48 protein-coding genes, 1 tRNA gene and 2 pseudogenes (1 of these 51 only partly in view) are annotated in these 57,671 nt (G+C 63.8%); 24 read left to right on the forward strand and 27 right to left on the reverse strand.

What is annotated here, in order from left to right:
• The 6 genes from BLU15_RS18785 to BLU15_RS18810 all read right to left on the reverse strand — a co-directional run.
• Positions 1 to 638, reverse strand: a 638-nt coding sequence (locus tag BLU15_RS18785; protein WP_143034229.1) for an NAD(P)/FAD-dependent oxidoreductase, incomplete at its 3' end; no start/stop codon positions are given.
• A gap of 156 nt (positions 639 to 794) precedes the next feature.
• Positions 795 to 2,297, reverse strand: coding sequence for an aldehyde dehydrogenase family protein (locus BLU15_RS18790; protein WP_090297092.1), 1,503 nt, complete (start codon positions 2,295 to 2,297; stop codon positions 795 to 797).
• 129 nt (positions 2,298 to 2,426) lie between these two features.
• Entirely contained in the window at positions 2,427 to 3,422 is a 996-nt protein-coding gene (locus BLU15_RS18795; RefSeq protein ID WP_060604535.1) for an AraC family transcriptional regulator, read from the reverse strand.
• A gap of 39 nt (positions 3,423 to 3,461) precedes the next feature.
• Entirely contained in the window at positions 3,462 to 4,403 is a 942-nt protein-coding gene (locus BLU15_RS18800; protein WP_060604533.1) for an electron transfer flavoprotein subunit alpha/FixB family protein, read from the reverse strand.
• Complete coding sequence (locus tag BLU15_RS18805; RefSeq protein WP_060604530.1) at positions 4,400 to 5,152, reverse strand: electron transfer flavoprotein subunit beta/FixA family protein; 753 nt, start codon at positions 5,150 to 5,152, stop codon at positions 4,400 to 4,402. The genes BLU15_RS18800 and BLU15_RS18805 overlap by 4 nt, the downstream gene beginning before the upstream one ends.
• Positions 5,153 to 5,191: 39 nt before the next feature.
• Positions 5,192 to 6,436, reverse strand: coding sequence for an acyl-CoA dehydrogenase family protein (locus tag BLU15_RS18810; protein ID WP_060604527.1), 1,245 nt, complete (start codon positions 6,434 to 6,436; stop codon positions 5,192 to 5,194).
• A 420-nt stretch (positions 6,437 to 6,856) separates the two neighbouring features.
• Between BLU15_RS18810 and BLU15_RS18815 the strand changes: the two genes are divergently transcribed.
• On the forward strand, positions 6,857 to 8,551 hold the full coding sequence (locus BLU15_RS18815; RefSeq protein ID WP_210187451.1) for an amidohydrolase: 1,695 nt from the start codon (positions 6,857 to 6,859) through the stop codon (positions 8,549 to 8,551).
• A 212-nt stretch (positions 8,552 to 8,763) separates the two neighbouring features.
• Here the strand turns inward: BLU15_RS18815 and selD are convergent, their stop codons facing one another.
• Positions 8,764 to 9,810, reverse strand: a complete 1,047-nt coding sequence (selD, locus tag BLU15_RS18820) for a selenide, water dikinase SelD (RefSeq protein WP_234852732.1) — start codon at positions 9,808 to 9,810, stop codon at positions 8,764 to 8,766.
• A 194-nt stretch (positions 9,811 to 10,004) separates the two neighbouring features.
• Here selD and fdnG point away from each other — a divergent pair, with 194 nt between their 5' ends.
• The 7 genes from fdnG (at position 10,005) to BLU15_RS39555 (ending at position 19,150) form a co-directional block, all read left to right on the forward strand.
• Positions 10,005 to 13,091, forward strand: coding sequence for a formate dehydrogenase-N subunit alpha (fdnG, locus tag BLU15_RS18830; RefSeq protein ID WP_083523635.1), 3,087 nt, complete (start codon positions 10,005 to 10,007; stop codon positions 13,089 to 13,091).
• On the forward strand, positions 13,088 to 14,074 hold the full coding sequence (gene fdxH / locus BLU15_RS18835; protein ID WP_090297097.1) for a formate dehydrogenase subunit beta: 987 nt from the start codon (positions 13,088 to 13,090) through the stop codon (positions 14,072 to 14,074). The genes fdnG and fdxH overlap by 4 nt, the downstream gene beginning before the upstream one ends.
• The gene (locus BLU15_RS18840) at positions 14,074 to 14,763 is read left to right on the forward strand and encodes a formate dehydrogenase subunit gamma (RefSeq protein WP_060604524.1); all 690 of its coding nucleotides are present in this window, start codon (positions 14,074 to 14,076) and stop codon (positions 14,761 to 14,763) included. The genes fdxH and BLU15_RS18840 overlap by 1 nt, the downstream gene beginning before the upstream one ends.
• Positions 14,764 to 14,865: 102 nt before the next feature.
• On the forward strand, positions 14,866 to 15,777 hold the full coding sequence (fdhE, locus tag BLU15_RS18845) for a formate dehydrogenase accessory protein FdhE (protein WP_090297100.1): 912 nt from the start codon (positions 14,866 to 14,868) through the stop codon (positions 15,775 to 15,777).
• Positions 15,777 to 17,153 (forward strand): L-seryl-tRNA(Sec) selenium transferase, encoded by a 1,377-nt coding sequence (gene selA / locus BLU15_RS18850; protein WP_089042971.1) that lies wholly within the window; start codon positions 15,777 to 15,779, stop codon positions 17,151 to 17,153. Before fdhE ends, selA begins: the two co-directional genes overlap by 1 nt.
• Complete coding sequence (gene selB, locus BLU15_RS18855; protein WP_090297103.1) at positions 17,150 to 19,054, forward strand: selenocysteine-specific translation elongation factor; 1,905 nt, start codon at positions 17,150 to 17,152, stop codon at positions 19,052 to 19,054. The genes selA and selB overlap by 4 nt, the downstream gene beginning before the upstream one ends.
• Positions 19,055 to 19,150, forward strand: a tRNA-Sec gene (locus BLU15_RS39555).
• Between the two features lie 136 nt (positions 19,151 to 19,286).
• Here the strand turns inward: BLU15_RS39555 and BLU15_RS18860 are convergent.
• Positions 19,287 to 19,796: a gluconokinase gene (locus tag BLU15_RS18860; RefSeq protein ID WP_034787499.1), complete on the reverse strand. Its 510-nt coding sequence runs from the start codon at positions 19,794 to 19,796 to the stop codon at positions 19,287 to 19,289.
• Complete coding sequence (locus tag BLU15_RS18865; protein ID WP_034787501.1) at positions 19,793 to 21,169, reverse strand: GntP family permease; 1,377 nt, start codon at positions 21,167 to 21,169, stop codon at positions 19,793 to 19,795. Before BLU15_RS18865 ends, BLU15_RS18860 begins: the two co-directional genes overlap by 4 nt.
• Before the next feature lie 282 nt (positions 21,170 to 21,451).
• On the opposite strand from BLU15_RS18865, the gene BLU15_RS39560 reads away from it, so the two are divergent.
• Positions 21,452 to 21,598, forward strand: a complete 147-nt coding sequence (locus tag BLU15_RS39560) for a hypothetical protein (protein ID WP_156400696.1) — start codon at positions 21,452 to 21,454, stop codon at positions 21,596 to 21,598.
• Between the two features lie 211 nt (positions 21,599 to 21,809).
• On the opposite strand, the gene BLU15_RS18870 is transcribed toward BLU15_RS39560, so the two are convergent.
• Positions 21,810 to 22,292 (reverse strand): methyltransferase family protein, encoded by a 483-nt coding sequence (locus BLU15_RS18870; RefSeq protein ID WP_089042969.1) that lies wholly within the window; start codon positions 22,290 to 22,292, stop codon positions 21,810 to 21,812.
• Positions 22,293 to 22,465: 173 nt separating this feature from the next.
• Here BLU15_RS18870 and BLU15_RS18875 point away from each other — a divergent pair, with 173 nt between their 5' ends.
• A complete protein-coding gene (locus tag BLU15_RS18875; protein WP_060604512.1) occupies positions 22,466 to 22,891 on the forward strand; it encodes an OsmC family protein in 426 nt (141 codons plus the stop codon).
• A 66-nt stretch (positions 22,892 to 22,957) separates the two neighbouring features.
• On the opposite strand, the gene BLU15_RS18880 is transcribed toward BLU15_RS18875, so the two are convergent.
• The 8 genes from BLU15_RS18880 to BLU15_RS18920 form a co-directional block, all read right to left on the reverse strand.
• On the reverse strand, positions 22,958 to 23,338 hold the full coding sequence (locus BLU15_RS18880) for a VOC family protein (protein WP_089042968.1): 381 nt from the start codon (positions 23,336 to 23,338) through the stop codon (positions 22,958 to 22,960).
• 58 nt (positions 23,339 to 23,396) lie between these two features.
• Positions 23,397 to 25,127 carry an adenylate/guanylate cyclase domain-containing protein gene (locus BLU15_RS18885; RefSeq protein WP_090297105.1) on the reverse strand — a complete coding sequence of 577 codons (1,731 nt, stop codon included), beginning with the start codon at positions 25,125 to 25,127 and terminating at the stop codon, positions 23,397 to 23,399.
• A gap of 122 nt (positions 25,128 to 25,249) precedes the next feature.
• The gene (locus BLU15_RS18890) at positions 25,250 to 26,221 is read right to left on the reverse strand and encodes an aldo/keto reductase (RefSeq protein ID WP_090297108.1); all 972 of its coding nucleotides are present in this window, start codon (positions 26,219 to 26,221) and stop codon (positions 25,250 to 25,252) included.
• 118 nt (positions 26,222 to 26,339) lie between these two features.
• Positions 26,340 to 26,750, reverse strand: a complete 411-nt coding sequence (locus tag BLU15_RS18895) for a hypothetical protein (protein ID WP_090297111.1) — start codon at positions 26,748 to 26,750, stop codon at positions 26,340 to 26,342.
• Between the two features lie 501 nt (positions 26,751 to 27,251).
• Entirely contained in the window at positions 27,252 to 28,592 is a 1,341-nt protein-coding gene (locus BLU15_RS18905; protein ID WP_034787518.1) for an HlyD family type I secretion periplasmic adaptor subunit, read from the reverse strand.
• A 6-nt stretch (positions 28,593 to 28,598) separates the two neighbouring features.
• Positions 28,599 to 31,064 (reverse strand): type I secretion system permease/ATPase, encoded by a 2,466-nt coding sequence (locus BLU15_RS18910; RefSeq protein ID WP_060517687.1) that lies wholly within the window; start codon positions 31,062 to 31,064, stop codon positions 28,599 to 28,601.
• A gap of 21 nt (positions 31,065 to 31,085) precedes the next feature.
• Positions 31,086 to 33,122, reverse strand: coding sequence for a type I secretion protein (locus BLU15_RS18915; protein ID WP_244496837.1), 2,037 nt, complete (start codon positions 33,120 to 33,122; stop codon positions 31,086 to 31,088).
• A 129-nt stretch (positions 33,123 to 33,251) separates the two neighbouring features.
• A complete protein-coding gene (locus BLU15_RS18920) occupies positions 33,252 to 34,994 on the reverse strand; it encodes a hypothetical protein (protein ID WP_060517689.1) in 1,743 nt (580 codons plus the stop codon).
• A gap of 541 nt (positions 34,995 to 35,535) precedes the next feature.
• On the opposite strand from BLU15_RS18920, the gene BLU15_RS18925 reads away from it, so the two are divergent.
• The 4 genes from BLU15_RS18925 (at position 35,536) to BLU15_RS18940 (ending at position 41,668) form a co-directional block, all read left to right on the forward strand.
• Positions 35,536 to 36,018, forward strand: a complete 483-nt coding sequence (locus tag BLU15_RS18925; protein WP_051659098.1) for a hypothetical protein — start codon at positions 35,536 to 35,538, stop codon at positions 36,016 to 36,018.
• A 161-nt stretch (positions 36,019 to 36,179) separates the two neighbouring features.
• Positions 36,180 to 37,124: a DUF817 domain-containing protein gene (locus tag BLU15_RS18930; RefSeq protein WP_090297114.1), complete on the forward strand. Its 945-nt coding sequence runs from the start codon at positions 36,180 to 36,182 to the stop codon at positions 37,122 to 37,124.
• 99 nt (positions 37,125 to 37,223) lie between these two features.
• Positions 37,224 to 40,280, forward strand: coding sequence for an AsmA family protein (locus BLU15_RS18935; protein WP_090297116.1), 3,057 nt, complete (start codon positions 37,224 to 37,226; stop codon positions 40,278 to 40,280).
• Between the two features lie 122 nt (positions 40,281 to 40,402).
• Positions 40,403 to 41,668, forward strand: coding sequence for an alkyl sulfatase dimerization domain-containing protein (locus tag BLU15_RS18940; RefSeq protein WP_082566288.1), 1,266 nt, complete (start codon positions 40,403 to 40,405; stop codon positions 41,666 to 41,668).
• 130 nt (positions 41,669 to 41,798) lie between these two features.
• On the opposite strand, the gene BLU15_RS18945 is transcribed toward BLU15_RS18940, so the two are convergent.
• Complete coding sequence (locus BLU15_RS18945; RefSeq protein ID WP_060517696.1) at positions 41,799 to 42,368, reverse strand: methylated-DNA--[protein]-cysteine S-methyltransferase; 570 nt, start codon at positions 42,366 to 42,368, stop codon at positions 41,799 to 41,801.
• A gap of 190 nt (positions 42,369 to 42,558) precedes the next feature.
• Between BLU15_RS18945 and BLU15_RS18950 the strand changes: the two genes are divergently transcribed.
• A complete protein-coding gene (locus BLU15_RS18950; protein ID WP_162727288.1) occupies positions 42,559 to 43,830 on the forward strand; it encodes a GGDEF domain-containing protein in 1,272 nt (423 codons plus the stop codon).
• A 59-nt stretch (positions 43,831 to 43,889) separates the two neighbouring features.
• On the opposite strand, the pseudogene BLU15_RS18955 reads toward BLU15_RS18950, so the two are convergent.
• Positions 43,890 to 44,534 (reverse strand): annotated as a pseudogene (locus BLU15_RS18955) (LysE family translocator).
• Positions 44,535 to 44,619: 85 nt separating this feature from the next.
• Positions 44,620 to 45,522, reverse strand: a complete 903-nt coding sequence (locus BLU15_RS18960; RefSeq protein WP_060517702.1) for a M23 family metallopeptidase — start codon at positions 45,520 to 45,522, stop codon at positions 44,620 to 44,622.
• Positions 45,523 to 45,637: 115 nt separating this feature from the next.
• On the opposite strand from BLU15_RS18960, the gene BLU15_RS18965 reads away from it, so the two are divergent.
• Positions 45,638 to 46,126, forward strand: a complete 489-nt coding sequence (locus BLU15_RS18965; RefSeq protein WP_034787539.1) for an RrF2 family transcriptional regulator — start codon at positions 45,638 to 45,640, stop codon at positions 46,124 to 46,126.
• A gap of 140 nt (positions 46,127 to 46,266) precedes the next feature.
• On the opposite strand, the gene BLU15_RS18970 is transcribed toward BLU15_RS18965, so the two are convergent.
• The 3 genes and pseudogenes from BLU15_RS18970 to BLU15_RS18980 form a co-directional block, all read right to left on the reverse strand.
• Positions 46,267 to 46,674, reverse strand: a complete 408-nt coding sequence (locus BLU15_RS18970) for a cupin domain-containing protein (RefSeq protein ID WP_060517704.1) — start codon at positions 46,672 to 46,674, stop codon at positions 46,267 to 46,269.
• A gap of 54 nt (positions 46,675 to 46,728) precedes the next feature.
• A pseudogene (locus BLU15_RS18975) lies at positions 46,729 to 47,481 on the reverse strand (SDR family oxidoreductase).
• Between the two features lie 56 nt (positions 47,482 to 47,537).
• Positions 47,538 to 48,017, reverse strand: coding sequence for a carboxymuconolactone decarboxylase family protein (locus tag BLU15_RS18980; protein WP_060585561.1), 480 nt, complete (start codon positions 48,015 to 48,017; stop codon positions 47,538 to 47,540).
• Between the two features lie 130 nt (positions 48,018 to 48,147).
• On the opposite strand from BLU15_RS18980, the gene BLU15_RS18985 reads away from it, so the two are divergent.
• On the forward strand, positions 48,148 to 49,107 hold the full coding sequence (locus BLU15_RS18985; RefSeq protein WP_090297121.1) for a LysR family transcriptional regulator: 960 nt from the start codon (positions 48,148 to 48,150) through the stop codon (positions 49,105 to 49,107).
• Here the strand turns inward: BLU15_RS18985 and BLU15_RS18990 are convergent.
• Positions 49,065 to 49,550 (reverse strand): Lrp/AsnC family transcriptional regulator, encoded by a 486-nt coding sequence (locus BLU15_RS18990; RefSeq protein ID WP_034787553.1) that lies wholly within the window; start codon positions 49,548 to 49,550, stop codon positions 49,065 to 49,067. The two genes, BLU15_RS18985 and BLU15_RS18990, sit on opposite strands and share 43 nt — an antisense overlap.
• A gap of 142 nt (positions 49,551 to 49,692) precedes the next feature.
• On the opposite strand from BLU15_RS18990, the gene BLU15_RS18995 reads away from it, so the two are divergent.
• Complete coding sequence (locus tag BLU15_RS18995) at positions 49,693 to 50,109, forward strand: DUF2000 domain-containing protein (protein WP_060517708.1); 417 nt, start codon at positions 49,693 to 49,695, stop codon at positions 50,107 to 50,109.
• 310 nt (positions 50,110 to 50,419) lie between these two features.
• On the forward strand, positions 50,420 to 51,601 hold the full coding sequence (locus BLU15_RS19000) for an MFS transporter (protein ID WP_060585557.1): 1,182 nt from the start codon (positions 50,420 to 50,422) through the stop codon (positions 51,599 to 51,601).
• A 77-nt stretch (positions 51,602 to 51,678) separates the two neighbouring features.
• Here BLU15_RS19000 and ycaC read toward each other — a convergent pair whose 3' ends face one another.
• Complete coding sequence (ycaC, locus tag BLU15_RS19005; protein ID WP_034787558.1) at positions 51,679 to 52,305, reverse strand: isochorismate family cysteine hydrolase YcaC; 627 nt, start codon at positions 52,303 to 52,305, stop codon at positions 51,679 to 51,681.
• A 140-nt stretch (positions 52,306 to 52,445) separates the two neighbouring features.
• On the opposite strand from ycaC, the gene BLU15_RS19010 reads away from it, so the two are divergent.
• Both BLU15_RS19010 and BLU15_RS19015 read left to right on the forward strand, forming a co-directional pair.
• Positions 52,446 to 53,393 (forward strand): LysR substrate-binding domain-containing protein, encoded by a 948-nt coding sequence (locus BLU15_RS19010; RefSeq protein ID WP_034787561.1) that lies wholly within the window; start codon positions 52,446 to 52,448, stop codon positions 53,391 to 53,393.
• Between the two features lie 233 nt (positions 53,394 to 53,626).
• A complete protein-coding gene (locus tag BLU15_RS19015; protein WP_034787562.1) occupies positions 53,627 to 53,920 on the forward strand; it encodes a hypothetical protein in 294 nt (97 codons plus the stop codon).
• 36 nt (positions 53,921 to 53,956) lie between these two features.
• Here the strand turns inward: BLU15_RS19015 and BLU15_RS19020 are convergent, their stop codons facing one another.
• Entirely contained in the window at positions 53,957 to 54,655 is a 699-nt protein-coding gene (locus BLU15_RS19020) for an aspartate/glutamate racemase family protein (protein ID WP_060517713.1), read from the reverse strand.
• A 222-nt stretch (positions 54,656 to 54,877) separates the two neighbouring features.
• Between BLU15_RS19020 and BLU15_RS19025 the strand changes: the two genes are divergently transcribed.
• From BLU15_RS19025 to BLU15_RS19035, 3 genes are all read left to right on the forward strand, one after another.
• The gene (locus tag BLU15_RS19025) at positions 54,878 to 56,407 is read left to right on the forward strand and encodes an ABC transporter substrate-binding protein (protein ID WP_060585555.1); all 1,530 of its coding nucleotides are present in this window, start codon (positions 54,878 to 54,880) and stop codon (positions 56,405 to 56,407) included.
• Positions 56,408 to 56,522: 115 nt separating this feature from the next.
• A complete protein-coding gene (locus BLU15_RS19030) occupies positions 56,523 to 57,464 on the forward strand; it encodes an ABC transporter permease (RefSeq protein WP_034787569.1) in 942 nt (313 codons plus the stop codon).
• On the forward strand, positions 57,464 to 57,671 hold the 5' end (the start) of the coding sequence (locus BLU15_RS19035; protein ID WP_034787571.1) for an ABC transporter permease. Its footprint extends 662 nt past the window's final position; the window shows 208 of its 870 coding nt (coding positions 1-208); its start codon is at positions 57,464 to 57,466; its stop codon lies off the right edge, out of view. Before BLU15_RS19030 ends, BLU15_RS19035 begins: the two co-directional genes overlap by 1 nt.

Below are 57,671 nucleotides of genomic sequence, written 5' to 3' on the forward strand. Positions count from 1 at the left end.
ATGCCGAACTTCTGGACGTCGCTGTCCCTGGAGAGATCGAACTTGGCGATCAGCTGCTTGGCGAGCGAACCGCGCACGCCCTCGCCGATCAGCGTGTATTTGCCGAGCAGCGCCATGCCGCGGGCGAAGTTCGGGCCCGGTTCGCCATTCCGCTCGATGCCCATGTCGCCGGTGGCAACCCCGATGACCGCACCCTCGTCGTTGTAGAGCACTTCGGTTGCGGCAAAGCCCGGATAGATCTCGACGCCAAGCTCTTCCGCCTTGGTCGCCAGCCAGCGACAGACGAGCCCAAGCGATACGATATAGTTGCCGTGATTGTTCATCAGCGGCGGCATCAGGAAGTTCGGCAGGCGGATCGAGCCGGCGGGTCCCAACAACAGGAAATGATCGTCCGTCACCTCGGTCTTGAACGGATGGTCGGCGTCGGCGCGCCAGTCCGGCAGCAATCGGTCGATGCCGATGGGATCGACGACGGCGCCCGACAGGATATGCGCACCGACTTCAGCGCCCTTTTCGAGCACGACAACCGAAAGCTCCGGATTGACCTGCTTCAGCCGGATCGCCGCGGCAAGACCCGCCGGCCCCGCACCCACGATCACAACGTCGAACTCCATGCTCTCGCGTTCAACCATCTGCATGCGCCTATCAGTTGGCGGCCCTAATGAGGCGAGCCGCGCGGAACGCGACGGCCGCCCTCGCCGAGGACCGCTAGAAGTTCGCACGGCGACGAGCCGAAGACGGGGCGTCGTCACCGTGCTGGAGGTTCGGTTCAATAGATCTGGTTCAGGAAGAACTCAGTCCTTCGGTGGCCAGGTCGGGATGCTCCCCCGGCCCGACGGAAACCGGACGTTCTTTGAGCGCGTGAACTCGCGCAGCGTTTCCGCCGCATTTTCCCGACCGAAGCCGCTTCCCTTCTGGCCGCCGAAGGGTGAGCCGAGGAAGGCGCGGCGCATGTAGTTGTTGACGAAGATCATGCCCGCTTCGAGCTTGGCTGCGATCTTGCCGGCATGGGCCTCGTCGGTCGTGCAGATCGCCGCCGTCAGGCCGTATTCACTGTCATTGGCGATGCGGATCGCCTCTCCCTCGGTCGAAAACCGCATGATGCTGGCGATCGGACCGAACATCTCTTCGCGCGCCGGGGTCATGTCAGGCGTGACATCTGCAAGAACCGTCGGCGCGACCCAGTAGCCGTCCTTCAATCTCTCGTCGGTCGGCAACCTGCCCTGGGTGACGAGGCGGGCTCCCTCCTTCAGCGCGATATCGAGATAGGACAGAACCTTGTCGCGGTGCTTGGCATCGACCATGGCGCCGATGTCGGTCGCCGGATCAAGTCCGTCGCCGACGACCAGCTTCTCGGTCGCCCGCGCGAACCGCTCCAGGAACCGGTCATGGAGGCTATCGTGCACGAGGATGCGCGATGTCGATGTGCAGGCCTCTCCCTGATTGTAGAACATGCCTTCGAGCGCAACGTTGATCGCGACGTCGAGATCGGCATCGGGAAGCACGATCAGCGCGTTCTTTCCGCCAAGCTCCATCGTGGCGTAGGTGAGGTTCTGCGCGGCCGACTGCAGCACGCGCCGGCCCGTCATCGTCGATCCCGTGAAGGTGATGCGCTCGACCAGCGGATGGGCGGCAAGTGCCGGGCCGGAGACCATGCCGGCGACCGCGTTGAGAACGCCCGGCGGCAGGATCTCATTGGCGAGTTCGACGAGGCGCAACACCGTCAACGGCGCCTGCTCGCCGGGCTTGATGACGACGGTGTTGCCGGCGGCGAGCGCCGGCGCGCACTTCTTGGAAAAGTGGATCGGCGGCCAGTTGAAAGGCAGAATCGCGGCCACTACGCCATAGGGCTCGTAGTTGATGCGCGCCTCGATCGGTCCCTGATCGAGGATCTCGCCGTGGATCGTGTCGGCGAGACCGCCGAAGTAGTCGAAGCAGGCATGGCAGAACGATACGTCGAAGCGGAGCGCATCGCGACGTGGCTTGCCCACTTCGCGCGCCTCGATCTCGGCAAGTTCGTCCACATGCTTGCGAATATGGGCGGCGACTTCGCGCAGGATCTGGCCGCGCTCGCGCGGGGACCGGTCGCGCCAGGCCTGGAAGGCGCCGCGGGCGCTTCTGACTGCCTGGTCGACGTCGGCCTCCGATGCATTGGTCACATGCGCGATCGTCGCCCCGGTTGCCGGCTCCTCGACGCTGAACGTGGTGGCGCTGCCGTCGTCCAGAAATTCCCCACCCACGAACAGGCCGGACATCCGGAGCGGCGCCCGCGCCTGATCCTCGACATTCTTAAGCATTGCTACTCCTCCCATGTTGCAATCAACCGCACATGCCGGACCGCATCCCGGTCAGGCTTTTCTCTGTCCGTCGGACAATCCCGTTGTCCGGCTGGTTTCGTGTGATCCGCTAGCTCCTGCTCGTTGGCATCAGGCCCGGGCCTGCGCGCCGAGACCGCGCCGCGTCGTCGCGGGTACGGCCAGGTCGCTCAACCGTTTCACCCGATAGGCCGTCGGCGTCATTCCGACCGACTTTCGAAACGCTCGCAGGAAATACTTCTCGTCGTTGTAACCGACGGCATAGGCGATCTGGCCGATCGGCTCGTCGGTCAGCACCAGGCGTTCGCGCGCGTCATCGATGCGCATCTCGCGGATGAGCGCGTTGAAGCTGGTGCCCGTATGCTGCCGCAACAGCGCGCAGAGGCGGCTGCGGGAAAGCCTGGCGTAGGCGGCCGCCTGATCGAGGGTCGGCGAGCGCAGGTAATTCTCCGCGATGAAATCTGAGATCCGGCGCATATGTCCGCTGTCCCGGCCGATCGCCGGCAGAACCGGTGACAACTCGTCGAAACGATCCTCGTAGGCCCGGCAGATCCTGCCGAGCATCAGCGTCAGCTCGGCGCGAATGATCTCCCCCGTGCAGATCCGATCTTCGGCATGCTCAAGGATCATCACCCGGCAGGCCTCCTCGACGCGCGCCGCCTGGGCTTCGTCCAGGTTAAAGTCGATGTGCCCCTGCCAGGCAAAGGGCGTGAGTTCGGGGGCAATGCGCACCAGTTCCTGTATCGGATAAGAGCGCGTGATGCCCGGCCGCAGGAAATCGAGGTCGAAGTAGATCACGACGGACCGCGACGCGCTGCTGAAGCGCATCTGATGCGGGGTCATCGGCGCGATGAAATAAACCGAGCCCGGCTGCGGTTTGTAGGATCTGAGGCCGACGCGCGCCGTCGGCGCTTCGGTCATGAAATAGACGATCTGGAAGTAGTCGTGCTTGTGCGCCGGATAGAGCCTTTGTGTCTTTTCGACCAGACGAATGTGGAAGCGAGGCGCATCGGCCCGTTCGAGCGCGTAGGAACGAAAGGGCGCCGACAGGGTGTCGTCCACGTCCTGATCCGGATCGCCGCCCGGCTGCCCATCTGTCCTTGCCATCTCGTCCTCCCCGTTTGCCTCAGTGCCGATGCCACCTGCTCAAGTCGCGCTTGCGAGCGTCCCTTTCAACTCGGGAACCGCCTCGAAGAGATCGGCGACGAGACCATAATCGGCAACCTGGAAGATCGGTGCCTCCGCGTCTTTGTTGATCGCGACGATCACCTTCGAATCCTTCATGCCCGCCAGATGCTGAATCGCGCCGGAAATGCCGCAGGCGATGTAGAGGTCGGGAGCGACGATCTTGCCGGTCTGGCCGACCTGAAGGTCGTTCGAGACATAGCCGGCGTCAACGGCCGCGCGGCTCGCACCCAATGCCGCCCCCAGCGTGTCGGCGAGCGGCGCAAGCACCGTCTCGAAATTGTCTGCCGAGCCCATACCGCGCCCGCCGGACACGACGATGCGCGCCGAGGTCAGTTCGGGCCGCTCCGAAACCGCGAAAGCATTGGCGACGAATGTCGAACGGCAGGAGCCCGGCGCAACGTCGACTACCTCGATTGGCTTCGCCTTTCCCTGACCCACGGGTCGGAATGCCGACGCCCGGATCGTCAGAACGCGCTTCGGGTCTTTCGAGCGCACCGTCTGAACGATGTTGCCGGCGTAGATCGGACGGCGAAACAGGTCAGGACCATCGATCGCAATCGCGTCCGAGATCTGCATGACGTCGAGCAGTGCCGCGACGCGCGGCATCACGTTCTTGCCGGTCGAGGTGGATGCCGCGACGATGGCATCGTAGTTTCCCGACAAGGCGACGATCAAGTCGGCGAGCGGCTCGGCAAGTTGGTTGGCAAGGCTTTCCCCATCCGCGACCAGGACCCTGTAGACGCCGTCGAGACGGGCGGCAGCCAGGGCTGCGTCGTGACACCCCTTGCCCGCGACGAGCACGTGAACGTCATCGCCGAGGCAAAGCGCGGCGCTGACCGCCCTTGCCGTTGCCTCGCCCAGTTGCGCATTGCCGTGTTCGGCCAAGACAAGCACGCTCATGCCAGCACTCCCGCTTCCGTTTTCAACCGTTCGACAAGCTCCGCCACCGATTTCACCTTGATGCCGGCGGCCCTTGTCGGCGGCTCTTCGAGGCGGACGACTTCCAGGCGCTCCTCGATGACCAGGCCGTAGTCCGAAGGTTGCCTTTCCTCCAGCGGCTTCTTCTTGGCCTTCATGATGTTCGGCAGCGACGCGTAGCGCGGCTCGTTCAGGCGCAGATCCGCCGTGACGATTGCCGGCAGGGCGAGCGCGATCGTCTGCGATCCGCCGTCGATCTCGCGAATGACGGTGGCGCGGTCGCGATCGACGGTGAGCTGCGAGGCAAAGGTCGCCTGCGGCCAACCGAGTTTTGCGGCCAGCATCTGTCCGGTCTGATTGCAATCATCGTCGACGGCCTGCTTCCCAAGAAGGATCAGGGCCGGCTGTTCTTCGCCGGCGACGGCGCTCAGCGCTTTGGCGACCGCCAGCGGTTCGGTCGTCGCCTCGGTCCGGACGAGGAGGCCGCGATCGGCCCCCATCGCCAGTGCGGTGCGTAATGTCTCCGTCGCCTTTTCAGGACCGACAGAAACGACGACCACCTCGGAGGCGATGCCCGCCTCCCTGAGACGGACCGCCTCTTCGACAGCGATCTCGTCGAACGGGTTCATCGTCATCTTGGCGGCGGCAAGGTCGAGACCGCTGCCATCCGCCCGTAGCCGCACCTTCACGTTCGGATCGACAACGCGCTTCACGGCGACCAATATCTTCATCCTTCGTCCTCCCTTGCCCGCCAACTCCTCCGACAGGCCCTAGTTTTCGGGGCCTGCGTATTTGCCGGCGGTTGCCGGGAACATGGTCTTGATGATCTTCATTCGGCTGACATCGACGGTCGCGTCCATGTGCAGGAAGATCGCGGCATCGCGGAACAGCTTCTCGATGCCGAACTCCAGCATCGCGCCGTTGCCGCCATGCAGTTCCAGCGCGTGGGTCGCGACCTTCATGATCTCCTCCGAGGCGTAGACCTTGGCCATGTTGCAAAGAACATCCATGTCCGGATGCCCCTCGTCGACGGCCCTCGACGCCCGCTCGATCAGCGCGCGCACCGCCTCGATCCGGGTCGCCATGTCGGCGAGCCTGAGCGCCACCGCCTGGTGCTTGATGAGAATACGCCCGCCCTGCACATAGTTCTGGACATAGTCGGCCGTGCGCTCGAAGCAGGCGACGCCGACGCCGAGGTTCTTGGCCGCCTGGATGATCTTGCCGGCGCGGAAATACTGCCCGGCGCTGCCAAGGGCTGTGTTCTGGACGAGAAGGTGATCCGCCGGCACCCGGCAGTCTTCGAACACCAGCTCGCCGTTGTTCATGAAACGGCAGCCCATGGTCTCGTTGCATTTCGTCACCGTCAGGCCCGGCGTGTCGCGCGGCACGAGGAAACTCGAGGTTCCCTGCAGCATGCCGACGGAGGAGTCCGTATTGGCATAGACGACGTAGAGGCTCGCATCGAAGCCGTTCGAGATGAACTGTTTGCGGCCGTTGATCACCCAGTGCCCGTCCTTGAGCACGGCCTTCGTGTGCATCGCCGCCTCGGGCACATTGTAGGGTAGCCAGCGGTCCGAAGCGCCGCGCGGCTCGGTAAGGCAATGGGCCAGCAGGAACTGCGGGTCCGCCAGAAGGCGCGGAAACCACTTGTCCTGCAGGTGCCTTGGCGCGAATTCGCGCAGGAGGATCGAAACCTTCCAGTTCTGCACCAGCTTGTCGGCAAGGCCGGAGTCGCCACGAGCGATTTCTTCGGAGATCAGCGCGAAGGTTCTAACCTCCGTCTCGCGCTCCAGGTCGACGCCGCCATAGGCTTCCGGCACGCCGAGCGTGCGGACGCCGATCGTTTCGGCGCCCTCCAGGATCGAGCGCGGCAGCCGCTCACCCGGGCTCATGTCCCATTCGCGCTGCCAGTTCGATCGAATGAAAGGCGTCACCGCGTCGTCGACGAAGGCGCGGCAGCTGTCGCGCATCATTCGCTGTTCCTGGGACAGTGAGCCGTCATCGGCGTGGATCATTTCTCGCTCCCTTGGTTCTGATCTGGCGGGTTCCTCATCCTGCCGACAGATTGGTAGCTCGCCGTTCCGGTGGAGATGAGGTCCAACTGTGCTCTTTTGGTGGACTATCGTCCAATTCGGCGTGGACTTTCTGCGCGCCATCGGAAGCAAGTGATCGCCGGCCTTCGCCTCGCCGGCTCCACCTGCGATCGCAGTCTGGATCGGCAATCGCCGAAATCCTTGTCCTATTTTTAAGACGCTGTGGCTCGATTTCGGCGCCTACCGCCGGTTTGTAGCGTCCGTATCTTTTTTAGGCCCGCTATCTCAGGCGTGGCGAAGAGGCTCGGCCACCATCCGACGCCGCACCTGCCGGAGAAAGCAACGCGAACCACCCGCGCCCTCCGCCAGTTTGGTTTCACCGATCCTGTTGAGGAGAGTGCCTTGATCCGCCGGTTTTCGACCTTCTGCCTCGCCGCGGCACAGCTTGCCGTTTTCACGCAATCGTCCTTGGCAAACGATAGTGCCGACCTCGTGCTCAGAAACGGGACGATCGTCACCATGGACGAGGCTCGACCGGCGGCGGAAGCGCTTGCCATTTCCGATGGCCGCATCGTGGCGGTCGGCAGCGACGAGGACATCGAGAAGCTGGTGCGACCTGATACGGAGGTCCTGGACCTTGGCGGCCGCACGGTCATTCCCGGCCTTGTCGATACGCATATCCACGCGATCCGCGGCGGCCAGACTTATCCGTTCGAGACCTACTGGCATGACGAAACGAGCCTTGCGAGCGCGCTTGAAGCCTTGAAGACTGCGGCGCGGGATCGTGCCAGCGACCAGTGGGTCGCGGTCGTCGGCTCCTGGCATCCGGACCAGTTCGCCGAGCGCCGAGCGCCTGACGTCGCCGACCTCGACAAGACCCTCCCGCAGACGCCGGCCTATGTGCAATATCTCTACGACTACGCGCTCGTGAACACCAAGGGGATCGAACTGCTTGCTCTCGACAGCGCTGCGCCGAAGCTGCCGCCCGGCATCACGATCGAGCGCAACGAAGAAAGCCGCGCAACGGGCAGGCTCTTCGGCAACATCGGCTCGTTCAACGTGCTCTTCGGACAACTCAGTGCGATTGGAATGAACGAGCGCAAGGCGAACCTGCAGGTCTTCTTCTCGCATCTCAACGCGGTCGGCGTCACCGGCTTCATCGACCCTTCCGCTGGGCCGGCCACCGGCTACGAACCGTTCTTCGCCCTCCGGGACGAAGGCGGCCTGACACTGAGGGCCGGCTACCGAATTCCGGCGGCCCATCCCGGCAAAGAAGCCGAATGGTTCCGCGAAATCATGTCGTTCCGTCCCGCCGTCCACGACGACGGCACGCTGAGCTTCCTGGGTCTTGGCGAATCCCTGGTCTTTGCGATGAACGACGGCGTGCAGATGGGGCCGGGTTTCGCTCCGCCAAAGGAAGCGCGCGACGAACTCTTGAAAGTCGCGCAGTTCGCTGCGGAACGGCGTATCCCCATCGAGATCCACGCCTATACCGATGACGCCGCGAGCGCCATCCTCGACGTCTTCGAAGAGGTGCACAAGACGCACCCGCTCAACGACCTCCGGTGGTCGATCGCCCACCTCAACACCGGATCGGAACCCACCCTCGACCGGATGCAGAAGATGGGTCTCGCCTACACCGTCCAGATGGGTCCCTATTTCGAGGGGGCGGCCATCGCAGACGCCAATGGCACGGCTGTCGCAGCCGTTTCGCCACCGACGCGCCTTGCCATCGACAAGGGGTTGCTTGTCGCCGGCGGCACCGACTCCACACGCATCGGCGTCGCCGGCGTCTGGCAGGCGATAGAGTACCACCTGACGGGCCGTTCGCTTGGAGGCACGGTGCAGAAGGCGAGCGACCAGTTGCTCACGCGCGAAGAAGCGCTGCGGCTTTACACGCGAAACGCAGCATGGATCGCCTTTGCCGAGGAGGATCGCGGCACGCTTTCCGCAGGCAAGCTCGCCGATCTCGCAGTGCTCGACAAGCCCTACATGACGATGCCGGTCGACGAGATCGATACCATCCGATCGGTATTGACCCTGCTTGGCGGCAAGGTTGTGTACGATGCCGGCGCGCTCCGGTCTGCCGAGCAATAGCCGGGGTCAGAAGCGCACCCCAACCGTCACGCCGTGGCGAGATCGTGCCTCCGCATCCATCTTGTTGCGGCCGACACAGCCCGGCCGCAATACACCGATCATCGCCGGGACCAACCCGTCCCGACGAAAGACGTTGCGACCACTCTGGTCGACGCGAGATTTGGCTTAGAGAGACGCAGCCAAGCTCGGCAGGGCCGGGTAAGCGCCAAAGGCTACGCGATCACCAATCCCGCCGGCCCGGCCACAGTTTCCCCGATCACCGCCGCGCCGAAACCGTGCTTGTCGAACAGGTCGAGCACCGCCTGCGCGGACGACCGGTCACAGGCGACGAGCAAGCCGCCGCTCGTTTGTGGATCGCAAAGCAGCGCCTTGTCGATCGCACCCATCTCGCGGGCAAAGGCCACGTCCTGCCCATAGCTTGCCCAGTTCCGCCCGGAGGCGCCGGTGACAAAACCGGCGGCAGCCAGATCGAAAGCACCTTCCAGAAGGGGAACGGCGGACCAGTCGACCCGGACCTGGCAGTTCGACCCGCGCGCCATTTCGAGCGCGTGGCCGGCAAGGCCAAAACCCGTCACGTCCGTCATGGCATGCACGCCGGAAAGCCGCGCGAGATCGGGTCCGGCCGTGTTGAGGCGCGTGGTGCTTTCGATCATCCTGATATAGCCGGCTTCATCGAGCGCGCCCTTTTTCAACGCCGCGGAAAAGATGCCGACGCCGAGCGGCTTGCCGAGGATCAGCACGTCACCCGGCTCGGCTCCGCTGTTGCGCTTGAGATGGGCCGGATCGACGAGCCCGATCGCGACGAGACCGTAGATCGGCTCGACGGAATCGATCGTGTGGCCGCCGGCGATCGGAATGCCGGCCGCCCGACAGGCCGCCGCCCCGCCGTCGAGGATGGCGCCAATGGTTTCCGTCGAGAGCACGTTGACCGGCATGCCGACCAGCGCCAGTGCGAAGATCGGCGTTCCGCCCATGGCGTAGATGTCGCTGATGGCATTCGTCGCGGCGATCCGGCCGAAATCGTGGGGGTCGTCGACAACAGGCATGAAGAAGTCCGTGGTGGCGACCACCGCCTGGTGATCGTTTAGGCGATAGACCGCTGCATCGTCCGAGGTCTCAATGCCGACCAGAAGTTCCGGCGGGACCGGCAGTTGTACCCGTCCGCGCAAAATGTCCTGAAGCACGCCCGGGGCGATCTTGCAGCCGCAGCCGCCGCCATGGGCAAGCGAGGTCAGGCGCGGTTCGGCAGAAGCGGAAATACTGCTCACGGTTGGAACTCCCTTCATACGGTTGCGTCAAAGGCGGCCATGTCGCAGCTCGCGATCATGACCGATGATCCCGGGCAAGACCATGACTTTTCGGGGCAAATGCCATTCAATTCCTTCTTGACACCAGGGCCTTGAGGTTCGACCATCCCGGTAAGACCGATACGCATGGAAGAGGATGACCTCCAATGAACATCGATCTTTCCCGCCGCAGTTTCCTGAAGCTCGCTGGCGCAGGAGCCGCGGCCACCACGATCGGCGCCATGGGCTTCGGAGCGGCCGAGGCCGCAACAGCCGCCCATGTGCGTGCCTTCAAACTCGCAAGCACCACCGAGACCCGCAACGTCTGCACCTACTGTTCGGTCGCCTGCGGCATCCTGATGTATTCGAAGGGCGATCTTTCCGCCGGCGAGAAGGCGGAGCTCATCCATATCGAGGGCGATGCCGATCATCCGACCAACCGCGGGACGCTCTGTCCCAAGGGCGCGGCGCTCAAGGACTTCGTGAAGTCCGAGACCCGCGCCACGAAGCCGCGTCACCGCGCTCCGGGCGCCGACACCTGGCAGGACATCTCCTGGGAAGAGGCCTTCGACAAGATCGCCCGAGCGATCAAGGACGACCGCGACAAGAACTTCATCGAGAAGAACGCGGCCGGCGTGACCGTCAACCGCTGGACGACGATGGGCTTCCTTGCGGCGTCGGGCGGCACCAACGAGACGGGATGGCTGACCTACAAGACCGTCCGGTCTATGGGAGTCGTCGGCTTCGACAACCAGGCACGCGTCTGACACGGCCCCACGGTAGCCAGTTTGGCTCCAACATTTGGCCGCGGCGCAATGACGAACGCCTGGACAGACATCAAGAACACCGACCTCGTCATCGTCATGGGTGGCAACGCGGCCGAAGCTCATCCCTGCGGCTTCAAATGGGTGACGGAAGCCAAGCATCATCGCGGCGCCCGGCTGATCGTGGTCGATCCGCGCTTCAACCGCACGGCCTCGGTCGCCGATGTCTATGCGCCGATCCGCCCCGGCTCCGACATCGCCTTCCTGATGGGCGCGATCCGCTACTGCATCGAGAACGACAAGGTGCAGTGGGACTACGTCAAGAACTATACCAACGCCACCTACCTGGTGAACCCGGAGTTCGGCTGGGCCGATGGTCTCTTCACCGGCTATGACGAGGAGAAGCGCGACTACGATCGTACCGCCTGGGACTACCAGCTCAACGAGGACGGAACGGTCAAAACCGATCCGACTCTCACGGACCCGCGCTGTGTCTGGAACCTCCTAAAAGAGCATGTCGCGGTCTACACACCGGAATTCGTGGAAAATATCTGCGGCACGCCCAAGGATCGCTATCTGAAGATCTGCGAGATGATCGGCGCGACGTCGGCGCGCGACAAGGTGATGACCTCGCTCTACGCGCTCGGCTGGACGCAGCATTCGAAAGGCGCCCAGAACATCCGCGGCATGGCGATGCTGCAGCTCATCCTCGGCAATGTCGGCCTGCCGGGCGGTGGCGTCAACGCGCTGCGCGGTCACTCCAACATCCAAGGATTGACCGACATCGGCCTGCTTTCCAACTCCCTGCCGGGTTACATGAACCTCGCGACGGAAAAGGAGACGGACTACACCACCTACATGTCGACGCGCGGCAACAAGCCGCTCGTTCCCGGCCAGACAAGCTATTGGCAGAACACCCCCAAATTCATGGTCAGTTTCCTGAAGGCCATGTGGGGCAGCGCTGCCACGAAGGAAAACGACTGGGGCTTCGACTGGTTGCCGAAGCTCGATGTGCCCTATTACGACATCCTCAGGATGTTCGACATGATGAGCCGCGGCGAAGTGAACCTCTACTTCTGCCAGGGCTTCAACCCGCTTCTGTCCTTCCCCAATCGGGCGAAGCTGACCGAGGGTCTGTCGAAGCTGAAACTGCTCGTGACAATCGACCCGCTGCAGACCGAGACGGCGCATTTCTGGGAAAACCACGGTATCTACAACCAGGTGGACTCCGCCAAGATCATGACGGAGGTCTTGCAACTCCCGGCGACTTGCTTTGCCGAGGACGAGGGCGCCACTGTCAATTCGGGCCGCTGGCTGCAATGGCACTGGCCGGGGGCGACACCGCCTGGTGACGCCAAGCACGACACCTGGATCATGGCCAACATCTTCCTGCGAGTGCGTGAACTCTACCGCAAGGAAGGCGGGGTCTGTCCCGAGCCTATCCTGAACCTTGCCTGGGATTACAAGGACCCTTACGAGCCGGAACCGGCTGAGCTTGCCCAGGAGATGAACGGACGCGCGCTGCAGACGCTCTATGACCCGACCGATCCGACGAAGGTGCTGGTCGAGGCGGGCAAGCTCCTGCCGAACTTCGGCGTGATGCGTGACGACGGTTCCACCATGTCGGGCTGCTGGATCTATGCCGGGTCCTGGACGGAAGAAGGCAACATGATGGCCCGGCGCGACAACAGCGATCCGGGCGATGTCGGCACCTTCCTCAAATGGACCTTCGCCTGGCCGGCCAATCGCCGCATCCTCTACAATCGCGCGTCCTGCGATCTCCAGGGCAAACCCTGGGATCCGGCGCGTAAACTGATCGAATGGAACGGCGAGCGTTGGGCCGGCTTCGACGTTCCCGACATAGCGGTGACGGCAAAGCCCGAGGCGGTGATGCCGTTCATCATGACGCCGGAGGGCACCGCCCGCCTCTTTGCCCGCAAGCTGATGCGGGACGGGCCGTTCCCAACACATATGGAGCCGTTCGAAAGCCCGGTCGAAAATCCGTTCAACGCCAAACTTCGCGGCAATCCCGTCGCGCGCATCTTTCCAGGCGACCTGCAACAGCTGGGCACGAGCACCGACTTCCCCTTCGTTGCCACATCCTACCGCCTCACCGAGCATTTCCACTTCTGGACCAAGCACAGCCGGGTCAACGCCGTGCTGCAGCCGGAATTCTTCGTGGAGATCAGCGAGGAGCTGGCGGCTGAACGCGGCATCACCAAGGGCGGGCGGGTGCGCGTGTGGAGCGCACGTGGCGAGGTCTGGGCGAAGGCAGTGGTGACGAAGCGAATTCGTCCGCTGATCTGCAACGGCAAGCCGGTCCATGTGGTCGGCATTCCCTTGCACTGGGGCTTCATGGGTGCGGCCCGCAAGGGCTTCGGCCCGAACAGCCTCACCCCCTTCGTCGGCGACGCCAATATCGACACGCCGGAGTTCAAGGCCTTCCTGGTCAACATCGAACCGGCGGCGGAAGAAGGAGCTTCGGCATGAGCGAACGCGCACCGGAACCGGTAACGGCCGCCGCCAACCCGCCGCTGCAACCGCTGGCGTCGAACCTGTTGCCGAGCGACGTCGTCAAGGCTTCGGCAACAAGCAACGTGCCGGCACCCGAACGACAGCTGACCCCGGTCGCCAAGCTGATCGACGTGTCGAAATGCATCGGCTGCAAGGCCTGCCAGTCCGCCTGCATCGAATGGAACGACACCCATCCGGACCTGGAGGAAAATGTCGGCGTCTACGAGAACCCGCATGACCTGACGGCTGATATGTTCACGCTGATGCGGTTCACTGAATACGAGAACCCGGTTACCAACGAGTTCGAGTGGTTGATCCGCAAGGACGGCTGCATGCACTGCGCCGATCCCGGCTGTCTCAAGGCCTGCCCGGCACCGGGCGCCATCGTGCAATATTCCAACGGCATCGTCGATTTCATCTCCGACAACTGCATCGGCTGCGGCTATTGCATCGCCGGCTGCCCCTTCAACATTCCGCGCATATCGAAGACCGCGCATGTCTCGAAGAAATGCACGTTCTGTTCCGACCGCGTGGCCGTCGGCCAGGGCCCGGCCTGCGCCAAGGCCTGCCCGACCAAGGCGATCTCCTTTGGAACGAAGGAGGACATGGTCACGCTTGCCAACGAGCGCGTCGAGGACCTGAAGTCGCGCGGCTACGACCATGCCGGCCTCTACGACCCGCAAGGCGTCGGCGGAACGCATGTGATGTATGTGCTGCACCATGCCGATCAACCGTCGCTCTATTCCGGGCTGCCGGAGGATCCGCAGATTTCGCCGGTGGTGCGCGGCTGGAAGGGTCCGGCTAAGACCGTCGGCCTCGCCGTTGCCGGACTTGCCGCCGCCGGCGCCGTGCTGCACGGCATCTTCGCCCGGCCGAACGAGGTGACCGCCCATGAGGAAGGCGAGGCGGAGGAACTCGTCGAGGATCGCAACCGCCCGCAAGGCGGCAGGGAGGCGTGATGGCTGACAAACGTATCTATTCGGCCCCCGGCGACAGGATCGAGACGAAGCATCCGGTCACCGTCAATCGCTATCGTGGTTATACCCGTCTCAACCATTGGGTCACCGCCGCCTGCATGATCGTGCTTCTGATCTCCGGACTTTCCTTCTTCCACCCGTCGCTGTTTTTCTTGACCGGCCTCTTCGGCGGCGGCCAGACCACGCGATGGCTGCATCCGATCGTCGGACTTATCCTCGTCGCAAGCTTCCTCCTCCTGTTTGCGCAGATGTGGAAGCTCAATCTGCCGCGGCGCGAGGATGTGGAATGGAGCCGCAAGTTCGGTGATCTACTCCAGGGCAACGAAGAGAGCTTGCCCGAACTCGGAAAATACAATGCCGGCCAGAAGATGGTCTTCTGGGGCATGTCCGGTCTGATCGTCGTACTCGTGACGACCGGCATCATGATCTGGGAGCAGTACTTCCCGGACCTCGTTTCCATCCCCGTTCGCCGCATCGCGGTCGCGGTGCATTCGCTGGCGGCGCTTTTCACGATCCTGATCTTCATCGTCCATGTCTATGCGGCAATCTGGACGCGCGGCACGATAAGGGCCATGACCCGCGGCACCGTCACCGGCGGCTGGGCCTTTCGGCATCATCGCAAATGGCTGCGCGAACTGGCTGGACGCCAGGGCTCCGACCCGTCAAAATGAAGGTCTCCTACAGCGCCGCGCGTCCTGTCAGGCGCGCAAAGGTCGCTGTAGCACCGTGAATGCTGCTTGATCCGGCGTCTCTGTCGGATCGCCGGAGATGCGATGGCAGAAGACGTACAACCCGATCCCTCCCTTATTGGCGGCGTGCCGACACCGCCGCTGGCCTTCCTGCCCGAGCCGGTCAAACTGTTCCAGACACGCGCGCGCCGCTTCGCGTTTCTCGCCGAAAGCAACGCGCTTGCGCCTTATCTCACCTTCCTCGCGGCGCTCTCCAAACTCCAGGCTCGCTTGGTCGTGACCCTTCCGCCCGTCGCGGCGCCCACATCGGCGCGCCTCGCCGAGGCCGCACGCGCCGCCATGCCGCCGTTCGACCGAATGGCGCTTGTCGATGACCCCGGCCTTTCCGCAACCCTCGACGCGCTTCTCGAAGGCGCTGCCGATCTCGCCATGCCCGACCCGGCCCGCCTGGCGCTCGATGCGGTACGCGCAGCAGAGGACGGCGACCGGCACTGGTTGCTCGCCAACACCCTATCGGATCGGGTTCCGGAAGACAGCGCCGCTCCCCATCTCTTCGTCGCGGCCGCGGTGCAGGTGCACATGGCGCGGCTCGCCGCGACGCTCGATGCGGAAGCGCTCGTCCCTGTCGCCCTCGGCATCTGCCCCGCTTGCGGCGGCCGGCCTGCCACTTCGTCCGTGATGGGCACGCAGGGCGTCGAGAACGTCCGCTATGCCGCCTGCGCCTGCTGCGGCACGCAATGGAACGAGGTGCGGGTGAAGTGCCTCTGTTGCGGTTCGACCAAGGGCATCAGCTATCGTTCGGTCGAGACCTCGGAGGCGACGGTAAAGGCTGAGACCTGTCGGGAATGCCATGCCTGGGTCAAGATCTTCTACCAGGTGAAAAATCCGAGCCTGGAGCCGATCGCCGACGACGTCGGCAGCCTTGGCCTCGATATCCTGATGAAGGAGACCGAGTTTCGCCGCGGTGGCTTCAACCCCTATCTCGCGGGGTATTGATGCAGGATTTTCGCGTGCTTCCCTCGGTCGACCAGATGCTGACCTCGCCAGAGGGACTGGCGCTGACGGAAGAACATGGCCGTCTCGCCGTCGTCACCGCCGTCCGCGCCGGGCTTGAGATCGCGCGGGAAAAAATCCGTGCGGGCGACGATGGGGCAACGCTTGCGGCCGACCTACCGCGCCGCGTCGCCGAGGAGCTGGCGGCCGCCGCCCGCTCCGCCCTTCGCCCGCTCATCAACCTCACGGGCACCGTGCTGCACACCAATCTCGGCCGCGCCATCCTGGCCGAAGAAGCCGTCAGCGCCGCAACCGCCGCGATGGCCAACCCGCTGGCGCTGGAGTTCGACCTTGACGGCGGCGGGCGTGGTCAGCGCGACGATCATCTGCGTGGCCTGCTCTGCGAACTGACCGGCGCCGAGGACGCCACAATCGTCAACAACAATGCCGCCGCCGTGCTGATTGCGCTCAATACCCTGGCCGACGGACGCGAGGCGATCGTCTCGCGCGGCGAACTGATCGAAATCGGCGGCGCCTTCCGCATGCCCGACATCATGGCCCGCGCCGGCGCCAGGCTGGTGGAGGTCGGCACCACCAACCGCACCCATCCGCGTGACTATGAGGGCGCGATCGGGCCTGAGACCGGCGTCATCCTCAAGGTCCATACCTCCAACTACCGGATCGAAGGGTTTACCGCCGAGGTGCCGGCGCCAAGACTGGCCGAGATTGCCCGCAAGGCCGGTGTGCCGCTCTTGAACGACCTCGGCTCGGGCTCACTCATCGATCTCTCCATCTTCGGATTGCGACGCGAGCCCACGGTGGCGGAAGCCGTCGCCGAAGGCGCGGATCTCGTCACGTTTTCGGGCGACAAGCTGCTCGGCGGGCCCCAGGCGGGCTTCGTGGTCGGTCGGCGCGATCTCATCGCCGCCATCAACCGCAATCCGCTCAAACGCGCCGTTCGTCTCGACAAGATCCGCATTGCCGCGCTCGAAGCGACACTGAAGCTCTATCGCGATCCCGATCGGCTTAAGGAGCGGCTGCCGACGCTGCGCTTTCTTTCCCGACCGGAGGCCGACATCGGCGCACAGGCGGCCCGTCTCGCTCCGGCAATCGATGCGCTGCTCAAGCCGCACGGCTATTCGGCAGCAGCTTGCACGTGCCAGAGCCAGGTCGGCTCCGGCGCCTTGCCGGTCGATACGATCCCGAGCGCCGGCCTGCGGCTGATAGGCAGCGGCGGCGACGCGCCGGAACGGCTTTCCGCACGGCTTCGCGCCCTGCCGATCCCGGTCGTCGGCCATATCCGTGATGGCGCGCTGGTCCTCGATCTGCGTTGCCTGGAAAGCGACGAGATGCTCATCGCGGCCCTGGCAGCACTATGATCGTCGGGACGGCAGGGCATATCGACCACGGCAAGACGGCGTTGGTGAAGGCCCTGACCGGCACGGACGCCGACCGCCTTGCCGAGGAAAAAGCCCGCGGCATCACCATCGACCTCGGTTTTGCCTATGCCGACCTCGGCGGCGGGACGGTCACCGGCTTCGTTGACGTGCCGGGTCATGAGCGGCTGATCCATACGATGCTTGCCGGCGCTGGCGGTATCGATTTCGCGCTGCTGGTGGTCGCAGCCGACGACGGCGTCATGCCGCAGACGCGCGAGCATCTCGCGATCCTCGACCTGCTCGGCATCACCAGAGGTTTCGTCGCGCTCACCAAGGCCGATCTGGCCGGGCCTGAGCGGCGCGCGGAGGTAACCGCGGAGATCCAGACCGCCCTCGCCGGCACCGGTCTGGAAAAGGCGCCCATCCTTGCCGTCTCCGCCCTTACCGGCGAAGGCATCGAGGTCCTGCGCGCGGGGCTCGCCGCCGCCGAAGCGGAAACCGCCGCACGCAACGATGCCGGCCTGCTGCGCTTTGCCGTCGATCGCAGTTTCACGCTTGCGGGCGCCGGCACGGTCGTGACCGGCATGGTGCTCGGCGGCCGTGCGAAGCTCGACGATAGCGTCACGGTCAGTCCGTCCGGCCTGACCGCCCGTATACGCGGGATCCATGCGCAGAACCGGAAAGCAGCGGAGGGGCTTGCCGGCCAACGCTGCGCGCTGAATATCGCCGGCGAACGGGTGACGAAGGACGCGATCCGGCGCGGCGACGTGGTCCTCGCCCCGGCACTGCATGCACCGACGGACCGGATCGACGCGGAGGTCCGCGTGCTTGCCTCGGAGGCCAAGCCGATCGGCATCTGGTTTCCCGCACGCTTGTACACCCATGCGACAGAGGTCGGTGCGCGGATCGTGCCTCTTGCCGGCCCGCTCGATCCCGGGACACAAGGCCTCGTGCAACTGGTCCTCGACCGCCCCATCGCCGCGACCATCGGCGACCGCTTCATCCTGCGCGACACCTCGGCCATCCGGACCATCGGCGGTGGCCGTTTTCTCGATCTGCGCCCGCCGGCGCGAAAGCGTGGCACGCCGGAGCGCCTGGCCTTCCTTACCGCTTCCCGCCACGAGGACCCGGCGGCGGCCCTTTCCGACCTGTCCGACCTGGCACCGATCGAGCTTGCGGCCTTCCTGCGCGACCGTGGCCTGGGCGAGGACACGCTTTCCCGGCTGCTGATTGCCGCCGGGGCGAGGGCCATCGGCGACCACGCGCTCTCGTCCGCAGCAGCGGACGGATTGCGGGCGAACCTGACTGACACACTCACAGCCTTCCACGCAGAAAACCCGGAGCTTGCCGGCATCGGTCGCGAACGGTTGCGGCTCCTGCTCAAACCGCGCCTGCCGACGACAAGCTTCCTCGCGTTCCTCCGAGACGAAGCCGCGGCAGGTCGAATCGTGCTTGACGGCGCCTTCCTGCGCCTGCCGGGCCACGAGCTTCGGCTGTCGCCGGCGGACGAGGACCTGTGGCAGCGGATCCATCCGCACCTCGTCGACGATAGCCGCTTCCGGCCACCGCGCGTGCGCGATTTCGCGGCCCTTCTCAATGCCGACGAGCGCGACATACGGCGCGTGCTGAAGCTCGCCCAGAGGCTCGGGCAGACCCACGAGATCGCGCACGACCATTTCTTCGCCCGCGCGGTCGTTGAGGAGATGGCGGCCATCGTGCTCGATGTGGCGGCACAGGCGGAAGACGGCTGGTTCACCGCGCCCACCTTTCGCGACCGGGTCCACAACGGCCGCAAGGTCGCCATCGAGGTCCTCGATTTCTACGACCGGCTCGGCCTGACCTTGCGCAGGGGAGATCTGCGTCGCATAAATCCCCATCGCAGCGACCTGTTTCAGCGCTGAGGAAGGGAATCGTCTCCGGTGGGACGGCCGGACTTCAAATCCGGTTGGGGCAGCGAGCCTGTCCCGGGTGGGTTCGACCCCCACTCCCCTCCGCCAGCGCTCACGCATTGGAGCTCAGGCTGCGGGATGCGCGGACGTTCAGGGATCGCTTCGCCTTCAATGCGCGATTGCACGCCCCGTCCCCGCCGTACAGCGACTGTCCCCCGATGTGAGAAGCGCAAGCGCGGCTGGGCTAGTTGCCCAGCCCCTGGATGGCAAGATCGACCTGCTCAGCTGTTGGAAGAGCCACGTCGACGACGACGCCATCCTCGTCCGGACCGAGCGGCTCGAGGGTCGCAAGCTGAGTGTCGAGCAGGGAAGCAGGGAAGAAGTGTCCCGCCCGATGCGAGAGCCGGTCGGCCAGCACGGTGCGGTCGCCGTGCACATGCACGAAGCAGACGCGCGGCGCGCCCGTGCGCAGGATGTCGCGATAGGACCGTTTCAGGGCCGAGCACCCGACCACCGAAGGGCTGCCAGCCGCCTCGTCCTTGGCAATTTCTGCGGCCAGCGCCCGCAGCCAGGGTTCACGGTCATTGTCGTCGAGCGGAATGCCCGCGGACATCTTGGCGACGTTCTCCGGCGGGTGAAAGCTGTCGCCCTCGACAAAACGCCAGCCGAGCCTTGCGGCCAGCGCCTCGCCGACAGTGGTCTTCCCGCTGCCGGATACGCCCATCACCACGATATGCTGAAGGTCCTCACTCATAGCAGCCACCATCCCACAAGCGCGAAGGCGAAACCAATCACCCCGAGCAGGGTTTCCATCACCGTCCAGGTCTTGAGCGTCGTCCGCTCATCCATCTGAAGGAAGCGGCCGACGAGCCAGAAGCCGGAATCGTTCACATGGCTCAGCACCGTCGCGCCGCAAGCGATGGCGATCACGAGGAAGCACAGGTCGAAGGGGCTAAGCCCCGTCGTTGCCGCGACCGTTGGAGCGAGAAGGCCCGCCGTCGTCGTCAGTGCCACGGTCGCCGACCCCTGCGCCACACGCAGGGCCGTGGAGATGAGGAAGGCGGCGACGATCAGCGGCATGCCGATCGCCTCGAGGCTGCCGGCGAGCGCCTGGCCGATGCCGCTTGCTCGCAGCACGCCGCCGAACATGCCGCCGGCTCCGGTAACGAGAATGATGCCGCAGATCGGGCCTAGCGCCCCGTCCATCAGCTTTTCCATGTCCTTGAGCGTACGCTCGCCGCTGAGGACCCACATGCCGACGAGCACAGTGATCAGCAGGGCGACGGGCGTCTGCCCGGCCATGCGCAGGATGCTGACCCACAATGCGCCGCCGTCGATCATCTTGGCGGCGGCCAGCGTCGATAGGCCGGTATTGAGGAAGATCAGCACGAGCGGCAGCAGCAGCACCAGCATCACCGTGCCGAAAGACGGGGGCACTTCGTCGTGCGCCGCCTCGTTCGGCGACCCGAGAAGGGTTGGCACCGGCAGTTCGAAGCGTTTGCCTGCCCATAGGCCGAAGAGATAGCCGCCGAGATACCATGTGGGCAGCGCCACGACGAGGCCGACGAGCACGAGCAGGCCGATATCCGCCCCCAGCAATTCGCTGGCGGCCACCGGGCCTGGATGGGGCGGGAGGAATGCGTGCATGACCGCAAAGGCGCCTGCCGAAGGCAGCGCATAAAGCAGAACCGAGCCGCCGAAGCGGCTTGCGACGCTGAAAATGATCGGCAGCATGACCACGAGGCCGGCGTCGAAGAAGATCGGAAAGCCGAACAGCAGCGAGGCGACGCCGAGCGCGAGAGGCGCGCGCTCAGGTCCGAACTGGCCGATCAGCCGATCCGCGAGCACCTGCGCGCCACCGGAGACCTCCAGCATCCGCCCGATCATCGCGCCAAAACCGACGAGCAGCGCCACCGAGGCAAGCGTCGAGCCAAAGCCCTGCAGGAGGGTCGGGACCACGTCCGCGAAGGAGATGCCGGTCACCAGCGCCGTCAAGAGGCTGACCAAAACCAGAGCGACGAAGGCATGCAGGCGCAACCGGAGGATAAGAAAAAGAAGCAGGCCAACGGCTGCCGCCGCGATCAGCAGGAGCGTCGCGGTTCCGTAGGCGGGTTCGATCGAAGTCATGTGTCCTCCTTGTTCCGGAAGTGAGGTCAAGGGCCATATAGTCTATGGCCCTTCACAGCAACCTACCTGAAAGAGGTGGGCACAGGAGATACGGCCGTATGAAGAAGGGCTTGTGGCCTGGCGCTAACGATCGCCTTCGACAGGCGATCGCGCGCTTGAGGCGCGGCGCATTGCCATAGGCACACATCGCCACACGCGCTCGATCATACTCCACCGGGCGTGTTAGGTATGGCAGCAACTCGGCAGCCTCTGTCGTGATCATTCAACTGAAAGGTAGAATAAATGCGCGCTACAATCCTGTTGGCAATGGTTCTCGCCCTCGCCGGATGCTCCCAGACCGGCGGCGGCGGCGGTGGCGGTGGCGGCTACGCCGCCGATTATGAAGCTGGTGACGGCGACTATTATCACGGGATCGTAGCGCCGAGATAAGGCCCGACCTTCTGCACGAAAGACCACCTTTCGTGTTCCAGCGGGATGGACGCTCGTTCAAGTCCATCCCGGCAATACCCCCTAGGCACACCCGCAGCCGCCTCGGCTATGATCAATCGAGGGACTGCCGACTCATCCACCCGAAATCGCGAGTGCTGCGACGAGGCGTCCGGACCCGTTTCATCGCCGCGGAGCATGCCGATTTGTGCAATCAGAGCCAGCGCCTGACGCGCGCCTTGTAGGCCCGATAGACGTCGCCGAACTTGCGCTCGAGATAGGCCTCCTCGCGTGCCACGACGCCATAGCGGATGATAAGGTAGAAAGGCACCAGCAAGATCAGCAGCCACAGGCTGTCGAAGACGATGGAAAAGCCGATCAGGCCGAGAAACATGCCAGTATAGATCGGGTTGCGGGTGAAGCGGTAGGGACCGGCTTCGACAATCGCCGATGTCGGGCGATGGATCTGGATTTCGGTTCCCGCACGCCTGAAGCTCACCGCCGCCCAGATCAAAAGCGCGAGACCGGCGAGAAAAATGATGCCGCCGACGAGGACGTCCGGCACGGTCGCGGGCACGAACGGCAACGGGTAGAGCCGGTCGAGCACGAGGCCACCGCCCACCGACATCACCCAGGCGATCGGCGGATGGATCACGGCGCCGGAACGGTCAGGCGCATTTCCCGTCGTGTCGTTCATCAAAACACCTTTGGCCTGGTTTCCGCGCCGTCCGTTCCCGCACCGATGGCGCTGGCTGCCATTTTAGAGGATGCGGGCCATTTGCGAAAACCCTCCAAGACGCTATGTGAACGGAGGATCATCGGCTCTGTCTGGGTCCGTGATCATGCCATGGCTACAACAGGACGAGACACATGAAAGCACGCGTCAAATGGGTGGAAGACCGGACCTTCGTCGGAGAGTCTGGTAGCGGCCACAAAGTCGTATTGGGAACCGCCTTCGGCGAAGAGGGGCGCACCCCGGGACCGAGCCCGATGGAACTGGTGCTGATCGGCACCGGTGGCTGCTCGGCCTATGACGTCGTGCACATTCTGGAGAAGGGCCGCGAGCCGGTGGAAGACTGCGTCGTCGAACTCGACGCCGACCGCGCCGAGACGGAACCGCGCGTCTTTACCCGCATCCACATGCACTTCATCGTCAAGGGACGCGGACTTGCGGTCAACAAGGTCGAGCGCGCCGTTTCGCTCTCGATCGAGAAATACTGCTCGGCCTCGGCCATGCTCGCCAAGACCGCGACGATCACCCACGATTTCGAAGTGGTCGACACCAGCGCCGGCTGAGAGCCGACCTGGCGCTCGCATCCCCAGCGGTGCGAGCGCATCGACGACCCGCGGGCGCGCGGGTCGCTATCGTCGCGCGGGCTGAAACAGTTCGACAACATTTCGGGAGGGATCGATCAAAAGGATCTGCGCCCCTCCGGGACCGGTGACGATGTCATTGCGGAACATGACGCCGGCACGGCGCAGCCGCTCCACTTCGGCGTTGAGGTCATCGACGAGGAGATGGATGCGGTTCCAGCCGCCCGGCCCCGGCTTCTCGCCGTCCGGCATCGGCCGGCCGGCCGAACTCGTCGGTCCGCTCAGCAGCAGCCGCAGCGCACCGCGCTGCACATCTGCGAAAGCCGGTGCATAGCTCGACAGAAGCGAAAAGCCGAGGTGGGTCGTGTACCAGGCGATCGCCGCCTCGACGTCGTCGACCATGTAGCGGACATTGACTGTTTCCGACATTGCTTTTCCTCCAAGTAAACCCGGCCGGCCGATGCGGCTCCCTCACGCCGTTCCGAACTCACTCCGGCAGTCCGGCCAGCCGCAATCCTTCAACGTAACGCGCAAGCAAGGCCTTATCCCGGTAGGGTGCACGGGAACCGTATCGCTCGATCGAGAATTCCGGATTGAGTTTCAGGAGCTCCGCCGCGGCGCGACGTGCATCCTCAAGGCGCCCGAGTTGCGCGTAGGTCGCCGCCAGCAAACGGTAGGCCGAACCAAGATCGGCCATCTTCTCCAGCAGAGCCAACGCTTCGGTGTACTGGCCGGAGAGATACCTGGCAGCCGCGATGTTCCAGAAATACCAGTCCGGACGACTGGGGTTCAGCCGCAAGGCCAGTTCCCCGATCCTGATCGCGTCCTCCAACAGACCGAGATACCCCAGGGCATCGCAATATTCCGCAAGAAGATCGCAATTGTTCGGCGCCAGTTCGCGCCCACGCTCGTAACAACCGATGGCGCGTTCTGCCTCTCCCCTCCACAAATGGACGACGCCGAGCGCCCAGTGAACATCGGCGTCACAGGGACTGAGCTCCAAAGCCTTGCTTGCCGATGCGAAGGCACTGGCAAGCGTCGCTTCCATGTCGGCACGCTCGTTCCATTTCAGTTTGCGTATATCCAGCCAGGCCAGCCCGAGATATCCGCGGGCGTAGGCTGGATCAGCGTCGACCGCGGCCAGGAACATCTCCTTTGCCCGCCTGACCTCATCCGGTTTCAGGCTTTTTTCAATGTGCCGGCCACGCAGATAGAAATCGTAGGCGCTTGATCCTTTGAGCGGCTCGGCGAGAATCCGGTATCGTTCGGCCTCTTCGATTTTGACATTCAAGGCAGCCGGAATGGAACGGGACAACTCGTCCTGGACATCGAACATGTCGACAAGGTCGAAATCGTATTTCTCCGCCCAGATGTGTTCGCCAGTGGCATTGGTCAGACTGGCATTGACCCTGACCCGGTCGGCAGCGCGCCTGACGCTGCCTTCGAGCGTGTAGTAGGTTGTGCGTGCCTGAGGTTGCGGCTCGGGACGCGGCAACCGAACGATCACGTTCAAACCGGAGAACCGCGACAATGCCGCGACGACGTCCTGCGTGATGCCGGCCGCGAAATAATCCTCATCGGGATTGCCGCTCAAATTCGCAAAGCGCGACACATAGAGATGCGTCCGGCTCGACTTGACGGGGGGATTTTCCCGTATCTCCTGTGTCGGTGGCGCCATCAGCGCCGCCCCCTCCGATCCGCCGTCGTCGATGACGATATTGTAGATGTGGACGGGGCGGCCGATGTTCTTCAACGCCTGCGCGCCCGTGTCTTCGAAGCGGATGTCCAGGCGACCGCCCAGCGTGTCGTGAACCGAGGCGGAGACGGATATGCCACCCGGCTTGGCGAGGCTCTCGATGCGCGCCGCCACGTTGACGCCGTCACCGTAAACGTCACCGTCTTCAAACAGGATATCGCCGAGATTGATCCCAATGCGAAATTCGATCCGGCGATCCCGCTGCGTACCCGCGTTCCTCGTCTGCATTCCCCGCTGGATCTCGACCGCGCAGAGAACTGCGTCTTCCACGGCACGGAACTCCATCAGCATGCCGTCACCGATGAGCTTGACGATGCGCCCGTGATGCGCGGCGACCGCGACGTCCCACAGCTCCTGCCGATGAGCCATGAGGGTCGCAAGCGTGCCCTTCTCGTCGAGCTCCATCAGCCGACTATAGCCGACCACGTCCGCGGCCATGATGACGGAGAGCTTTTGTTCCATCGGCGCCCCCAGGCTCCAGCACCCCTATGGATAGCATATCCGGACGGGCGAGGCACTGAAGACGCGGCCACGCAGCCGACAGATCCCTGGGAGCGTCGATGACAGGCGGCGAAACGGCGGCTTCAATCCCGATAGAAGTTGCGCCGCCAGCGGTGGGCGGTCAGTTTCGCCCGCTGCGCATCCGGCAGGCCGGCACCGTCGCCGATGGCGCAGTTGCGCTCGACGTTGCGCACCGAACGCATGCCGGGAATGACCGTCGATACGGCCGGGTGGCTGAGAACGAAGCGCAGCGCCGTCTCGGCCAGTGCGTCGGGCTTGATTTCCAGATCCTCGACGATCTTCTGCGTTCGTTCCTCGACCTCGCGCTTGCGCTCGCCCCGGAAGTAGGTTTCCCGGAAGTCACCCTCGGGAAAGACGGTATCGGCGCGGATCTGGCCGGTCAGACCACCTTCGTCGAGCGCCACGCGGACGATGACGCCGACATTGTGCTTCAGGCACGCGGGCAGCAGTTTTTCTTCCGGCGCCTGCTCGAAGATGTTGTAGATCACCTGCACGCTGTCGACGACGCCGGTCTCGATCAGCCGGAGCGCATTGTCCGGCTCGTAGTCGTTGATCGAAACGCCGAAGAAGCGGATCTTGCCGTCGCGCTTCAGCCGCTCGACAGCCTCCAGCCAGTCGCCGCGGCCTACCCACTCGTCCGACCACACATGGAACTGCTGCACGTCGATCGTCTCGACACCGAGATTGCGCAGGCTCGTCTCGGTGCAGGCGATGACGTGGTCGGCCGGGAAGGTCTGCTCGGCCGGGGTGCCGGCGTGCGCCGGCCATTGCATGTTCTTAGGTGGGATCTTGGTGGCGACATGGATCGTCTCCGACCGCTCGCGCAGCAAGGCGCCGATCAGCTTCTCGCTGTGGCCCTGGCCGTAGCCGAGTGCGGTGTCGATGAAATTGAGGCCGAGGTCGACTGCGCGGTTGAGGGCGCGGGCGGACTCGTCGTCGCGCGCGCCCTGCCAATGGCTCTTGCCGATGCCCCAGGCACCGTAACCGATTTCGGAAATGCGCAGGCCCGTACGGCCGGAGGTTCTGTAGTGCATGGCGCTCTCGCTGGCATTGGGGAAGGAGGACGGGATACCGCCGGTTATCTAGGCTTCAGCGATCGACCGTCAACCGGGAAAATGTCACGGCCACGGCGGCTTTGTTGCCTCATACGTCCTAGGCAAGAAACCAGAAGAAAACGGCCGACAGGAAGATGAAGGCGAGCACGAGCCCCATGAACTGCCGCATGCCCTCGCTCGTATTGTCGCCGAGCAAGGCGACCCAGATCGGCCCGCCGCTGCAGTCTTCGTCGCGCATGTCGCGGATGGAAGCCAGCGCATCGCGACCGACCGCCGGACGGCTGTAGTCGTGCGGCGGCGGCTGCCGGTTGCGATGAGGGGCGAGAGATCCCGAAAGATCCGGCGCCACCAGGCCGCCGTCGCCGGCGTCGACCACGGGAGACAACCGTTCCTGCGTCGTCGACCCGTCGCGGGTCGCGTCTCCTGCCCGCAGGCGCCCTGCGCCATGGTGAAACGCCCAGCGCTGTGGTTTCGACTGCGGATCGGATTTCACGTGCCGGATAGACATCACGCACCTCCACAGGCGTAACCGCTAACCGGGCACTTTGGTTCCGTGCGCGGGCATGCATTGTTGATCACGGGGGCGTGGCGTCGACGAATTCGACACTTGAAGGACGCAATTGCCGGCAGCGTCTGCCGAAAAACAAAAGAGCCCGCCGCGGGAGGAGCGGCAGGCTCTCTAAAAATCGATCAGCAGCCTGGGAGGAGGAGTGGCGCTGATCTCGTGAACGATCCATGGGAGGAGGAGATCGTTCACCGCATCGAAGCTCTGCGGGAGGAGATGCATTGCTTCGATGAGGTGAATATACAGGGTTTCTGCCCAAATCGTAGGCGGATTTTGCGCAAGCCAGCTATGCGCTATGCGCGCAGCGCAATACCGGCGCATCGGTCCAGAGCCGCCGTAAATGCGATCGAACGGCCGGTGATGCCGGCGAAACGCGGGCAGGCGGAAACGGGTTTCACGCCGCCCGTATTCCGACGTCGTAGGCGCTTCTGCCGCGCGAAACCGTCAGTTTTCCATGAAGGCGCGCGCCATGCTGTCGCGGATCGGCTTGGTGAGATAGTCGAAGAAGGTCCGCTCCGCCGTCTGGATCAGAATTTCCGCCGGCATGCCGGGGGTCACGACGAAATTGTGAACTCTTGCAAGCTCGCTTGCCGGAAGGCTGACGCGCGCCAGGTAGACCTCGCGCGTGCCCTCATGCGTCTGCACCGGCAGGGCGTCCGCCGACACGTAGAAGACCTGCCCATTGAGGACCGGCGTCGTGCGCTGGTTCAGCGCGGTCAGCCGCACCGTCGCCTTCTCGCCGACCCGGATATTGTCGACGTCGGTGCGCAGCACCTGCGCCTCGATGATGAGCGGTACATCGGCCGGCAGGATTTCCATGATCGGCTTGCCGCTCTCGATGACGCCGCCGGACGTATGAAAATGCATCCTGATGACCGTGCCGGTCACCGGCGCGTTGATCGTCGCGCGGCGGAGCACATTGGTGGCGCCGCGCAATTGTTCACGCACTGTGTCCAGTTCACCCTCGGCCTTCTGCAATTCGTCGAGCGCAGCCTCTTGGTAGCTCTGTTCGGTCTGGTTGACCTGCTGCTGCTGCTTGAGGATCTGGGACCCGGTCTCCGAGACTTCGGACATCAGACGGCCAATCTGGCCCTCTGCATCGGCGATCGCGCGCTGGATGGTCTTGATCTCCGTCTTGCGGATCAGGTCCTTGGCCAAAAGCGTCTTCTTGCCGATGTATTCCTCCTCGAGCAGGACTCGTTGCTCGCGCACCGATTTCAGCTGCTCCTGAAAACCTTGCGAGCGGAACTCCAGGCTCTCGATATTCCGCTTCAACAGTCCGATATCGCTGTCGAGCTTGCTCCTCCAGGTCTGAAAATTGAGCTCCTGGCTCTGCACGATCGGGACAATCTCAGGATCTTTCTTGACGTGCTCCGTGAGAACCGCGGGCAGCACGATCTGCTTCAAACCGTGCGCCTGCGCGGTCAGCCGGGCGACGATCGCCTCCAGCCGCGCCCAGCGCAGAAAATACTGCCTCTCATTCGCTTGTGCGGCCGTTTCGTCCAGCCGCACCAACGGCTGATCCACGGTTACGCGGTCGCCCTCGCTCACCAGAATATCCTTGATGATCCCGCCTTCGAAGTGCTGGACCACCTTGTTCTGCCCGGTTGCGACAAAGCTGCCCTGGGCGATGATGGCTGCCGCCAGAGGCGCGGTGAAGGCCCAAAGGCCAAAGCCGCCGAAGGTCACGACGATCAGCACCAGGCCGATCATCGTATGCTGCCAGATTGAACGCGGAACCTCTGCGTACCAGGTCAGATCCTGTACTTTGGCCATGTCGCTCATGATCGCCTACGGAAGCTGGTTTTGTTCGAGCGGGTTGCCTTCGGTATTCACCCCACGCGAAGCGAGTGCCTTGAGAACGTCCTGGCGCATGCCGAAGAGCGCCACCGTGCCGTTGACGAGCAGCAGAACCTTGTCGACGCTGTTCAAAAGCGCCGGTCGCTGAGTGATGGTGACAACCGTGATCTTCTCACGCTTGGCATGCGTCAGCGCCCGCGTCAGCGCCGCCTCGCCGGCGGTATCGAGATTGGAGTTGGGCTCGTCGAGCACAACCATGCGCGGGTTGCCGAAGAAGGCGCGGGCAAGGGCGACGCGCTGCTTCTGGCCGCCCGATAGAGGCGAGCCGTCGGCGGCCACCACGGTCTCGTATCCGTGCGGCAGCATGGCGATCATGTCGTGAACATCGGCAAGCTTGGCAGCGGCGTAGATGTCGGCGTCGGTGGCATCCTCGCGCATGCGGGCGATGTTGGCCTTGATCGTGCCGGGAAACAGCTGCACGTCCTGCGGCAGGTAGCCGATGCTTTCGCCGAACTGCCGCTGGTCCCAGTTCCTCAGGTCCATGAGATCCAGCCGGACGTTGCCCGACGTCGGCAGGATGGATCCAACCAGCATCTTGCCGAGCGTCGTCTTGCCGGCACCGGAACTGCCGATCACGGCAAGCGAATCGCCGGGCTCCAGCGCAAAGGTAATTCCGTTGAGCACCACGCGCTTGGTGCCCTGCGGAACGAAAAGCAGGCGCTCGACATCAAGGCGCCCTTCGGGCCGCGGCAGCTTCAACCGTTCGAAATTGAGCGGTGACGTCTTCAGCAGCGCGGAAATGCGCCCATAGGCAGCACGCGACTGGATGACCTGGCTCCATCCCTCGATCGCGCCCTCGATAGGTCCAAGCGCGCGGCCCGCGATGATGGAGGCCGCAATCACCATGCCACCGGTGAGCGAGCCATTGAGGGCGAGATGGGCGCCCCAACCGAGCATCGTCACCTGTGTCAGGAGGCGCACCGCCTTGGACAGCGACGCAAAGGCGATGTTGCGGTCCTGCGCCATCACCTGGGCCTTGAGCGAACCGGCCATGTCCTTGCCCCAGATGTGCACGGCCTCCGGGATCATCGCCAGTGCGTTGATGATCTGGGAGTTGCGCGACATCGAATCGAGGTGAAGGTTGGCCTTGGTCTGGAAATTGGTCGCTTCGCCGAACGCCGCAGCCGTCGCTTTCTGGTTCAACAGCGTAACGATGAGGAGGAGAACGGCTGAGGTGACGACGATTATCCCGAGATGCGGATGGATGAGGAAGACCGCCACCAGAAAGAGCGGCGCGATCGGCGCATCGAGAAACGAAAGCAGCGTGCCGGAGACGAGGAAGGAGCGAAGCTGCTGCAGGTCGCCAAGCGTCTGGTACTCGCGCCCGTTGCTATGCAGGGCGGCTCTCGCTGCCGCGCTCAGGATCGGCGCGCCGAGTTGCGCGGCCACCTCCACGGCGGTGCGCATCAGGATCATGCGGCGAATGGCGTCGAAAACCGACTGCAGCAGCACCGCGCCGACGATGATCGCCGTCAGCATCACCAGCGTGTCGACGGAGCGGCTGGTCAGCACCCGGTCCGAAATCTGGAACAGATAGACAGGGATCGAAAGCACGAGGATGTTGGTGACGATCGTAAACAGCATGACGATCATCAGGTTCTGCCGGATCGCCTTGAGACCAGCGCTGAGGCTCGCCGAAAAATCGACCGGGCCAAGGCGCTTGTGGAACACGCCCCCTCCACCGCCTCCGCCGCCGCCCTTGTCGGACGATCCGCCACCTTTGTCGGGCGACCGCGGCTCGGCCTTGATCGGCCCACGGTCGGCTTCGATCACCACCATGCCCGAAGGCGAATATCTCTCCTTCATCTCCGCGGTCGGCCAGGCAACCGGTTTTCCGACCGGCTTTTCGATGCAGGGTTCCGGCTTTGGTTCCTCCTGCAACGGGCGGCGCTCGACCGTCGCCTCGCCGCGCAGAGCCGGCTCGGGTCTGGCCACGGGCTCGGTCTTTGGAGGCCACGGCCGCGACGTGACGTTGACCGTCTCAGCGGCATCCGCCCGTGGCGTTCCCATCTGTGCGCGTGACGCCTGCGCGACCCCGATCGGTGCGGCCGGTGCAGCAGCGCGCGCCGGTGCGAGGCCGGGTGTCGGACCGGTGATCTGTACCGGCCTTGCGGCAACGCCCGATCCGGGAAGAGGCGAAACGGGTGAAGGGGTCCAGTTGCCATCCTCGCCGGCGCCGTTTGCCGCCACTCTTCTTATTTGGTCCGCCACCCCGTCGATCTCCCTAACAGCACGGTCCAGAACGTGTTCCTGATGATTGAGCTTGCGCAGAAACTGCCGTCGCGCGGCGTCGGCGCCGGATGCTTCCGGCCGTGTTCCGTTTTCCTCCGCACGCGAAGCGGCATCGGCGCCGGTTTCGGCAGACACTGGCCGAGACGGATTGGTGCGGTCGGTCATGACTATCCTCCCGCACTCCCATCAGGCGACCATGCTGTGCATGGGGTCGGCACTGGCCGTATCGATGCCGTGCCCATGGCTCGGCGAGATCTGATCCTGCGGCTGGTGGCCGAAATCCGGAGTGAGCATGTCGTCGCCGAGAAAGACGACCGCTTCGCTGACCAGCGCATCCGGGTTCTGACTACCGAGATAGGGATCGTTCTTGACCAGCTCCGCCTGGATGAGCACCTCGTCCGAATAGGCGCCGCCGCCGGCATAGATCGTCTTGCCCGTATCGACATCGACGATCCCGGCATAGTTCAGCAGAGCATTCGAGCCCGTGGAAATGGTCCAGTCCGCGTCCGGGCGCGCCTCGAGCGCGTTCATCGCCAGCGTCACCTGATCGCTGTCGCCGAGAATGTTGGTCTGCTGGATGTAGTTGAGGCTGATGAGGTCGCCGGAAATGTAGAGCACCCTCAGGCCATTCAGCCCGGCAAAGGCGGGATCATGCAGAAAGTCGTCGCCCGACGGCTTCTTGCCTTCCGACAGATCCTGCAGCGCGGACAGGTAACCGTCCGACATCGGATTGACCGGGCCTGCACTGCCAGCTTCGACGATTCCGGCATAGTTCCAAAGCAGGTTTCCGCCGGTCGAGACCGAACCGGCGCCGCTGGTGTGAAAGCCGCCGACGGCACCGATCAGATCGTTGTCGAGCAGGATGTTCGTCTGCTGGATGATGTTGGCGTCGAAGACGCTGCCGCCGACGAAGATCAGGTCAAAGCGGTATCCGAGCTCCAGCAGCGATATCTGGTTGGCCGCCGTGTTGTCGCCACCGACGATCGAAAGCTTCGAGCCCGAAGCCGCGAGGATCGCCGTGTCCTGGTCCGACATGAAAGTGAACTGCTGGAGCCAGTTGACCATCATCAGGTCGCCCTTGACCTCGGTGATGGCCCAGACCTTGGGGAAGTCGGCGGTGTCGGCATGCGTCGTCTGCGCCGGCTCGACATGTTTGAACATGGCGATGTTGAACGCCTGGGTAGCATGCTGCTCAATATTGTTGCCGCTCAGCGCGGAACTGACGAGGTCGCTGTCATAGTGGGTGTTGACCTGAACGATCGCGTTGAGTTCGACGTGGTCGCCGGCCACCGCCAGCACTTCGGCCTGCAGCCAGTCGCTGGTGATGACGACGGAGTTGACCAGCGTGTTGCTGCCCGCTTCCAGCTCGACCGAAGTGTCGACCGCGACGGCACCCTCGCCATAGGCGATGCCGCCCTCGACTTCGACCCCGTCGTTCGACAGTTCGGGCTCGTCCGGCGCATCGGAAGCCTCGTCCGGGTCCGGCAGGTGATCCTTGAGAACCGGCGCTTCCTCAACGATCACGCCGTTCACATAGATGCCTTCGAGCGTGCTGGCCCTGGCTGAAAAATGGGTGACGCTCAGCCCCCCGGCCTCCGCTTCGCCGCCGGTGGAGAATGCCTCAAGCCTCTCGGCCGTGCCGACAACGAGGCTGGCGATCGCGTCACTGGAGCCGGCGACATCCGTCTCGCCGAGCAGCGAAATACTCTGCGTCGCGTCGATGAGCTCGGCCATCGTCGCGCTGTTGTCGATCTGCAGGCCGGACTTCAGGCCATGCCCGCCGACACTGACGAAATCATTGTCCGAAAGCTCGGCGGTCTGGTTGCTGTAGACCACCACCGAGCCCGGCGGGTTGATGTGCGGCTCGACCACCTGCGAGGCCGATCTCGGCGATGCGCCCTGCAGGAAGGCTTCCGAGCTGGCGCGGCCAAGGGAGCCGCCAAAAATCGGGTATTCGGGGAAGGACACCCCAGCATAGCCGTCCGGTATCGGCATGAAGATGTCCGGTCCGACCGGCTTGTACGGGACGTCGGGGTTGAAGTCGTCGAGATCGTAAGGTGCGTGCACCTTGACCGGCGCAGAAACGAGCTCCTTCGGATCCTTGTGGACGTCGCGATCCGGGTCGAACTTCTCATGGATTTCACGCAGACGCGCCTCTTCGGTAGAGAGTTCGAAGAGACCGATGAAATGGGCAATGGCCTCGGTGATCTTTGCGGAATACAAGGTCAGGCCCTCCTCTTGTCGTCGGCAGTCCCCGCCGGCTTGGCGGGTCGTGCCTGACTGCGCGAGAGCTTCCCGCGCAGTCATTCTCGGGTCGATCCCGCGAGACGCGGATCGACGCCCCCTCACCGATCAGGTGTTGTCGTCGTCGCCGACGGCAGTGGTCGTGTAATCACCACCGACGACCGTCATGTCGATCGTGTTGCCCTGCAGGTTCGCGCCGAGCACGATCTGCTGGTTGAAGGCGTTGGTGTCGATAACTGCGTCTGCCGAAGCCGAGGAGAGCCCTTCGACGAAGCTGTCGTCACCATTGTACGAGCCCCACATGCCGGCGCTGCCACCCGCACCGCCATCACCGTTCGTCGCGAAGCCACCCGCGCCGCCGGCACCGCCGGCACCACCGAGTGCATGGCCACCGTAGGCATCGCCACCGTCGCCGCCGGCTGCCCACGAACCCGTGAGCGCGAGGCCGCCGAGGCCGTGACCACCGGTCGCTGCACCACCGGTACCGTCACCACCGGTCGAGTCACCCGTAGAGCCGCCACCGGCATAGGCATCGCCACCACCGCCGCCGGCACCGCCGACGCCTGCACCGGCGCCGAAGCCAGCACCCGCGCCAAGACCAGCACCCAAAGCGCCGCCGCCGTCGCCGGCATCGCCGGCATCACCACCGTCAGCACTGCCGGTATCGCCAACCGCTACGCTGTTGCCACCGTTGCTGTCGCCACCGTCGCCACCGAGGTTCAGGATTGGAAGGATGAAGCCGCCGGCATCGCCGCCGTCACCTGCATCCGAAGATCCTGCCGGGCCGCTCGTGACGTCGCCACTTGTGCCACCGTTGCCGGCACCATTGCTGCCGCCGTCGCCGCCGGCTGCCGCGCCGACACCAAGGCCGACACCGAGACCGAGGCCGACGCCGAGGCCGGCACCACCGGCACCACCGGCACCGGCTGTCGCCGTACCGCCATTTGCGTCACCGCTGGAGCTGCCGCCGCCAACGCCAACACTGGCTGCAATGCCGCCAAGGCCGGCACCGCCGGTCGCATCGGCATTGTTGTCTGCGTCGCCGCCATCGCCGTCGCCAGCGCCCGCGAAGCCACCAACGCTATGGCCGCCATCGCCGCCGTCGCCACCGTTGGCATAGGCCTTGCTTCCGCCTTCACCACCGTCTGCGCCGGCCTGAATGCCGTCGCCCGAGCGGGCGTCGCCGGCATTGGCGTTGCCGTTCTGGTTAAGCGTGCCGCTGTTGTTGATGTCAGAGGCGCTGTCGTCATCCGACATGATGGCGTTCTGGCTGAACACGTTGGCAACGTTGCTGTTGCCGTTCATCGAGCCGTTCAGGATGTCCTTGAAGCTCGTGTTCGCCATGCCGTGGATCGAGGAGTTGTCGATATCGGCAAAGTCGTCGTCGGACGGCTTGTAGCCGCTCAGGTCGAGATCGACGTCCACGTCGACGGTCGTCTTGCTGTCGACGTCGACATGGGTGCTGTTTTCGTTGAGGTTGGCATTGAGGTTGGCGTTGCCATTGCCGTTCAGGTTGGCGTTGCCATTGCCGTTCAGGTTGGCATTGCCGTTGCCGTTCAGGTTGCCGTTCCCGTTGGCATTGGCGTTGCCGTTACCATTGAGGTTGCCGTTGCCGTTGAGATTGCCGTTGTAGGACTCGCTGTACTGCGATTGTCCCTGATCCTGGCCCTGACCTTGGTCCTGGCCCTGTCCCTGGTCTTGCCCCTGGCCCTGGCCTTGTCCCTGTCCCTGAAGCTGGCCTTGCAGCTCCGCCTGCAATTGTCCCTGACCCTGGCCCTGTCCTTGTCCCTGGTCTTGATCTTGAGACTGGCTGTCATCCCATGGCCACAGGATATTCTTGTCCTTACTCATGACGATTACCTCGAGTTGAGGCCGCGACAGCCGAGCCGCATTCTTCTCTTACGCGGATTTGGGCCATGCGCGGGCTACGTGTTGGACTTGTTGAACTCAGTAACGGTGTTTTCCTCCGGGCGCCTAGTCGCCCATCTGTCGATACTTTGATCGCTTTTGTTGCCTCTCCCCTTACTTGGTCGAGAGGACCGGAACAGGTTCCCAACTGGGTATTCCATTCGATGCAGAGCTTGCCCAAAGGGGGCCTGAGTGCGTCCTGCTCGCCGGTTGCAGAGGAGACTCTGTCTAAAACCGACACGCATTGTAAGTTGTCAGTTCGGGCTAACCTTCGCGGGCTAGCGACGAGACGCAGAAACCTTCACCCGTGGGCTAGGCAAAATATGGCCGTCACCCGACGGCTGGCCACGCGCCGGAGAGGGCCCGAGCGCCGCATTTCCGGGCCTGCGCGACCATCGTCGGAACGAATTTACTGGACGCAGGAATGCAGTATTCTGACGAGCAGTGGTGTGGCATTTGGCAACCGGCGAGCACTGGAAGGCCCATGGCAAGATTTCACGAAATCCTCCTCTTAATCGGACAACTCAACTACACGTGGACGAACACGGAGAGTTTGCTCATCTACCTCATCGCCGGCCTCGCCCGGGTCGACAAGGAAACCGCGATCGTCATCTTCCTGACGCTGAACACGACGCGGGCCCGCATCGAACTCGTCGAGCGGCTGACCAAGATGGGAAAGACGCCTGCCGCGCAGCGGCAGGAAATTCTTTCGATTACCCAACAGCTTGGCCGGCAGGCAAAACTCCGCAACAAGTACAGCCACTGCATCTATTCCTTCGACGAAACCGGCGATCAGGCGAGCACGCAACTGATGGCGATCTTCGACAGCAAGGACACGATCAAGTACGGCAAGATCGAGCAGATCAACGAGGCGGAGATCGCGCGGATCAACGAGGTGATCGAGCAGCTGCAGGAGGTCAACCGGGAAATCTGGGCGATCGTCGACCGCTACGCCTTCCCGCGCTGATCACCCGCCACGAGCGCAGACGACGGCATGCCGCAATCCTGCTGCCGCCGCTGGTGGCGGATGCGCGGCAGCCACCTCCACACGGCCCGGTTTCCAGCCATCCACAATTCAACCGCATTGTCAGGCCATCGCAGCAGCGACGGCAAAAGGAGGCGATGCGGATGGTTGGACAACCCGAGGAGAGGCGGTTTACGAGCCTTGAGGCGCGCATCGACGCTGCGGCGCATGGCGTGCTCGACCGGCTTCCGGCAAGCGGCTTCCTTGGCGGCCTGACCGAATTTCTGGTGTTCGGCATCAAGCAGGCCTTCGCCTGCCTCTTCGGCGGCGCGATGCTGGCCCTGATGCTGGCAACGAAATTCTACTGGCCCGAAGGTAGTGGTCTCGCCCGCTACGACTTCCTGTTCCTGAGCGCCATCGCCATCCAGATCTCACTGCTCGTCTTCAAGCTCGAGACCATCGCCGAGGCCAAGGTCATCCTGATCTTCCACGTCGTCGGCACGCTGATGGAAATCTTCAAGACCTCCGTCGGCTCCTGGATCTATCCGGAGCCAAGCTTCTTCCGCATCGGCGGCGTGCCTTTGTTTTCGGGCTTCATGTATGCCGCCGTCGGCTCCTATCTGGCGCGCGTGACCCGCATTCTCGACATGCGCTACAGCAACTATCCGCCGCTCATCGCGACCCTGCTTTTGGCCCTTGCCATCTATGTCAACTTCTTCAGCCACCACTACATCATCGACCTTCGCTACGCGCTGTTCGGATTGACCGCGATCCTCTTCCTTCGCACCACGGTGCATTATCGCGTCTTCCGCTTTCGCCACCGCATGCCGCTGCTCGTGGGCTTCCTGCTGGTCGCCCTCTTCATCTGGTTCGCCGAAAACATCGGCACTTGGTCGCGGGCCTGGATCTATCCCTCGCAGCATGCCGGCTGGACGCTGGTCTCCGTGCAAAAGCTCGGCGCCTGGTATCTGCTGATGATCCTGTCGTTCGTGCTGGTCACGCTCGTGCATCGTCCGCGCGCGGTTGCCGCTCCGGCAGCCGTGGCCGAGAGTACAGCCGTCGAGATGGGCGATGCAGCCATCGCCGGAAAGGGTGTCGGCGCGCGATAGCGCAACCGTACGACGAGAAGGCAGATCGCCCCAGGAGTTGCAAAACGGCGCGCGCTGGAAAACGATACCGAATCAATCGCTTTCGCAACGAGGGGAAACATGCGGCGTTTCTTTCTTTGCCTGCTGGCGCTCGGCGTCCTCGCTGTCGTTTCAGTCATGATCCTGCCCAGCTTCGTTTCGAGCGACTGGATGCGCGCCGAACTGGGACGGCAACTCTCGAACGCGACCGGCAGCGCGATCGCGCTCAACGGCCCGGTCAGACTTTCCGTCGTCCCGCATCTGGCGGTGGTGGCCGAAAACGTCTCGCTCGATGCCGACGGCATGACCGCCGAGATCGGCGAAGTCGCGGGCTCCGTGACGCTCTCCTCGCTATGGTCCGACCGCCTGCACGTGAGGGAAGTAAGGCTTGTACGCCCTGTCGTGGCGCTGCGGCCGAAGGCAGAGGCCGCAGCGGTTGCGCAAGACGGGGGGGCTGAGGCGGGACAGGCGAGCACGGGCGAAACGCGCGATCCGCTCGCCGCCCTCGTCGCCTTCCTCGAGAAAAGCGCCATCGACAAGATCTCGATCAGCGAGGGAACGCTGCGGCAGGAGGGCGCCGGCGGTTCGGTCGACGTCGTCAGCGATCTCGATCTTACGCTCGCCGTTCCGGATATCGATGGCGAATTGTCGCTCTCGGCCGGCGCCGGCGTCGATGGCCGGCGCTACGATGTCACGCTTGCCGTTTCGCCTTTGCGTCCGCTGCTCGAGCACAAGCCTGCCGAACTCAGCCTTTCCCTGGAGGCCGAGCCCCAGCTTGCGGCCGGGCTCACCGAACTGACTGCCAGCGGCCAGGTAGCGCTGAATGCCAATGGCGGTTACCAGATCCGCGGCGGCAAGCTTACGATCGGCGACGAAGCGCTCGGACTCGACGCGCTGTTCGTGCCGGGCAGCCGCCCGCGGTTCCTCGCCGACCTCAACGCCGAGCGGCTGGATCTGAGCGCATTTCTCGATGACGGCGAGACGGCCGCATCCTCCTCGCAGCCCGAGGAACCGGCAGGCCGGACGGACAAGGCCAAGGCAGCTGCAGGCCTGCAGGCGCTGGCCGGTTTTGACGCCGATATCAGCGTCAATGTCGGCGCCCTTGCCGTTGGTGACATTTCCGCATCCGACGTCGCGCTGACGGCGACCCTCAAGGACGGGCAGTTGACCGGGCGGCTCGAGCATCTCGGCATCGACGCCGGCAGTGTTGCCGCCGATCTCGCCGCCGACGTCGGCGCCGCCGAGCCGATTTTCCAGGGCCGCGTCGTCAGCAACGGGCTCGACGTTTCCAAACTCGCGGCTCTGGTCGGCCAATCGGTACCGCTGTCGGGAACCGTGACGATGGACACGGCCTTCGCGTTTCGCGGACTGAGCGCGAACTCTGTGCGCAAGACGATCAACGTGACCGGCGGCGCAAGCCTGCGTGACGCGACCATCGTCATTCCCGGCATCGCCGATCCGGCCATGGCCGAGGTGAAGGCAAAGAAACTCGCCCTCAAGATCGAGGGCCTGGCCAAGCCAATGCGTCTTGCGGGCAGCCTTGAGTGGCGGGGCAAACCGGCCGAGATCGATCTTACCCTACCGGTCCGCGACCTGCTCATGGACGCCAATGCCCGTGCGGGCGACATCCCGCTGAAGCTCGACCTGCGCACGAAGGAAGCGACGCTTGCGCTGGATGGCAAGGCGGCGCTTGCGGGCAGCTACGCCGGCAAGCTGAACTTCGCGGCCGCAGACCTGCGAGCGCTTCTTGCCTGGATCGGTCAGGCCGACGCGGGCGGCATCACGCAATTCGCCTTCAATGGCGACGTGAAGGCAAGCGCTGCGGGCGTCGCATTCCAGAAGGCCACGCTCTCGGTCAACGGGGTCGAAGGAAGCGGCAATGGCGCGGTCGAACTCGGGACACCGCTCAAAATTTCGAGCGCGCTCCATTTCAAGGAACTAGACCTCGCGCGGTTGGCCGGCGCGCCTTCGGCCGCGCCGCAGGCGAAGGCCAAAAGCAAAGCGAGTGGTGGCCCTGCCCCGGATGGTCCGCTGGATCTGTCCGCACTTCGCTCCATCGATGCCTCCATCAAGGTCGATGCCGAAAAACTCGCCTACGGCCGCGTCGTCGTCGGGCCGGTCGCAACTTCCCTGAAGATCTCCGAGGGCATCGCGAACCTCGACATTCCGGATAGCCCCTTCTATGGCGGCCAGGTGGCCGCGAGCCTGACCGCCGACGGATCCGGCACGGAGCCGTCTATCGCCGTGAAGGCCTCGATATCGGGCGCCTCGGCCGCACCACTGCTCACCGACCTTGCAAACTTCAAGCATCTCGAAGGCGCGCTGCAGACGACGTTCGACATTGCAGGCGCCGGCGGCACGACCAGCACGCTCAAGCGATCGCTCAAGGGCACGGCTGAGGTCCGTTTCTCCGACGGCGCCATTCGCGGGATCGACGTTGCCGACGTCTACAACAATCTCGTCGGCCTGATGTCCTCCGGCTTCAAGCAGAACGACAACAAGGCGACCGGCTTTACCGAACTCGGGGCATCCTTTGCCATCGAGAACGGCGTTGCGCGCACCGACGACATCAAGCTCGTCGGCCCCCTCGTGCGGATGAGCGGCAAAGGCGAGGCAAACCTGCCGGAGGACCAGTTGAACTTCCGCCTCGATCCCCGCGTGGTCGCATCCTTGCAGGGCCAGGGTGCCGACATCGCCACCGAAGGCATCGGCGTGCCCGTCGTCATCGAAGGGTCGTTTGCCGCTCCGCGCATCTATCCCGACCTTTCGGGCCTTCTGAAAAACCCCGATGCCGCGCTTTCGACCTTGAAGAAGCTCGGATTGCCGACCGGCAAGCTGGGGCTCGATGAGCTTCTGTCCGGGGACGGCAAGGGAGGAAAGCTTCGCGACATCCTCAGCGGTGCGATCGGCAAGCAGCCGAAGGACGAAGGCAGCGAGCTCTCCATCGAGCAGATCATCGGCGGTGGCGGCACCGAGCCCGAGGCGGCACCGCCCGTCGATGGGCAAGCTCCGCCCGACACGGCTGCCGAACAGCCGGCGCCGGAAACGCCGCAGCCGGAGCAGCAACCCGCTGCAGAAGCCGAGCAACCGGCACAGGACAGCGGCACTTTGGGAAAGCTGTTCAAGCTTCTTCAATGAGCGAGCGTCTCAGATGATGCAGCCCAAAACCTGAGGCATGTCCACAAGACCACACGTGCCGGCTTCCAACCACGGCCGGCAATGCTAAAGCTGTCGGCGATTGCTTCGAGGACAGAAAGACCATGAGACACGACCCGTTGTTCGAGCGTCTGTGGGACGGCACGGCTCAGATGGAAGAATGGACCGCCGCGGTCTCGCACGGCGCCATCACCCATGTCGCCGACAACATCATCACCGTCCACACGACCTACTTCTGCGGCAGCGTGACGGCCATCCGTACCAGCGAAGGTCTGGTCCTAATCGACACCGCGAAGCCGGAAACGGCAAAGCAGACCCTCGACGTCATACGCTCCTGGGACGACAGCCCCATACACACCGTCATCTTCACGCATGGCCATATCGACCATACCAGCGGGATCACGGTCATCGACCAGGAAGCGGATGCGCGTGGGCTAGCGCGCCCGCGGATCGTCGCCCACCGCAACGTGAAGCGGCGGATGGAGCGCTACGAGGCTTCGCATGGCTACAACAGCATCGCGCAGAGCCAGCAGTTCAACAAACCGGGCTACATCTACCCAATCGGTCAGCGGCGACCGGACGCGGTCTATGACGATACCCTGTCACTGTCCGTCGGTGGCGAGCGGATCGAACTTTTTCACGGCAGAGGCGAAACCGACGATGCCACGTTCGTCTGGCTACCGGAACGACGTGTCCTTGCGAGCGGCGATTTCGTCATCTGGGTGTTTCCGAACGCCGGCAATCCGCGCAAGGTGCAGCGTTATGCAGCCGATTGGGCGACGGCACTTCGGCGGATGGAGGCGCTCGCTCCGGCGGTCCTCATTCCCGGTCACGGTCCGGTCGTCTTTGGCGAAGAGCGCGCGGCCGAGATGCTGCGCCACGGGGCAGAGGCGCTCGAGCATCTCGTGCGTGAAACGCTCGCGCTCCTCAACAGGGGCGCCAGCCTCGACGCGGTTCTGCATGCGGTGAAGGTGCCCGAGGCATATCTGGGCAAGCCCTATCTGGCAGCGAAATACGACGACCCGGAATTCCTCGTCCGCGGCATCTATCACTTCTATGCCGGCTGGTTCGATGGTGACGCGGCCCATCTCAAGCCGCCGAGGACTGCCGATCTCGCATCGGAACTGGCCGCTCTTGCCGGCGGCGCCGAAAAGCTTGCGGAGCGGGCCACGCACCTATCGGAGGCTGGGAATTTTCGCCTCGCGGTGCAACTCGTGGAATTCGCCAGCGCAGCCGCACCCGACGACCGGGCCATTCAGGCAATTCGGGCCGCGGTCCTGCGAAAGAGCATCGAGAACGAGAATTCGCTGATGGGGAAGGCCTTCCTCGCGGTTTACGCACGCGAGGCCGAGCAGCGCTCCAAAGGCTAATGCATGTCGCGCAAAACTGTGCATCGGTTTTGCGGCAACGAGACGCATAAAAACAAGAGCTTACAGTCTGGCGTGTGAATCCTTTGTGACGCGACAGGCTTTAGGCGCCACGCGCTGGAGCAGCCTCACCTCAGAAGCCGAAAGACTGCTGTGCGGGCTTGGCCTGTTGCTCCTCCAAATGGACGCCTTCCAGTTCGAGCATGCGCGTCTTGGTGGTCGAACCGCCCGGCGCTGAAAACCCGCCGATCTTGCCGCCGGCGGCCAGCACCCGGTGGCAGGGGATGATCAGCGATACCGGGTTCTTCGCCATGGCCTGGCCAACATCGCGTGCTGCTTCCGGCCCGACGCCCAGTTCCTTGGCAAGCGCGCCATAGGTCGTGGTCTGGCCCCAGCGCAGCGCCCGCGCGGCCGCATAGATGCGCAGGAAAAATTCATCCTGGCCTTGCAGATCCACCGCGAAGCCGGAGAAATCGACCTCCCTGCCCTCGAAGTAGTGCCGCACGGCTTCCACCGCCGCCCGGATTACCGGCGTCGGCTCCGACGCCTCGCTGGAAGGCAGCCGCCGCAGCAACAGCCGCTCGGTCGCCTCTAGCGTGCCGGTCGGCAGTTGAAAGCGCGTGATGCCGACATCGTTCCAGGCGATGCCGCAGAAACCGGCCGCGGTCTCAAAGATGAAATAACGATGCATCGCCTGACCCATCGGCCTCGCCTCCACTTGTACGCCTCCCTCAAAAATCGTGCAGGACGCCGCCGAATTCAACCCGTTTCCTGCGTACGCGACCGCCGTTTTGGCACAGATTGCCCGGAGCCGCGCACGCCACCAAATGCCGTCATTTGCGAAAGCTTTACGCTTGTCGGGCATGGTTTCGCGCGAACATCAGGAGACGATGGTGGACATCCTGCATACCCCGACGATCATGCTCAGTTCGTTCGTAACGCTGGTGATCTTCGCCGCTTTCTTCGGTTTTGCCTGGCGGCAGGAGCGCAAAAGCCTCGAACTGCTTCTGTGGTCCTTGGCCTTCGCCATCGGCGCAGTCGGCTTCGTCCTGTTGACGCTGCGCGGCGACGGCTACAACTTCATCACCATCTCGCTCGGCAACGCGCTCGCGGTGCTGGGGCTCGCGATGATCTGGCTGGGCTTGCGCGCCTTTGACAATCAGCCGCTCAAGATCGCCTCCGCGCTCGTCGGGCCGCTCCTGTGGATCGTCGTCACCTATTCTTCAGACTATGTTCGCGAGAGCGTCACAAGCCGGATCGTGCTCTACTCGATCCTGATCTTCGCCTATTCGGCGCTGATCGCGCACGAGATCTTCCGCTCGGAGAATTTCCGCAAGCTCCCGAGCTCCTACATCGTCGCCTTCGTGTTCGCCACCCATGGCCTGCTCTATCTCGCCCGCATCCCGCTGATCCTGATCTGGCCGCTCGCCGGCAACACGGCCGCGGGAACTTCGCAGCCGCTCTGGTACCAGTTGCTGACCTTCGAGCTGTTTTTTCACAGCCTCGCCGGTGGCTTCGCCTTCTTCGCCATGGTCAAGGAGCGAACCCAGCAACGCTACAAGCTCGCCTCGGAGACCGACGCGCTGACGGGTGTGCCGAACCGCCGTTCGTTCCTTGCGCAGCTGGAGACCCATCTCGCCACGCAACCGGCCAAGGGAGCACTGCTCTATCTCGACATAGACCACTTCAAGGTGATCAACGATCGCTACGGCCATGCGGTGGGCGACCAGGTGCTCGTGGAATTTGCCGGGATCCTCTCGAAGGCCGTGCCGCGTGACGCCCTGATCGCGCGCATGGGCGGGGAAGAATTCGCCGCCTGCCTCCCGCAGGCGGATCGCGCCGACGCGATCGCCATTGCCGACAGCATTCGCACCGCGCTCGAAGCGCGCCGGCTGAGCACGACCAAGGGCGTGCTGTCGGCAACGGTCAGCATCGGCATTGCCTTTGCCGACCGGCAAAAGGATGTGCACGCGATCATTTCCGCCGCCGACGCCGCGCTTTATGCCGCGAAGGCCGCCGGCAGAAACAGCGTTTGGTCGGAAGATCCGTCGGGCGTGCCGCAGTTTGCAGCGGGCTCGATCGCACCCGCCGAAACGGCGGCGACGCTTCTATCATTAAGCCCTGCCAGAAGCAGTGCTGCGACACGGCGGCCCACCGGCTCCTGAACCTTCCGCATCCCGAAAACGAACGATCGGCCGGGCACCCCGCTATCGCGACCCGCCGCCTATCCGTTGACGCGCTTTACCAGCGCGAGCGAGGCAGCCGAGACAAGCAAGGCGCCGCCGCAGCCTCGTTCCATCCAGCGCCGCATCGACGAGGCGGCAAACTGCGTCGTCTTGAAGCCGACAAGAGCGTAACCGAACATGACGGCAAACTCGACGACGGTGAACACGGCGGTAAGCGCCAGGAACTGCGGCAGTTGCGGCGCGGCCGGGTTGATGAACTGCGGCAGCAGTGCGGAGAAGAACAGGTAGGCCTAGGGGTTGGTGATGGCCACGATCATGCTGTGGCGGCAGATCGCAAGCGCGGATTCCGTGCGAACGAGATCGCCGTTTTCGGCGCCTTGCGTTTCCGCTTTCTCGGCTCTACCGGGCCGAAGCATCTTGTAGCCGAGCCAGGCGAGATAGCCGGCACCCGCATATTTGACGACCGAGAACCAGAACTCCGACGCGGCAAGGATGGCGCCGAGGCCGGCTGCCACGGCGGCGATCAGGAAGAAGTCGGAAAGGAGCACGCCGATCATCCCGGCAACCGCCTTTTTCATGCCGAAACGAGAGCCATTGGCCATCGCCAGGATCACGTCCGGGCCGGGCGTGACCACCGCGATGAAGGTGACGGCCGCAAAGGCAGCCATGGTGCTGATGTCCATGAACGAGCTCCTCCCGTGAGCGGCCTATCTTTGGCCGTTCAGATCGAACGTGTAAAGCACCGCCCGCTCAACCACGCATCGGTTCTCACCTGGCGAATTGCGCGTTGCGGGAAGGAACACGCCCGTCGAAGGACAGTTGAACAGCCTTTCCGGATCCGGCATCGACGGCATGAATGTGCAGATGCGGCTCCGTGCTGTTGCCAGAGTTGCCGACAGCGCCGATCGGATCGCCGGCGAGAACCCGCGCCCCGATCAAGGCGGTCACGCTCCCCTTGCGCAGATGCGCCAGTTCCACCCGCATGCCGTCGCAGGCAACGATCACGTGGTTTCCAGCCGGGTTGCCCCGATCCGCCTCGGGCGGGGGCAGGTCGGGCAGCCCATCCACTGCCGCGACGATCTCTCCCTCGCACGGGCTGACGACGGTCTTGCCGAAGATGGCATAGTCAGCGGGATCCCTAGGTAGCAGGCCGAACGCCCGGAAGCCGGCGTCGCCGATCGCCGTGATGTCGAGGGCATGCCGTTGCACCGGGTGATCGCTGTGATGATTGAGCACGCCGATGCCGCCGCCCTGAGCGACGACGAAGCGACCACCGGCCAGCGGAAACGATAGCCCGCGCGGACCGTGCTGCGAGCCGATGCCCCAGGCGACATAGGCGAGTGCTGCACCGAAGACGAAAAGAGAGGCTACGGTCGGCACCAGGCTGCGCGCCAATGCTCCGCGATCCAGCGACAGCCAGGGCCGGCGCCAATGTCGGGGCAACGAAACCAAAGACGCCGCGACCGCGAGCGCGGCCAGCGCCGCCCGGGTCCAGAAGCCGGCGATGTCCCAGCGGTTGAGAAGTCCGATCAGGGTGAGCAGCACGACGGTCTCTGCAAGCGCCAGCAGCCAGCCAAGCCGCGTCGGTTCATTCAGCCGCCACAGTCGCCAGATGAAGGCAAGCGGCAGCAGGATGCTGAGAACAAGCAGAAAACCGACGACAACGACCATGATCCCTCCTGTTGCACATGACGGCGCTGTTTACACAGGGAAAAAATAGGGATATTTTTTGTCCTTAATAGATGCGGGCGGCATCTGCCGGACGAAAAAAAGATCGTTAGAGCGTATGATCCTTAAGAGCCAAGTCGAATGGGCGTTGCACTGTTGCGCCATTCTCGCCGGCCTGCCCGAGGGCCGCTACCTATCGACCAAGGCGCTGGCCGAATTCCACGGACTTCCGAAGGAGTATCTGTCGAAGGCGCTGCAGAGCCTGTCACAGGCGGGCCTCGTCCACACGACCCTCGGTCCTTCGGGAGGCTACCGGCTGGCGAAAGCGCCGGCGGAACTGACTTTCCTCGATATCGTCGAGGCGGTCGAAGGCCGGTCGCGCACCTTCGTCTGTACCAATATCCGGGCCAACAATCCCTGTCGGGCGCCTGGTTACTGCGACGAGACCCCCTGTGCGGTGGCGCGCATCATGTGGGAGGCGGACGAAGCCTGGCGCGACAAGCTGCGAAGCGTGCGCCTGTCCGACCTGATGGAAATCCTCTCGAAGGAAATTCCCGCCGATCTCTCGAAGCGAAGCTTTGCCTGGGTGCTAGAACGCGCCGGATGAGCGGCGCCGGCCGCGGTTTCAGCAGGCGAAGCGTAGAGATAGGCCTGCGCCGGCAGATGCTCGGCAAACTTGGCCGGCCCCAACGGTTGGGCCGAAAGAAGGGCCGGCTGCGCGATCGGCAGTCGGCCCTTGGCATGGCGTCACTTCGTCATCGGAAAGGTCAGTTCCTTTTCGGCGGTGTCGACGACGAAGACCGCCAGCAGCTTGGCGGGCGCGGTCTTGCTGCCGTTGGCGCTGACGCCGTGACGGTCGCCCGGCATCTCGGAGAAGCTCTCGCCGGCCTTGTATTCCTTGACTGGACCATCATTGACCTGGCTGAGGATCGAGCCTTCGAGCACCGTCGCATAGATGAAGGCCGTGCTCGCATGGGTGTGCGCATCGGACGAGCCGCCAGGCCCATATTCCACCAGAACGCCCTTAATGCTCTTGCCCGGAACGTTCGGCAATTCATGCTCATAGACGAGCGTCACCTTGGCAGCGTCACCGGCGACGGCGGTCCCGAACAGGGTTGCGGTAACGGCGAGGGTGGTGAGGAGAGACTTGATCATGTCGAAAATCCTTTCAGATGAGGGAGATGCGCGACGCGCGCGCCTCCGGTTCGGTTACTTGCGGGGTGCCGTTGCGAACCACTCTTCGAAGGTGATGCGGCCGAGGCGGGGATTGTTGTCGGAAACAAGCGAGCCGTCCTCGAGCAGAGCGCCGAAATAGCGCGCCTCCCGGTCCGGCTCGACCTTGCGATTGTCGCCCATCGCCCTGAGATAGCGGGCGACGAGATCGCTGAGGCGCGAGCGCTCCGGACCCGCAATCTCGATCGTGCCGTTGACGGGATCGGCGAGCGCCACGTCGGTCATGGCATCGGCAACATCGTCTGACGCGATCGGCTGCACATAGGCCGGCGACAGACGCACGAGGTCGCCGACGGTTCCCGATTACGCGATCCCGCTCAGGAACTCCATGAACTGGGTCGAGTGCACGATCGTGTAGGGGATGCCACCGGCCTCGATCAGCTTTTCCTGCGCAAGCTTGCCGCGGAAGTAGCCGCTTTCCTGCAGCCGCTCGGTTCCGACCACGGAAAGCGCGATATGGTGTTTGACGCCGGCAGCCTTTTCGGCGGCAAGCAGATTGCGGCCCGACGTCTCGAAGAATTCGAGCACCGCCCTGTCCTCGAACGAGGGGGAGTTGGCGAGGTCGACGACGACCTCGCAGCCGCTGAGCGCTTCGGTGAGCCCCTCTTCCGTGATCGTATTGACGCCGGTGTTCGGGGAGGCGGCAATCACCTCGTGTCCGCGCTTGCGCAGGCGTTCGACCGTCTTCGAACCGATGAGGCCGGTGCCGCCGATGATGACGATTTTCATGGGATCCTCCATCGGCGGCGCCCATCGCGCCGCCGTGCATGACGGTTGCTGCGGGCTCAGTTGAGCCCGGCCTTGTCGAGCCCATAGAGCTTGTCGGCCGAGCCGGGCACGGACTTGAACGCGACGCTGACGCGGTTCCAGGCGTTGATGGCCATGATGGAGAAGGTCAGATCGGAGATCTCCTTTTCCGAAAGCTGGCCGCGCACGCGCTCATAGAGCTCGTCCGGAACGCCGCCCTCGGGCAATTTCGTCAGCACCTCGGTCCAGGCAAGTGCTGCGCGTTCGCGCGGCGCAAACAGGTTCGATTCCCGCCAGATTGCCACGTGGTAGAGGCGCAATTCGCTCTCGCCGTGGATCTTCGCCTCCTTCACATGCATGTCGACGCAGAACGCGCAGCCGTTGATCTGCGAAGCCCGCAGATTGACGAGATCGCGGATTGTCTGCTCGATGACGCTGTCCTTCAGGCTGTGGCTGAAGTCGGAGATTTTCTTGAAGAACTCGGGTGACTGCTGGGCGTAGTTGAGGCGCTGGGTCATGGCTTTGCTCCTAATTAAGGACATCTGTTATCCTTATGGATACAAGATATCCTTAATCGATGGACAGTAAAGCGCGCCGGGGGTAAACTCGGCGCATAAGGCTTATGTCGAAACGTTTGGGGGAAGCCGGATGGACATCGTTTCTGCGCTCAGAGCCTTCCTGCGGGTGGCGGAGACCGGCTCGTTTTCCGCGGCTGCCAACGATCTCGGCCTGACCCAGCCGGCGGTATCACGCCAGGTCTCGGCACTCGAGGAGCACCTGAGCATGCGTCTTCTGCACCGGACGACGAATGCGCTGGCGCTGACCGCCGAGGGGGAACACATGATCCCGATGGCGCTCAAAGTTGTCGAGGCGGTCGATGCTCTGAACGAGGCTTCCTGCGGCGAGGCCGGCCTCGTGGCGGGCCGCGTGCGGCTCACCGTGCCCGCGCCGCTCGGCCTCTATCTGAGCGATCGCCTGGCCGCCCTGCTCGCCCGTCATCCGGGGCTTTCCGTAGAGATGTTGTTTCGCGAGGAACCATCGGAACTGATTGGAGAGGGCATCGATCTGGAGGTTCGCTTGGGTCCGGTGTCGGAGGCCGGCCTGATCTGCCGGCGGATCGGCTGGACGACCGCGTTTCTGGTGGCGGCACCCGACTATCTGAACCGGCGCCCCGCGCCAAAGATTCCCGACGACGTCGGGAAGCATGAATGCATCTGCTACAGCCGCGCCGGCGACGGCCGCCAGTGGACGTTTTCCGACGGGTCCGGCGACGTTTTCGTGCGCATCGCGCCCCGGCTCGTCGCCAACAGTGCCGTGGCCGTGCATCGCGCGGTGCTCGCCGGCAACGGCCTTGCGATCCTCTCCCATATCCTGGCCTGCCCGGACATCGAGGCTGGCCGCTTGGTCAACGTGATGCCGGCATTCCCGCCGGCGCGCCTGCCGATCAGCGTCGTCTATCCCTCGCGCAGAAACGTGCCGCTACGCGTGCGCACCGTTCTCGATTTCCTTGTCCAGGTGGTCCGGGAAGACCCGCTGAGGCCTCCGCCTCCTGACCGTCGTTTGGGTCAGCGCTGGCCGGCCGAGGCGCGCAGGGGCAGCCCGCCATAGGCCTTGATCTCCTTCAGCACGAAGGTCGTCTGCATCTCCTTGATGCACGGCAGGCGCCGCACGACCTTCATGGCAAAATCCGAATAGGAATCGAGATCGGCAGAGACGACCTGGAGGAGAAAATCCGCATCGCCGGCAATGCTGTAGCAGGCAACGACGCTGTCGAGTTTCATCACCTCCTCGGCGAAGGCGTCCGCCTCCGCCTCCGTATGGCTGTCGATCTTTACCCGGATGAAGGCGAGCACCCCAAGGCCGATTTCCCGGCGATTGAGTACCGCCATGTAGCCCTGGATGACACCGTCGTCCTCCAGTTGCCGTACCCGCCGCCAGCAGGGCGAGGTCGACATGCCAACCTCCTCCGAAAGCGCCTGGTTGCTCAGGCGCCCGTCACTTTGCAGCGCGGTCAGGATCTTTACATCGGCGGGTGTCAGGGTGGCGGGCATCTTCTATCTCATTTTCTGCTCTATCGGGATGAATCTACCCCATCTTGGCAATTTCTCGCAACATCAGAAAGATACTGCCTCGCCACACGGTCTATTCTCCCGGCCGACCCAGCCTTTGAGAAACAGAGAGGAAACAGACCACGTGCTTCAGGACACCCGCCTCGCCATCATCGTCAATCCCGAACTGACACCCGGTCATCTCGCCAACACGATCGCCGCGATCTGCATCGGCATCGGCTCGGCGATGCCCGGTCTCGGTAACCAGCGGCTGACGGACAGCAGGCAGAACACCATCGACATCAGCTCCAACCGGCCCGTGCCGATCCTCCAGGCCGATGGCGCGACGATCCGTGCACTGCTCCTGAAGGCACTGCCGAAAGAAGACGATCGTGTCGTCGTGCCGTTTCCAGCCTTCGCGCGTTCGCTGCACAGCTATGCCGACTACGAGACGCAATTTCCGGAACGGGATCTCGCGCAGGAGACGATCGACGGCATCGGTCTTGCCGGCGACGTGAAGTGGGTCAGATCGCTGACGGGATCGCTGAAATTGCTGCGATAGGACAAAAGCACGCGCAACGGCACGGCGGGTCGGAGCCCGCCGCTTCCGGCGTGTACATTTTTTTCACCGGAACCAGACCAATGTCAGGATTGGTGGCGACACATTCGCAACACCAACAGCCATTCGCTCGGAAAGGCAGCGCTTTCCGACTTGACGGCCTCTTCTCGCCTTGACGGGACCCACCCTGCGCGACAAGCTCTGAAAACAATTTTCAGAATATCAGAATTCCTTCACATACCGCATCGGCTCAACGGCTCCCGCCCGCTGCCGAGGGTGCATCGCGCGACACGCTATCCGGGGAACAATGCGCATGACCAACCAACGGCTCATCATGCTGATCTTCTTCCTGCAACCGATCGCCTTCGGCGCCTGGCTGCCGCGTATTCCCGACGTGCAGCAAAGGCTCGGCCTCGGCCCGGCGGAACTGGCGATCGCGCTGCTCGGCATGCCCGTCGGCATTCTGCTGACCCTGCCGTTTGCCGGCCGTTTTGTCGCCTGGATCGGCGGCCGTGCGACCATCCTCTACGGCTTCGTCGTCTTTCTGGCGCTCGTCTGGCTACCGACATGGGCCCCGAACATCGAGGTGCTCTTCGTGGCGCTCGCCATCGTCGGCGCAGCGTTGACGACGCTCGAACTCGGCCTCAATGTCGAGGCCGACGCGATCGAGAAGCACTCCGGGCAGCTGATCATGAGCACCTGCCACGGCTTCTGGAGCCTCGGCATCATGACTGGCAGCCTGGTTGGCGTCGGCTTCGCGGCGCTGCACGTGGCACCGGAATGGGCGGTGCCGCTGACGGCGGCAGGCATGTTGCCGATCAGCGTCTACTTCGCCCGGAAGCTGCCGCTCCTGAAGACCGGCGAGGCCGCGGCTGCCGAAGCGGCGCCCTCCAGACGCAAGCTGCCGGGCTGGGCATTGCTTGGCGTCTGCTTCTTCGTCTTTGGCATCACCATGACCGAAGGCGCCGTCGCCGACTGGTCGGCGGTCTTCCTGCGCGACATCTTCGGGCTTTCCAGCGCCAGCGCCGGTTTCGGCTACTCGATCTTCGCCTTCATGGTGGCTGCCGGGCGCTTTGCCGGCGACCGGCTGAAGGCGAGCTACGGCCCGGTTGCGGTGGCACGTGCCTGCGGTATCGCCAGCATTAGCGGGCTCATTCTCGTGGTGGTAAGCCCCGCCGCCTGGGCAGCGCTTCTCGGCTTTTCTGCCATGGGCTTCGGCGTATCCGTCGGCTTTCCCTTCGCCGTCACCGCCGCTGCCGACCAGAAGGACCGGCCGGCGGCCGCGAGTGTCGCCATTCTGTCCTTCATCGCGCTGCTCGGCTTCCTGCTCGGGCCGCCGCTGATCGGCCTGATCGCCGAATACAGCGACATGCGCTTCGGTCTTGGCGTGCTCGTGCCCTTCCTCGCCGTCAGCCTGCTCTTGACCGGCCGGCTCAAGCCCGCGGCCCGTCTGGACGTGCAAGACGACGCCCAGCAGGCCGCCAGCCGCGCATAAAGGCCACGGCAACAGACAACACGAAAAGCCCCGGCCATCCCAGGCCGGGGCTTTCGTCGTTCATCGTCTGGCGTGTCTTACTTGCGCGCCGCCATGGTGTTGTAGCTGGTGATGAGGTTGCGGTAGTCCGGGATGTGGTTCGAAAATAGCGTGCCGAGACCCTCGATGTCGTTGCGCCAGTCGCGATGCAGCTCACAGGCAACGCCGAACCAGGTCATCAGCTGAACGCCGGCGGCGGTCATGCGCGACCAGGCGGAATCGCGGGTCACCTCGTTGAAGGTGCCGGAAGCATCCGTCACCACGAAGACCTCGAAGCCTTCCTCGATCGCCGAAAGCGCCGGAAACGCCACGCAGACCTCGGTCACGACGCCGGCGATCAGCAGCTGCTTCTTGCCGGTGGCCTTCACCGCCTTGACGAAGTCCTCATTGTCCCAGGCGTTGATCTGGCCCGGACGGGGAATGAAGGGCGCATCGGGAAACTGTTCCTTCAGCTCCGGAACCAGCGGGCCGTTCGGGCCATCCTCGAAGCTGGTTGTGAGAACCGTCGGCAGCTTGAAGTACTTGGCGAGATCACCGAGCGCCAGGACATTGTTCTTGAACTTGTCCGGGTCGAAGTCGCGCACCAGCGACAACAGGCCGGTCTGATGGTCGACGAGCAGGACGGCAACATCATCCTTGTTGAGGCGTACGTAGGGCTTGGTCATCGGAAGTCCTTTCCTTCGTTTTGTTTTCATCACCGCCAGCGGCCTTCGTTGCCGATCTGCTGTGATTGAACGTAAGCTACTGCAGGACCGTTGCCGCCAAAAGATTGTGAATTTCGACGCAGCGTCCTATGAATAGAACGATGCAGGACCTGAACGACCTCTATTATTTTGTCCAAGTCGTGGATCATGGCGGCTTTGCGGCTGCGGCACGGGCAACCGGTACGCAGAAATCCCGGCTGAGCCGGCGCATTGCGATGCTGGAAGACCGGATCGGGGTTCGGCTGATCCAGCGTTCGCCGCGCCGGTTCTTCGTTACCGATGTCGGCCGCGAATATTACCAGCGCTGCGTCGCGGTGTTAATCGAGGCGGAAGCGGCCGATGCCTTCATCGCGCAGCATCAGGGAGAGCCGCAGGGCATCATCCGGGTGAGCTGCCCGACCGCATTGATCTCGTTCCAGTTCGGCCGGCTCTTTGCCCGGTTCATGACCGCCCATCCGCGGATCGGCCTGCAGCTGGAAAGCACCAACCGGCGCGTGGATGTGATCGCCGAAGGTTTCGACGTTTCGATCCGTGTCCGGTTCCCGCCGCTCGAAAAAAGCGAGCTGGTGATGCGCAAGCTCGACGACAGTTCGCAATATCTCGTCGCCAGGCCCGGATTTCTGAAGGCGCCGATCGCTGAGCCCGCGCAACTGACGGGATTGCCGAGTCTTGCCTGGACTTCGGCCACGCACACCTATGAATGGCGGCTGGAAAGCGCCGATGGAGAACGGGCCGTCATCCGCCACGAGCCACGTTTCCTGACCGACGATATGGCGGCGCTACGCGAAGCGGCGCTCGACGGCGCCGGCATCGTGCAACTGCCGACGATGATGATCTGGAAGGACCTGGCAGCCGGCACGCTGGTGCCCGTGCTGCCGCAATGGCGCCCGGCGTCCGGCGTCGTGCACGCCGTCTTTCCTTCGCGGCGCGGGCTACTGCCCTCCGTTCGCACCTTCATCGACTTTCTTGCCCAGGAATGCGCCGCCGATCGCCTGGCGATCGACGAAAGCCTGGCATGGCCGGCAAGGCCACCCCATATCACGGCCTAACGCATCCGGCGGTCAACGGGCTCCCTTGACGTGCTACCCCGGCGGCCGCCCTCCGCGGACCCATGCGCTGGCCGCATAGTAGCCATTCCTTGCATATCGCGCCGCAACGCACGATCTTATTGGAGAAGCCGCGTTCGACGCCGGCTCCCCTCCTGGACTCACCCCAGTCGTAGACTTTTCCCCCGGCTTCGGCCGGCGCGGCCATTTCGGCTTGAACAATAGGGAAGGTAATCATGCAGACAACTGCCAAAACTCCCGACGCCAAGACACTGGATGCCATGACGCTGGATGAACGCTCGAACATGATGGCGCTGGTAGCGGAAGCGCTCGAGGCAACGGCCGAGAAGGCCTACGAGATCGGCGACGACCGGTTCGCCGAGAACTCGATCAGCCTCGCCAACATCATCATCGGCTGTGCGGACGACCTGGTGGTCGGCGACTTGCCAGCCGCCGAACTGCTTTTGCAGCAGGGCATAGCACTTCTCAGCCTGTTTCCGGGCGAACCCCGGGAATTCACCTTGCACTAGCCCTTGCAACCACGGCCGACGGCCAGTCGGCCGTGGTCAGGCGTCCCCGAGCGCGAGGTCGACCGCAGCAAGCGCGTGGATCTCGGTCGTATCGAACACCGGGACCGGGCTATCAGCCTGTGAAATCAAAAGCATGATCTCGGTGCAGCCCATGATGATCGCTTCCGCGCCCGCATCGACAAGCCGCGCGATGATGGCGCGATAGGCGTCGCGCGAGCTGTCTTTGACGATACCGGCAACGAGTTCGCGGTAGATGATCTCGTGCACCTTCGCCCGGTCTTCCACCTCCGGCACCAGCACATCGAGACCGAATTTTTCCGCCAAGCGACCTTTGTAGAAGTCCTGTTCCATGGTGAAGGCCGTTCCGAGCAGGCCGACTTTGCGAAGGCCCGCCGCCTTGATCTTCTCCGCCGTCGGGTCGGCGATATGCAGCAGCGGAATGGAGACGGCTGCCGAAACGTCCGCCGCCATCTTGTGCATGGTGTTGGTGCAGATCATCAGGAAATCGGCGCCGCCTGCCTCGAGACGTCGCGCTGCGGCGATCATCTCTCCCGTCAGGGCCGGCCAGTCGCCGTGATGCTGCAGGCGTTCGATCTCGCCGAAGTCCATCGACCACATCAGCGATTTCGCCGAGTGCACGCCGCCGAGGCGCGCGCGAACCGTCTCGTTGATGATGCGGTAATACTCCGCCGAGCTCTCCCAGCTCATGCCGCCGATCAGGCCGATGACCTTCATTCTCTTCTCCCTTTTCAATCCGGACTCCGGGCTAACAAATCCCGCGCCTTCGCGATAGCTCCCGCCCACTTATGCACCCTCCAGGACAAGGGTTCCGGCCCGCCGCTGCCGGCGGTTGTGACAAGACGACGACAGCCGGTTGACATTTCCGGCTTCGTGCCTTTTTATATTCCAAAATAAAGAACGACATAGCATAACTATGGAATATGAGGAGGAGCAAATATGAAATCGACTAAACTCGCATTGCTTATTGGAACCGCATTGGTGGCATCGGCAACTCTCGCCTTTGCGCAGGAAAAGGGCGGCGTGATCAACGTCGCGACGGTCGGTGAGCCGCCGACCCTCGACCCGATGGCATCGACGGCCGACCTCGTCGGCATAGTCTCGCAACACATCTTCGAGACGCTCTACACCTTCGACAAGGACTGGAAGCCGACCCCGCTTCTGGCGGCAGCACTTCCGGAGATCAGCGCCGACGGCAAGACCTACACGATCAAGCTGCGCTCGGGCGTCAAGTTCCACGACGGCACCGATCTCGACTCGAAGGACGTCGTCGCCTCGCTCGAGCGCTGGACCAAGGTCGCCTCGCGCGGCAAGCAGACGGCAACGACGATTTCCGGCATCGAAGCGATCGACCCGCTGACGGTGAAGATCTCGCTCACCACCCCTTACGCGCCGCTCGTTTCGCTGCTCGCCTTCAACAACTCCGCGGCGATCGTGCTTCCTTCCGAAAAGCAGGCCGAGCCGATGACTGATTTCGTCGGCACCGGCCCCTACCAGCTGAAGGAACGCAAGGCGGACCAGTACATCCAGCTCACCCGGTACGATGCCTACAAGTCGCCGGAAGGCGAAGCCAACGGCTATGGCGGCGCCCGCCACCAATATGCCGACGAAATCCGCTTCGTGCCGGTTCCGGACCCGAACACCCGCGTCGAAGCGGCCGTTTCCGGCCAGTATGACTATGTCGATTCTCTGCCGGTCGAATCCTTCGAACGCGTCAAGGGTTCGAGCGCTTCCGAACCCGTCATGCTGCAGCCCTTCGGCTGGCCTGTCTTCGTCTTGAACTCCGGCAACGGCATGACCAAGAACCTCGACCTGCGCAAGGCGATCCGCGCTTCGCTCAGCATGGAAGACATGATGGCGGCAGCCTTCGGCACCACAGACTTCTATGCGCTCGACGCCGCTCTCTACCCGTCGCAGTTTACCTGGCGGACCGATGCCGGCACCGAAGGCGCCTACAACATCGCCGATGCGGAAAAGGCTGGCGAACTCCTGAAGGCCGCCGGCTACAAGGGTGAGCCGCTGCGCATCCTGACGAGCCGCCAGTATGAGTTCCATTACAAGATGGCGCAGGTCGCGGCCGAGTATCTGAAGCTCGCCGGCTTTACCGTCGATCTGCAGGTGGTCGACTGGGCGACGCTGACCCAGCGCCGTGCCGACCCGACGCTCTGGGACATCTACATCACCCACAGCCCCTTCCTGCCGGAACCGGCCCTCATCGGCATGATGTCGACCAAGGCGCCCGGCAACTGGGATACGCCGGCGCGCGCCAAGGCGGTCGATGCCTTCAACGCCGAATCCGACTCGGCCAAGCGCGTGGCGCTGTGGGCAGACGTGCAGAAGGTGATCTTCGAGGAAGTGCCATTCATCAAGATCGGCGACTTCAACGCGCTTTCGGCGAAGTCGAAGTCGCTCGACGGCGTCTCGCCGGCCCCGTGGCCGTACTTCTGGAACGCTTCGATCAAGAAGTAAGCTCCCCCTCCCAAGGGACTTCGGCGGGCAGCCGGGCCATGCGCCTGGCGCCCGCTCGAAGGGGCGCGTCACTCCACCCTTGCGGCGGAGCGCACAGGAAAGGTTCGAGGCCACCATGTTACGCTACATCTTCCAACGGCTGATGGGCATGATCGTCGTCATGGCGATTGTCGTCACGATCGTCTTCGTCATCGTCCGCGTGACGCCCGGCGATCCCGCCGCCGTCATGCTCGGTCCGGAAGCAACCCAGGAAGACATTACGGCGCTGCGCAGCCGGCTTGGCCTCGACCAGTCGCTCGGCCTGCAATATGTTTACTATATCGGACAACTGCTGCAGGGCGATCTCGGCCAGTCGATCTTCCTCAACCAGCCGGTCACGTCAGCACTGGCGGAGCGTGCCGAGCCGACCTTCTTCCTGACCCTGTTCTCAATCGTCATCGCCTGCGCCATCGCGCTGCCGATCGGCATCTATGCCGCCTACAGGCGCGGCTCCTTCGTCGACCAGGCGGCAACAACGCTTGCCATGCTCGCCGCCAGCATACCGAGTTTCTGGCTTGGCCTGATCCTGATCCAGGTCTTTGCCGTGCGTTTCGGCTGGTTCCCGGTCTCCGGCTATGGCGGCCCCGGATCCTCCTTCACCGAGCGCATGTATCACCTGACCTTGCCGGCGATCGCGCTCGGCGTCGTCTCCTCGGCGCTGATCCTGCGCTTTACCCGTGCATCGATGCTCGACGTGCTCGGCGACGATTTCATCCGCACCGCCCGCGCCAAAGGCCTCGGCGAACGCAAGGTGGTGATGAAGCACGCACTGAAAAACGCGCTGATCCCGATCCTGACGATCATTGGCCTCACCGCCGCCGTGCTGATCTCGGGTGCGGTTGTCACGGAAACCGTCTTTGGCCTGCCCGGCGTCGGCAATCTCGTCGTCTCCGCCGTGCTTCGCCGCGACTATCCCGTCATCCAGGGCGCGCTGCTCGTCATTGCCGCGCTCTACGTGCTGATCAATTTCGTGATCGACATGCTCTATCTCCTCGTTGATCCAAGGGTGCGCTACTGATGTCTATCACCGTATCTGCCCCCACCGAGAGCGAAGGCCGCAAGTTCGTCCGCCGGCTGTTGAAGCGCAAAACCGTTGCCTTCGGCCTGATCGTGCTCACCGTCTTCGTGCTGCTTGCCGTCTTCGCGCCGCTGATCGCACCCTATGCGCCCGGCAAGCTGTCGATCGTCAACCGGCTGCAGCCGCCGAGCCTGCAATGGTTCTTCG

The organism is Ensifer sp. YR511 (assembly GCF_900103045.1).
Classification (GTDB): Bacteria; Pseudomonadota; Alphaproteobacteria; order Rhizobiales; family Rhizobiaceae; genus Ensifer; species Ensifer adhaerens.

Coding starts and splice junctions, on each gene's coding strand:
- BLU15_RS18790 (WP_090297092.1), bottom strand. CDS start 2,297: ATGCTTAAGAATGTCGAGGATCAGGCGCGGGCGCCGCTCCGGATGTCC.
- BLU15_RS18795 (WP_060604535.1), bottom strand. CDS start 3,422: ATGGCAAGGACAGATGGGCAGCCGGGCGGCGATCCGGATCAGGACGTG.
- BLU15_RS18800 (WP_060604533.1), bottom strand. CDS start 4,403: ATGAGCGTGCTTGTCTTGGCCGAACACGGCAATGCGCAACTGGGCGAG.
- BLU15_RS18805 (WP_060604530.1), bottom strand. CDS start 5,152: ATGAAGATATTGGTCGCCGTGAAGCGCGTTGTCGATCCGAACGTGAAG.
- BLU15_RS18810 (WP_060604527.1), bottom strand. CDS start 6,436: ATGATCCACGCCGATGACGGCTCACTGTCCCAGGAACAGCGAATGATG.
- fdxH (WP_090297097.1), top strand. CDS start 13,088: ATGAGCGAACGCGCACCGGAACCGGTAACGGCCGCCGCCAACCCGCCG.
- BLU15_RS18840 (WP_060604524.1), top strand. CDS start 14,074: ATGGCTGACAAACGTATCTATTCGGCCCCCGGCGACAGGATCGAGACG.
- fdhE (WP_090297100.1), top strand. CDS start 14,866: ATGGCAGAAGACGTACAACCCGATCCCTCCCTTATTGGCGGCGTGCCG.
- selA (WP_089042971.1), top strand. CDS start 15,777: ATGCAGGATTTTCGCGTGCTTCCCTCGGTCGACCAGATGCTGACCTCG.
- selB (WP_090297103.1), top strand. CDS start 17,150: ATGATCGTCGGGACGGCAGGGCATATCGACCACGGCAAGACGGCGTTG.
- BLU15_RS18860 (WP_034787499.1), bottom strand. CDS start 19,796: ATGAGTGAGGACCTTCAGCATATCGTGGTGATGGGCGTATCCGGCAGC.
- BLU15_RS18865 (WP_034787501.1), bottom strand. CDS start 21,169: ATGACTTCGATCGAACCCGCCTACGGAACCGCGACGCTCCTGCTGATC.
- BLU15_RS39560 (WP_156400696.1), top strand. CDS start 21,452: ATGCGCGCTACAATCCTGTTGGCAATGGTTCTCGCCCTCGCCGGATGC.
- BLU15_RS18870 (WP_089042969.1), bottom strand. CDS start 22,292: ATGAACGACACGACGGGAAATGCGCCTGACCGTTCCGGCGCCGTGATC.
- BLU15_RS18875 (WP_060604512.1), top strand. CDS start 22,466: ATGAAAGCACGCGTCAAATGGGTGGAAGACCGGACCTTCGTCGGAGAG.
- BLU15_RS18880 (WP_089042968.1), bottom strand. CDS start 23,338: ATGTCGGAAACAGTCAATGTCCGCTACATGGTCGACGACGTCGAGGCG.
- BLU15_RS18885 (WP_090297105.1), bottom strand. CDS start 25,127: ATGGAACAAAAGCTCTCCGTCATCATGGCCGCGGACGTGGTCGGCTAT.
- BLU15_RS18890 (WP_090297108.1), bottom strand. CDS start 26,221: ATGCACTACAGAACCTCCGGCCGTACGGGCCTGCGCATTTCCGAAATC.
- BLU15_RS18895 (WP_090297111.1), bottom strand. CDS start 26,750: ATGTCTATCCGGCACGTGAAATCCGATCCGCAGTCGAAACCACAGCGC.
- BLU15_RS18905 (WP_034787518.1), bottom strand. CDS start 28,592: ATGAGCGACATGGCCAAAGTACAGGATCTGACCTGGTACGCAGAGGTT.
- BLU15_RS18910 (WP_060517687.1), bottom strand. CDS start 31,064: ATGACCGACCGCACCAATCCGTCTCGGCCAGTGTCTGCCGAAACCGGC.
- BLU15_RS18920 (WP_060517689.1), bottom strand. CDS start 34,994: ATGAGTAAGGACAAGAATATCCTGTGGCCATGGGATGACAGCCAGTCT.
- BLU15_RS18925 (WP_051659098.1), top strand. CDS start 35,536: ATGGCAAGATTTCACGAAATCCTCCTCTTAATCGGACAACTCAACTAC.
- BLU15_RS18930 (WP_090297114.1), top strand. CDS start 36,180: ATGGTTGGACAACCCGAGGAGAGGCGGTTTACGAGCCTTGAGGCGCGC.
- BLU15_RS18935 (WP_090297116.1), top strand. CDS start 37,224: ATGCGGCGTTTCTTTCTTTGCCTGCTGGCGCTCGGCGTCCTCGCTGTC.
- BLU15_RS18940 (WP_082566288.1), top strand. CDS start 40,403: ATGAGACACGACCCGTTGTTCGAGCGTCTGTGGGACGGCACGGCTCAG.
- BLU15_RS18945 (WP_060517696.1), bottom strand. CDS start 42,368: ATGGGTCAGGCGATGCATCGTTATTTCATCTTTGAGACCGCGGCCGGT.
- BLU15_RS18960 (WP_060517702.1), bottom strand. CDS start 45,522: ATGGTCGTTGTCGTCGGTTTTCTGCTTGTTCTCAGCATCCTGCTGCCG.
- BLU15_RS18965 (WP_034787539.1), top strand. CDS start 45,638: ATGATCCTTAAGAGCCAAGTCGAATGGGCGTTGCACTGTTGCGCCATT.
- BLU15_RS18970 (WP_060517704.1), bottom strand. CDS start 46,674: ATGATCAAGTCTCTCCTCACCACCCTCGCCGTTACCGCAACCCTGTTC.
- BLU15_RS18980 (WP_060585561.1), bottom strand. CDS start 48,017: ATGACCCAGCGCCTCAACTACGCCCAGCAGTCACCCGAGTTCTTCAAG.
- BLU15_RS18985 (WP_090297121.1), top strand. CDS start 48,148: ATGGACATCGTTTCTGCGCTCAGAGCCTTCCTGCGGGTGGCGGAGACC.
- BLU15_RS18990 (WP_034787553.1), bottom strand. CDS start 49,550: ATGCCCGCCACCCTGACACCCGCCGATGTAAAGATCCTGACCGCGCTG.
- BLU15_RS19000 (WP_060585557.1), top strand. CDS start 50,420: ATGACCAACCAACGGCTCATCATGCTGATCTTCTTCCTGCAACCGATC.
- ycaC (WP_034787558.1), bottom strand. CDS start 52,305: ATGACCAAGCCCTACGTACGCCTCAACAAGGATGATGTTGCCGTCCTG.
- BLU15_RS19010 (WP_034787561.1), top strand. CDS start 52,446: ATGCAGGACCTGAACGACCTCTATTATTTTGTCCAAGTCGTGGATCAT.
- BLU15_RS19015 (WP_034787562.1), top strand. CDS start 53,627: ATGCAGACAACTGCCAAAACTCCCGACGCCAAGACACTGGATGCCATG.
- BLU15_RS19020 (WP_060517713.1), bottom strand. CDS start 54,655: ATGAAGGTCATCGGCCTGATCGGCGGCATGAGCTGGGAGAGCTCGGCG.
- BLU15_RS19025 (WP_060585555.1), top strand. CDS start 54,878: ATGAAATCGACTAAACTCGCATTGCTTATTGGAACCGCATTGGTGGCA.
- BLU15_RS19030 (WP_034787569.1), top strand. CDS start 56,523: ATGTTACGCTACATCTTCCAACGGCTGATGGGCATGATCGTCGTCATG.